General features: G+C 67.4%; 53 protein-coding genes and 1 riboswitch (1 of these 54 cut by a window edge). Of the genes, 24 read left to right on the top strand and 29 right to left on the bottom strand.

The window, feature by feature from the left end; all coding sequences use genetic code 11:
• Positions 1-394, top strand: partial view of a hypothetical protein gene (locus tag ABZ827_RS18770; protein WP_357238100.1) — the 3' end only. 626 nt of this gene lie to the left of the window's left edge; 394 of the gene's 1,020 nt are visible here — the last part of the coding sequence; its start codon lies beyond the left edge, outside the window; it ends in the stop codon at positions 392-394.
• A 60-nt stretch (positions 395-454) separates the two neighbouring features.
• Here the strand turns inward: ABZ827_RS18770 and ABZ827_RS18765 are convergent, their stop codons facing one another.
• A complete protein-coding gene (locus ABZ827_RS18765; protein WP_357238098.1) occupies positions 455-1,399 on the bottom strand; it encodes a hypothetical protein in 945 nt (314 codons plus the stop codon).
• 447 nt (positions 1,400-1,846) lie between these two features.
• Here ABZ827_RS18765 and ABZ827_RS18760 point away from each other — a divergent pair, with 447 nt between their 5' ends.
• The 3 genes from ABZ827_RS18760 to ABZ827_RS18750 all read left to right on the top strand — a co-directional run bounded on the left by ABZ827_RS18760 (position 1,847) and on the right by ABZ827_RS18750 (position 4,058).
• A complete protein-coding gene (locus ABZ827_RS18760) occupies positions 1,847-2,038 on the top strand; it encodes a hypothetical protein (protein ID WP_357238096.1) in 192 nt (63 codons plus the stop codon).
• Positions 2,039-2,158: 120 nt separating this feature from the next.
• Positions 2,159-3,079, top strand: a complete 921-nt coding sequence (locus ABZ827_RS18755; RefSeq protein WP_357238094.1) for an alpha/beta hydrolase — start codon at positions 2,159-2,161, stop codon at positions 3,077-3,079.
• 142 nt (positions 3,080-3,221) lie between these two features.
• A complete protein-coding gene (locus ABZ827_RS18750) occupies positions 3,222-4,058 on the top strand; it encodes an aminoglycoside adenylyltransferase family protein (RefSeq protein WP_357238092.1) in 837 nt (278 codons plus the stop codon).
• 48 nt (positions 4,059-4,106) lie between these two features.
• Here the strand turns inward: ABZ827_RS18750 and ABZ827_RS18745 are convergent, their stop codons facing one another.
• The gene (locus ABZ827_RS18745) at positions 4,107-4,844 is read right to left on the bottom strand and encodes an SDR family NAD(P)-dependent oxidoreductase (RefSeq protein ID WP_357238090.1); all 738 of its coding nucleotides are present in this window, start codon (positions 4,842-4,844) and stop codon (positions 4,107-4,109) included.
• A 22-nt stretch (positions 4,845-4,866) separates the two neighbouring features.
• On the opposite strand from ABZ827_RS18745, the gene ABZ827_RS18740 reads away from it, so the two are divergent.
• The 7 genes from ABZ827_RS18740 to ABZ827_RS18710 all read left to right on the top strand — a co-directional run bounded on the left by ABZ827_RS18740 (position 4,867) and on the right by ABZ827_RS18710 (position 11,976).
• Positions 4,867-5,118 (top strand): hypothetical protein, encoded by a 252-nt coding sequence (locus ABZ827_RS18740; RefSeq protein ID WP_357238088.1) that lies wholly within the window; start codon positions 4,867-4,869, stop codon positions 5,116-5,118.
• Positions 5,115-5,405: a PIN domain-containing protein gene (locus ABZ827_RS18735; RefSeq protein WP_357238086.1), complete on the top strand. Its 291-nt coding sequence runs from the start codon at positions 5,115-5,117 to the stop codon at positions 5,403-5,405. The genes ABZ827_RS18740 and ABZ827_RS18735 overlap by 4 nt, the downstream gene beginning before the upstream one ends.
• Before the next feature lie 173 nt (positions 5,406-5,578).
• Positions 5,579-5,643, top strand: a riboswitch (cobalamin riboswitch).
• A 61-nt stretch (positions 5,644-5,704) separates the two neighbouring features.
• Entirely contained in the window at positions 5,705-6,739 is a 1,035-nt protein-coding gene (locus tag ABZ827_RS18730; RefSeq protein ID WP_357238084.1) for an ABC transporter substrate-binding protein, read from the top strand.
• 98 nt (positions 6,740-6,837) lie between these two features.
• Positions 6,838-7,794, top strand: coding sequence for an iron chelate uptake ABC transporter family permease subunit (locus ABZ827_RS18725; protein WP_357238422.1), 957 nt, complete (start codon positions 6,838-6,840; stop codon positions 7,792-7,794).
• A gap of 55 nt (positions 7,795-7,849) precedes the next feature.
• Entirely contained in the window at positions 7,850-8,632 is a 783-nt protein-coding gene (locus tag ABZ827_RS18720; protein WP_357238082.1) for an ABC transporter ATP-binding protein, read from the top strand.
• 526 nt (positions 8,633-9,158) lie between these two features.
• Positions 9,159-10,760: a TROVE domain-containing protein gene (locus tag ABZ827_RS18715; RefSeq protein WP_357238080.1), complete on the top strand. Its 1,602-nt coding sequence runs from the start codon at positions 9,159-9,161 to the stop codon at positions 10,758-10,760.
• A 328-nt stretch (positions 10,761-11,088) separates the two neighbouring features.
• The gene (locus tag ABZ827_RS18710; protein WP_357238078.1) at positions 11,089-11,976 is read left to right on the top strand and encodes a hypothetical protein; all 888 of its coding nucleotides are present in this window, start codon (positions 11,089-11,091) and stop codon (positions 11,974-11,976) included.
• A gap of 152 nt (positions 11,977-12,128) precedes the next feature.
• Here ABZ827_RS18710 and ABZ827_RS18705 read toward each other — a convergent pair whose 3' ends face one another.
• Genes ABZ827_RS18705 through ABZ827_RS18680 form a run of 6 tightly spaced genes read right to left on the bottom strand, consistent with a single transcriptional unit; the run spans position 12,129 to position 18,278 of the window.
• Complete coding sequence (locus ABZ827_RS18705; RefSeq protein WP_357238076.1) at positions 12,129-13,568, bottom strand: aldehyde dehydrogenase family protein; 1,440 nt, start codon at positions 13,566-13,568, stop codon at positions 12,129-12,131.
• Complete coding sequence (locus ABZ827_RS18700) at positions 13,558-14,712, bottom strand: mandelate racemase/muconate lactonizing enzyme family protein (protein ID WP_357238074.1); 1,155 nt, start codon at positions 14,710-14,712, stop codon at positions 13,558-13,560. The genes ABZ827_RS18705 and ABZ827_RS18700 overlap by 11 nt, the downstream gene beginning before the upstream one ends.
• Positions 14,709-15,587 (bottom strand): NAD(P)-dependent oxidoreductase, encoded by an 879-nt coding sequence (locus tag ABZ827_RS18695; RefSeq protein ID WP_357238072.1) that lies wholly within the window; start codon positions 15,585-15,587, stop codon positions 14,709-14,711. The genes ABZ827_RS18700 and ABZ827_RS18695 overlap by 4 nt, the downstream gene beginning before the upstream one ends.
• Positions 15,584-16,633: an ABC transporter substrate-binding protein gene (locus ABZ827_RS18690; protein ID WP_357238070.1), complete on the bottom strand. Its 1,050-nt coding sequence runs from the start codon at positions 16,631-16,633 to the stop codon at positions 15,584-15,586. Before ABZ827_RS18690 ends, ABZ827_RS18695 begins: the two co-directional genes overlap by 4 nt.
• Positions 16,630-17,451, bottom strand: coding sequence for an ABC transporter ATP-binding protein (locus tag ABZ827_RS18685; RefSeq protein ID WP_357238068.1), 822 nt, complete (start codon positions 17,449-17,451; stop codon positions 16,630-16,632). The genes ABZ827_RS18690 and ABZ827_RS18685 overlap by 4 nt, the downstream gene beginning before the upstream one ends.
• The gene (locus tag ABZ827_RS18680) at positions 17,448-18,278 is read right to left on the bottom strand and encodes an ABC transporter permease (protein WP_357238066.1); all 831 of its coding nucleotides are present in this window, start codon (positions 18,276-18,278) and stop codon (positions 17,448-17,450) included. Before ABZ827_RS18680 ends, ABZ827_RS18685 begins: the two co-directional genes overlap by 4 nt.
• 294 nt (positions 18,279-18,572) lie before the next feature.
• Between ABZ827_RS18680 and ABZ827_RS18675 the strand changes: the two genes are divergently transcribed.
• From ABZ827_RS18675 to ABZ827_RS18660, 4 genes are read left to right on the top strand one after another with little or no spacing between them, the layout of a single operon-like run.
• Positions 18,573-19,265, top strand: a complete 693-nt coding sequence (locus ABZ827_RS18675; protein ID WP_357238064.1) for a GntR family transcriptional regulator — start codon at positions 18,573-18,575, stop codon at positions 19,263-19,265.
• Positions 19,262-19,651 carry a DUF202 domain-containing protein gene (locus tag ABZ827_RS18670; protein WP_357238061.1) on the top strand — a complete coding sequence of 130 codons (390 nt, stop codon included), beginning with the start codon at positions 19,262-19,264 and terminating at the stop codon, positions 19,649-19,651. The genes ABZ827_RS18675 and ABZ827_RS18670 overlap by 4 nt, the downstream gene beginning before the upstream one ends.
• Entirely contained in the window at positions 19,648-19,968 is a 321-nt protein-coding gene (locus tag ABZ827_RS18665; RefSeq protein WP_357238059.1) for a DUF202 domain-containing protein, read from the top strand. Before ABZ827_RS18670 ends, ABZ827_RS18665 begins: the two co-directional genes overlap by 4 nt.
• Before the next feature lie 56 nt (positions 19,969-20,024).
• Positions 20,025-20,684 carry an endonuclease V gene (locus tag ABZ827_RS18660; protein ID WP_357238057.1) on the top strand — a complete coding sequence of 220 codons (660 nt, stop codon included), beginning with the start codon at positions 20,025-20,027 and terminating at the stop codon, positions 20,682-20,684.
• Between the two features lie 99 nt (positions 20,685-20,783).
• On the opposite strand, the gene proB is transcribed toward ABZ827_RS18660, so the two are convergent.
• From proB to ABZ827_RS18615, 9 genes are all read right to left on the bottom strand, one after another.
• A complete protein-coding gene (proB, locus tag ABZ827_RS18655) occupies positions 20,784-21,884 on the bottom strand; it encodes a glutamate 5-kinase (protein WP_357238420.1) in 1,101 nt (366 codons plus the stop codon).
• 60 nt (positions 21,885-21,944) lie between these two features.
• Complete coding sequence (gene obgE, locus ABZ827_RS18650) at positions 21,945-23,405, bottom strand: GTPase ObgE (protein WP_357238055.1); 1,461 nt, start codon at positions 23,403-23,405, stop codon at positions 21,945-21,947.
• 102 nt (positions 23,406-23,507) lie between these two features.
• Complete coding sequence (gene rpmA / locus ABZ827_RS18645; protein WP_357238053.1) at positions 23,508-23,774, bottom strand: 50S ribosomal protein L27; 267 nt, start codon at positions 23,772-23,774, stop codon at positions 23,508-23,510.
• A gap of 42 nt (positions 23,775-23,816) precedes the next feature.
• Positions 23,817-24,128 carry a 50S ribosomal protein L21 gene (rplU, locus tag ABZ827_RS18640; protein ID WP_357238051.1) on the bottom strand — a complete coding sequence of 104 codons (312 nt, stop codon included), beginning with the start codon at positions 24,126-24,128 and terminating at the stop codon, positions 23,817-23,819.
• A gap of 374 nt (positions 24,129-24,502) precedes the next feature.
• Complete coding sequence (locus tag ABZ827_RS18635) at positions 24,503-28,225, bottom strand: translation initiation factor IF-2 N-terminal domain-containing protein (protein WP_357238049.1); 3,723 nt, start codon at positions 28,223-28,225, stop codon at positions 24,503-24,505.
• Positions 28,226-28,630: 405 nt separating this feature from the next.
• A complete protein-coding gene (gene ndk / locus ABZ827_RS18630; RefSeq protein WP_357238047.1) occupies positions 28,631-29,047 on the bottom strand; it encodes a nucleoside-diphosphate kinase in 417 nt (138 codons plus the stop codon).
• Positions 29,048-29,425: 378 nt separating this feature from the next.
• Positions 29,426-29,842, bottom strand: coding sequence for a DUF4233 domain-containing protein (locus ABZ827_RS18625; protein ID WP_357238045.1), 417 nt, complete (start codon positions 29,840-29,842; stop codon positions 29,426-29,428).
• Positions 29,843-29,925: 83 nt separating this feature from the next.
• Positions 29,926-31,296, bottom strand: a complete 1,371-nt coding sequence (locus ABZ827_RS18620; protein ID WP_357238418.1) for a folylpolyglutamate synthase/dihydrofolate synthase family protein — start codon at positions 31,294-31,296, stop codon at positions 29,926-29,928.
• 86 nt (positions 31,297-31,382) lie between these two features.
• Complete coding sequence (locus tag ABZ827_RS18615; RefSeq protein WP_357238043.1) at positions 31,383-34,061, bottom strand: valine--tRNA ligase; 2,679 nt, start codon at positions 34,059-34,061, stop codon at positions 31,383-31,385.
• A gap of 1,070 nt (positions 34,062-35,131) precedes the next feature.
• Between ABZ827_RS18615 and ABZ827_RS18610 the strand changes: the two genes are divergently transcribed.
• Positions 35,132-35,821 carry a hypothetical protein gene (locus tag ABZ827_RS18610; protein ID WP_357238041.1) on the top strand — a complete coding sequence of 230 codons (690 nt, stop codon included), beginning with the start codon at positions 35,132-35,134 and terminating at the stop codon, positions 35,819-35,821.
• Between the two features lie 9 nt (positions 35,822-35,830).
• Here ABZ827_RS18610 and ABZ827_RS18605 read toward each other — a convergent pair whose 3' ends face one another.
• Both ABZ827_RS18605 and ABZ827_RS18600 read right to left on the bottom strand, forming a co-directional pair.
• Positions 35,831-36,766, bottom strand: a complete 936-nt coding sequence (locus ABZ827_RS18605) for a diacylglycerol kinase family protein (RefSeq protein ID WP_357238039.1) — start codon at positions 36,764-36,766, stop codon at positions 35,831-35,833.
• Positions 36,767-36,830: 64 nt separating this feature from the next.
• A complete protein-coding gene (locus tag ABZ827_RS18600; RefSeq protein ID WP_357238037.1) occupies positions 36,831-38,468 on the bottom strand; it encodes an FAD-binding oxidoreductase in 1,638 nt (545 codons plus the stop codon).
• Between the two features lie 55 nt (positions 38,469-38,523).
• Here ABZ827_RS18600 and ABZ827_RS18595 point away from each other — a divergent pair, with 55 nt between their 5' ends.
• Positions 38,524-39,141: a TetR/AcrR family transcriptional regulator gene (locus tag ABZ827_RS18595; protein WP_357238035.1), complete on the top strand. Its 618-nt coding sequence runs from the start codon at positions 38,524-38,526 to the stop codon at positions 39,139-39,141.
• Between the two features lie 65 nt (positions 39,142-39,206).
• A complete protein-coding gene (locus ABZ827_RS18590) occupies positions 39,207-40,757 on the top strand; it encodes a glycerol-3-phosphate dehydrogenase/oxidase (protein ID WP_357238033.1) in 1,551 nt (516 codons plus the stop codon).
• A gap of 2 nt (positions 40,758-40,759) precedes the next feature.
• Here ABZ827_RS18590 and ABZ827_RS18585 read toward each other — a convergent pair whose 3' ends face one another.
• Entirely contained in the window at positions 40,760-41,278 is a 519-nt protein-coding gene (locus ABZ827_RS18585) for a GNAT family N-acetyltransferase (protein ID WP_357238031.1), read from the bottom strand.
• Between the two features lie 130 nt (positions 41,279-41,408).
• Between ABZ827_RS18585 and ABZ827_RS18580 the strand changes: the two genes are divergently transcribed.
• From ABZ827_RS18580 to fdhD, 3 genes are read left to right on the top strand one after another with little or no spacing between them, the layout of a single operon-like run.
• Complete coding sequence (locus ABZ827_RS18580) at positions 41,409-42,527, top strand: FHA domain-containing protein (protein ID WP_357238029.1); 1,119 nt, start codon at positions 41,409-41,411, stop codon at positions 42,525-42,527.
• A gap of 50 nt (positions 42,528-42,577) precedes the next feature.
• Positions 42,578-44,914: an FdhF/YdeP family oxidoreductase gene (locus ABZ827_RS18575; RefSeq protein ID WP_357238028.1), complete on the top strand. Its 2,337-nt coding sequence runs from the start codon at positions 42,578-42,580 to the stop codon at positions 44,912-44,914.
• Positions 44,911-45,738 (top strand): formate dehydrogenase accessory sulfurtransferase FdhD, encoded by an 828-nt coding sequence (fdhD, locus tag ABZ827_RS18570; protein ID WP_357238027.1) that lies wholly within the window; start codon positions 44,911-44,913, stop codon positions 45,736-45,738. Before ABZ827_RS18575 ends, fdhD begins: the two co-directional genes overlap by 4 nt.
• Before the next feature lie 57 nt (positions 45,739-45,795).
• Here fdhD and ABZ827_RS18565 read toward each other — a convergent pair whose 3' ends face one another.
• Entirely contained in the window at positions 45,796-46,965 is a 1,170-nt protein-coding gene (locus ABZ827_RS18565; RefSeq protein WP_357238026.1) for an FAD-dependent monooxygenase, read from the bottom strand.
• Positions 46,966-47,072: 107 nt separating this feature from the next.
• Between ABZ827_RS18565 and ABZ827_RS18560 the strand changes: the two genes are divergently transcribed.
• Positions 47,073-47,807: a TetR/AcrR family transcriptional regulator gene (locus tag ABZ827_RS18560; RefSeq protein WP_357238025.1), complete on the top strand. Its 735-nt coding sequence runs from the start codon at positions 47,073-47,075 to the stop codon at positions 47,805-47,807.
• A gap of 42 nt (positions 47,808-47,849) precedes the next feature.
• On the opposite strand, the gene ABZ827_RS18555 is transcribed toward ABZ827_RS18560, so the two are convergent.
• Both ABZ827_RS18555 and mihF read right to left on the bottom strand, forming a co-directional pair.
• Complete coding sequence (locus ABZ827_RS18555) at positions 47,850-48,287, bottom strand: hypothetical protein (protein WP_357238024.1); 438 nt, start codon at positions 48,285-48,287, stop codon at positions 47,850-47,852.
• A gap of 106 nt (positions 48,288-48,393) precedes the next feature.
• Positions 48,394-48,708 carry an integration host factor, actinobacterial type gene (mihF, locus tag ABZ827_RS18550; protein ID WP_030523251.1) on the bottom strand — a complete coding sequence of 105 codons (315 nt, stop codon included), beginning with the start codon at positions 48,706-48,708 and terminating at the stop codon, positions 48,394-48,396.
• A 451-nt stretch (positions 48,709-49,159) separates the two neighbouring features.
• Here mihF and ABZ827_RS18545 point away from each other — a divergent pair, with 451 nt between their 5' ends.
• Together ABZ827_RS18545 and ABZ827_RS18540 are read left to right on the top strand one after the other, a co-directional pair.
• Positions 49,160-49,537, top strand: coding sequence for a nuclear transport factor 2 family protein (locus ABZ827_RS18545; RefSeq protein ID WP_357238023.1), 378 nt, complete (start codon positions 49,160-49,162; stop codon positions 49,535-49,537).
• Between the two features lie 208 nt (positions 49,538-49,745).
• A complete protein-coding gene (locus ABZ827_RS18540) occupies positions 49,746-50,315 on the top strand; it encodes a carboxymuconolactone decarboxylase family protein (protein WP_357238022.1) in 570 nt (189 codons plus the stop codon).
• Between the two features lie 157 nt (positions 50,316-50,472).
• Here the strand turns inward: ABZ827_RS18540 and ABZ827_RS18535 are convergent, their stop codons facing one another.
• The 6 genes from ABZ827_RS18535 to ABZ827_RS18510 all read right to left on the bottom strand — a co-directional run bounded on the left by ABZ827_RS18535 (position 50,473) and on the right by ABZ827_RS18510 (position 56,824).
• Entirely contained in the window at positions 50,473-50,937 is a 465-nt protein-coding gene (locus ABZ827_RS18535; RefSeq protein WP_357238021.1) for a hypothetical protein, read from the bottom strand.
• 101 nt (positions 50,938-51,038) lie between these two features.
• Entirely contained in the window at positions 51,039-52,319 is a 1,281-nt protein-coding gene (clpX, locus tag ABZ827_RS18530) for an ATP-dependent Clp protease ATP-binding subunit ClpX (RefSeq protein ID WP_357238020.1), read from the bottom strand.
• A gap of 349 nt (positions 52,320-52,668) precedes the next feature.
• Positions 52,669-53,334 carry an ATP-dependent Clp protease proteolytic subunit gene (locus ABZ827_RS18525; protein WP_357238019.1) on the bottom strand — a complete coding sequence of 222 codons (666 nt, stop codon included), beginning with the start codon at positions 53,332-53,334 and terminating at the stop codon, positions 52,669-52,671.
• Between the two features lie 88 nt (positions 53,335-53,422).
• Positions 53,423-54,013 (bottom strand): ATP-dependent Clp protease proteolytic subunit, encoded by a 591-nt coding sequence (locus ABZ827_RS18520; protein WP_357238416.1) that lies wholly within the window; start codon positions 54,011-54,013, stop codon positions 53,423-53,425.
• A 642-nt stretch (positions 54,014-54,655) separates the two neighbouring features.
• Positions 54,656-56,041 (bottom strand): trigger factor, encoded by a 1,386-nt coding sequence (gene tig, locus ABZ827_RS18515; RefSeq protein ID WP_357238018.1) that lies wholly within the window; start codon positions 56,039-56,041, stop codon positions 54,656-54,658.
• Positions 56,042-56,245: 204 nt separating this feature from the next.
• Positions 56,246-56,824, bottom strand: coding sequence for an FKBP-type peptidyl-prolyl cis-trans isomerase (locus ABZ827_RS18510; RefSeq protein WP_357238017.1), 579 nt, complete (start codon positions 56,822-56,824; stop codon positions 56,246-56,248).
• Positions 56,825-57,055: the final 231 nt, after the last annotated feature.

Here is a 57,055-nt window from a genome sequence, read left to right as displayed (position 1 = left end):
ACCGGAAGACGACAGTTCCGACCGGCCCGACCAGCCTGGCACCATCCCCGCACCCCCGCCACCCACCGGGCAGGCACCCGCACCGGAAACGGCTCCACCCCAGGCCAACCCGGAAACAACCCCGGCACCGGCTCCCGGACCGGGCGAAGAACAGCCGCCGGGTCCGACCGAACAATCGACTCCCCCCACCGCACCGCCACCCTCCACCCCACCGCGGGAAACCACGCCCCCCGAACGACCGGCACAGGAGCAGCCACCGGCCGCGGCCGCACCGCCCCCGCAGAACCCGGCAGGTGTCCCGCTGTCCGACCCCGCGGGTCAACCCGGTATCACCGGACCTGTCCCCGGTCAGCGCGCGCCCGACCAGCCCGGGGTCATCCCGCCACAGGCCTAGATTCGACCGTATTGCGTTCGGTCGGCAAACCGGAACCGAGATCGAGGAACGCGCCGGCGGTCACGGCTTCGGAAGTTCCTCCACTACCCGCCGAGTCACCTCTTGCAGGACAGCGGCGTTCACGCCATGGACGGAGACCATCGATTCCGAGCCGTTCGAGAGGGATTCGCTTTCCACCGGAAACCGTGATCCGACAACCGCGTTGTAGGTCAGCTGCCCGTCTCCAGCGTCATAGCGATAGACCGGATTTCCGGCAACGGTGAACTCGGCCTCTCTGTCCACGCCGGAAATGATCGGCTGATACTTGTATTCCATGAGGATCTCGTCACCGCGGTAAGTGAACGAACAGTTCCACAGCGTCTGGGTGTCACCGAGCACCGCACCGTCCAGCGTGCTGGGCACAGCACACGGATCCTGACCGGTGAGCGCAGTGACCTCGGTATCTGGCGAGGTGCCCATTTCGGGTTCGGCAGCCCACTGCGCCAGAGCGGTGGGCAGCAACTGTTCGACGATCGGGCATGGATCGGTATCCGGCGGCGTCTCGACCTGCAGGTAGAAACTCGCGGTCGACGGGTACCGGGCGGTCGACGAGCAGGTTCGTTCGGAGAGCGCGGCCGGGTCGGCATCGGGCCGGATATCGGTATCGGTTACCGTCCACACCGTCGTATCCCCCACCGTGCTCGTCTTTCCGTACGGCATCTCGGTTTCGCCGATGGCCGGATCCACGGCCACGCTCCACTTCACCGTTGTTCCCCCGGACTGCCCCGCCGCACCCGAACTCGCCTCGCAAGCACTCGGCCCCGTTGTCCGCACCGAGACCTCTCCCAACTGCTCCAGGTCCTCGCGCGGCAACAGCGCGCAGACGTCGAGAGCCCGAGCACGCTCCCGAACCTGTCGCAACTGCTCGTCATTCTGCGGGACAGTCGTCCACAACGCGTCGGTGACTGCCGGCGCTTCCGGTTCGGACCCGCAAGCGACAGCGGCCACCAACACGGTGGTCAGCACAGACCACCGGAAAACCTTGCCCCCGTGGCGATACACAAATATCGACGACACCCCGACCCTGACTTTCTGTCCAGCCGGATCAACGCTCCGCTGAACGGCTACGGTGGCGACTGTCCCGATCCGGCAAACCGTTCGGTCCGCTGCAGGAATCCCCTGAAGCAGTCTCCGCGAAATTTATCAGCGGGCCTGCTTTCACGCAGCTGATGCCTCCCACTCCGTGGCCGGACGCACCAACCGCACCGGATTCGTGCACTCGATCGTCCTGTGCGGACTACGCGACGTCCGCGACTACAAGGCCGCGTCCGGCGGCGATCCCACACGGCTCGGCAGCGCGAGCCCCTTCGATATCAAGGTAGCGTCGCTTCGGCTCGGCGATTTCACCCGCGATGAAGTGACCATGCTCTACAACCGCTCACGGACCGCAGCCAGATCATCGACTATGTCGATATGCTCCCCCTCGATCACGCGGTCCTCAACGAGGCCGAAGCAATCATCTCGCACATCAAAACACTCGGCGCGATCCACTTGGCGTCCACATTACGCAGCGGCTTGGACAATCTCACTGTCGTCACCCACGACCGAACAATGGCTACGGTCGCCGAACACCTCGGTTTCGAAACCTACGACCCGGTTCGGTGAGCCGTCATGTCCGAGCAAACGCGACACCTCGGTTTCACGCCGACAGGAAATCGCCGTGACGCTCGCTGTCGCGGTGGGTTCCGGCCCGGAGTTGTTCCCGGAAACCCGTAGTGTGGCGTGGTGGCCGATGCTTACCCACTTCCCGAAAACTCCCCGATCGCACCGCAATCCGAGAGAATCGGACACTTCCGTAGTGCGGAGGGACGGGCCCGGTTCACGGCTGCCTACCGCGACGGGATGGCGGCCTTGCCGGCTCCGGACGAAACCCGGACGCTGACCACCTCGTACGGGCGGACGACCGCCTACCGTTTCGGCCCGCCCGCCGCCGAACCTCTCCTCCTGTTGTCCGGCCGGCAGGCGTCGACACCGATGTGGCGGGTGAATCTCGCCGGTCTCACCGCGGAGCGCACCGTGTGGTCGATGGACAGCTTGGGTGAACCGGGTGCTTCCGCGCAGACTGCCCTGGTCACGGGACCGGAGGATCAGGCGAGCTGGTTGGACGAAGCGATTGCGCAACTCGAGGTCGAGCGGATGCATCTGCTGGGAGTGAGTATCGGTGGATGGCTCGCCGCGCAGACCGCGATACACCGGCCCGCCCGGCTGGCCTCGGCGATTCTGCTCGACCCGGCCCTCACTTTCGCGCCGATCACCTGGAAGATGCTGGTGGTTTCGCTGGGCAGCGTGTTCCCCGGAATGCCGGACAAGGTCCGGCAATGGTTGCTGAGCTGGATCTCGGGCGGTGCGAAGGCCGATGACTCGCTACCCGAGGCTCGGCTCATCGCCTCGGGTATGCGCGATTTCGCGCAGATACCGATACAACCCCGGCAGCCGGACGACTACGAGCTGCGTTCCATTTCCATACCGCTGCTGGTGATCCTGGCGGGCGACAGCATCGTGCACGATGCCGAGCGGGCCGCGGTGCGGGCCCGTACGGTGCCGGGCGCGGAAGTCGAGGTGTGGGCCGGTCGGTCGCATGCCATCAACGGGGAAGTGCCCGGGGAGATCGCGAGACGAGTCGAAAGCTTCCTCGCGCAACGGTAACCGCCGACGGCGCACTTCCTGTGACAGCGAAGCCGAGCCAGGTACCGAAGGCGAGCGACAGCGACCGATCCGCGTCGTCGACCGGTCCGGGCGGGAGCGGGTTCGGCGTATCCGTACGGTCCGGTCGACCTATGGTGAGGATATGGATGCACGACCGGATCCGGAGATCGAAGCCGGCCCGCTCGCCCGGGCCGTCGCGGAGGTGCTGGGCGACGGATTGATCGGGTTGTTCCTGTACGGATCGGCGGTGGCCGGCGGTTTGCGGCACGACAGCGATCTCGATCTGCTCGCCGTGGTCGATACGAGCCTCCGGTGCGACGTGCGAAAGAAGCTGGCCGGCACACTGATGCGCGTTTCCGGCCGCTGGCCGCGATCGGGCCCGGCGCGGCCGGTGGAACTCACCGTAGTGGTTCACGATGAGCTGGTGCCGTGGCGTTACCCACCGCGCGCGGATTTCGTCTACGGCGAATGGTTGCGCGCGGAGTTCGAGCGTGGTTACCTGCCCGCGCCCGCGGAAGATCCCGACCTCACGATTCTTGCCACCATGGTGCGTAATTCGTCGCTGACGTTGTTCGGACCACCCGCGGACCGGATACTGGATCCGGTGCCAGTGCGTGATCTGATCCGCGCGATCGAGGCGGGGCTGCCGGAATTGATCGCCGGTCCGGACGGCGACGAACGCAATGTCGTGCTCACCCTCGCTCGCATGTGGATCACCGCCGAGACGGGGGCGGTGATATCCAAAGCCGATGCCGCACAGGAACTCATCCCCCGCCTGCCCGCTGAACACGCCGCCGTACTGCGGCTCGCGCGCGCCGGCTACGCCGGAGAGGCGGCCGACTCGTGGACCGGCCGCGGGGAAGAAGTGAGGTCTTTCCTGCGGTACGCCGGAACTCGGATCCGGGCCGCGTGCGCGAACTTCGAGCGGGGCCGGTCGCCGGCGATCAGCGACCTCGACAGTCGCGACGACCGGTCGTGACGGACCGGGCCGTATCCGGTTGCGACCCGGTGCGTCACAGCCAGTTCCTCACCAGCGAATCGGCCCCGACGCTCCGACGAAGGCACCGTCCGCGCACGGATCGGAACTTTCCGCGGCCGCGAGGATGATCCGCGCGGCATCGTCGGGCGTTGCCGGCGCCTCCGCGGCCGCGGGAGCCAGTTCGGTCGCGACGAAACCCGGACAGACCGAGGTGACCCGGACCGGGGTTCCGGCGAGCAGTTTCGCCAAACCCACTGTCAGGCTGTTCAGGGCGGCCTTCGACGCCTGATATCCGGGCACCACCATCGAGTAGTACGCCGAGTCCGGGTTGCGCTGTTCGGTGAGCGAACCCATCTCGGTGGATACGTTCACTATATGTCCGGCAGGCGCCCGCCGGATCAGCGGCAGCAGTGCTTCGATCACGTTGGCGGGACCGAAGGTGTTGGTCATCAGGGTCTCGGTGAAGGCCGCGGGATGAGTGAAATTCACCGTCCCGGAGACGGTCGCCTCCGGGAGGATACCGGCATTGTTCACCAGCACGTCGATGTGATCGTGCCGGTCGCCGAGAGATTCGGCCAGGCAGCGAGCACTTTCGGCCGAGCACACATCCAGCAGCTCCCCCTCTGCCGCCAGGCCCTCGGCACGCAATTCCCGGACCACAGTGTCCACCGCTTCGGCGCGCCGGCCGGTGACGACAACTCGGTAGCCCTTGCGGGCGAACGCGGTTGCGGTCGCGCGGCCGATTCCGCGCGTCGCCCCGGTGATCACCACAATATTCTCCGCCATGTCATTCCTTTCGCGTGTGCTCGTGCCCTTCGAGCAAACGCTGAACAGCTTCGGCGTGCTGGCAGGAAATCGCCTTCACGTTCGGTTCTCGCCGCGACGGCACCCTTTCGGATCAGGGCCCGTGCGGAGATACGCGACGATATCGATCGCGATGCTGATCGTTGATACCGGTCCGCTCCTCGCATATCTCAACCGCAACGACTCCGATCATGCCCGGCGCTCGAAGCTGATCGAGTCTCGCCACGACCAACTGCTCGTTACCCATACGTCGTGACCGAAGCGTGCTATCTCCTACAACGGCGCGTCGGTGCAGAAGCGGAGATCATGCTGGTCGAAGCCATAGCAGCCGGTGACCTGGAGCAGGTACCGGTCTCATCGGAAGATCTGGAACGCATCGCCGAGCTCATGCGGCAGTACAGCGGATTTCCGCTCGGTGTTGCGGATGCCTCGGTCATCGCCATCGCGGAGCGGCTGGGGTTGACGGCGGTGGCCACGCTGGATGTCCGGCATTTCCGCGCGGTGAAACCCCGGCACACCGGCTCTTTCACCCTGCTTCCGTAGTTCGACCACCGGATCAGAACCCCCTCGTAGGTCGCGCACCCACATCGTGCGCCTGCGCTCCCGAGGTCCGGGCGGCGAACGTCATCCTCCGACCCGACCCATCCTGGTCGTATGTCCAGTTCTGCGTCGGATAGCATGACCGTCGGCCGCACTGCGGCCCCAGGCGTGGTGAGGGAACCCGGTGGGAATCCGGGACTGGCGCGCAACGGTGACACCTGTGCAGGTGAAGTCCGATCACTCACGCGCTGTACCGACGCCGGCCTCGCGCACAGGCCCAGACGCAAGGAGTCCACCCCCTGATGCGGTCGTTCGCGCTGATCATCACTGCCGCACTGTCCGCGGCGGCCCTCGCCGGTTGCTCGGCGACGGACGCCGGGACCGCCTCGGATGCGGTGTCCGGTACGGCCGGCTATCCGATGACGATCAGCAACTGCGGGGTCGAAGTGACCGTCGACGCTCCCCCGCAACGCGCTGTCGCCCTGAACCAGGGATCGGCGGAGATCATGCTGTCGCTCGGCCTGGCCGACCGGATGGTGGGCACCGCTACCTGGACCGATCCGGTTCGCGAGAACCTGGCCGCGGACAATGCCCGAGTTCCCCGGCTCGCCGAGAACAAGCCGTCGTTCGAGGTCGTGCTCGATACCGAACCCGACTTCGTCGCAGCATCCTTCGGCGGCACGCTCGGCCCCGGCGGAGTGGCCGAACGCGAGCAGTTCGCCCAGCTGGGGGTTCCGTCCTACCTGTCGCCCACCGACTGCGACGGGAAAACGGACGCCAGCGTGAACGCCGACGGTGCCCGCACCGAACCGCTGACCATGGATTCGGTGTACAAGGAGGTCCGTGAGCTGGCCGCGATCTTCGATGTCCGGGAGCGTGGTGAGCAGTTGGTCACCGACCTACAGACCCGGCACGACGCAGCGGTCGGCCGGATCGCAGCCCATGATGTATCGCTCGCCTACTGGTTCGCCGACACCTCGACCCCCTATATGGCCGGTTGCTGCGGATCGTCCGGGATCATCACCGATGCGGTCGGCGCGAAGAATGCCTTCGACGACACCACCAACGAATGGCCGCAGGTGAGCTGGGAGACCGTACTCGACCGCAACCCGACCGCCCTCGTCCTCGCCGATCTGAGCCGGCGCAGCCTCGCCGGCGACGCCCTCGACAGCAAGATCTCGTTTCTCGAATCGAATCCGGTCACCGCGCGGCTGAGCGCCGTCCGGAACAAGCGCTACATCGTCGTCAACGGGGCGGATCTCAATCCGTCGATCAGAACGGTCGACGGGATCGAGAAGGTCGCCGATGCGCTGGATCGGTGGGGCTACGGTTCGTGAGCCCGAAGGCGCCGGCGGTCGGTACCGCGATCCGGGTCACCCGCGCGCCCGCCACGGCCGCGCTGGTGCTGCTCGGGCTCGCTGCGCTCGCGGTGTCGATGGCGTTCACGATCACCATCGGTCCCGCCGACCTGTCCATCGGCGATGTCTACGGTGTGCTGTTCGAGAAACTCGGCATCGCCACATCCGGCGTCTCGATGATCCGGGAGGGCATCGTGTGGGAGCTGCGGCTGCCGCGCACACTGCTCGCCGCGATCTGCGGTGCCGGCCTGGCGGTCTGTGGCGCCATCATGCAGTCGCTACTGCGCAACCCGCTCGCGGATCCGTTCGTGCTCGGTATCTCCTCCGGCGCGTCGACGGGTGCCGTGGTCGTGGCGGTGCTCGGTGTGGGTGGCGGGCTGGTTTCGCTGTCGACCGGCGCGCTGGTCGGCGCGCTGGTGTCGTTCGGCCTGGTGTTGTTGCTGGCGGCGGGTGCCGGGGGCGGCGCCGCCAAGGTGGTGCTGGCGGGGGTCGCGGGAACTCAGTTGTTCTCGGCGCTCACCTCGTTCATCGTGTTGTCCTCGGCGGACGCCGAGCGCACCCGCGGCATCCTGTTCTGGCTACTGGGCTCGCTGGCGGGCGCATCCTGGACCGATGTCTCGGTCACCGCGCTGGTCTGCGCCGCCGGATTCGCGCTGTGCTGGTGGCGGCATTCCGCGCTCGACGCGTTCACCTTCGGGTCGTCGGCGGCGGCCACGCTGGGTATCGCGGTCGGCCGGACCCGGCTGTTACTGCTCGTGGTCACCGCCCTGATGACGGCAGTGCTGGTCAGCGCGGCCGGGGCGATCGGTTTCGTCGGCCTGGTACTCCCGCATGCGGCCCGCTTTCTAGTGGGCCCGCGACACAGCCGGTTACTGCCGGTCAGCGCGGTCCTGGGCGCGGTGCTGCTGGTGTGGGTAGACGCGCTCGCCCGGACGATCTTCGCGCCGCAGGAGGTCCCGGTCGGCGTGGTCACCGCGTTGATCGGTGTCCCGGCCTTCGCTCTCCTACTGTTCCGTACCCGGAGTACCGCATGACCCAGGCACAGAACCCCGTGACCCGGCCGGAGCACCTTATGAGCGTGGGCACCGCATGACCCTGAGCGCCGAACACCTGTCCTGGACCCGCGGGGGCAACCTGGTCGTCGACAATGTGAGTATCCGCCCGCGACCCGGGCAGACGGTCGGGCTGCTCGGACCGAACGGATCCGGCAAATCGTCGCTGCTGCGGTTGCTGGCCGGGGTCTCGCGGCCCGATCGCGGAACAGTCACCCTCGACGACACTCCCCTGCACCGCCTCGGCCGGCGGCCGCTGGCCCGCCGGATCGCGATGGTCGGCCAGCACGCGCATACCGAGGTCGATATCACGGTCCGCGATGTCGTACGCCTCGGCCGGATCCCGCACCGCGACCTCTTCGGCACAGATCCGCGAGAGGAGCCGGCGATCGACCGGGCCCTGCGCGCCGCCGGGCTCACCGAGCACGCGCACCGCACCTGGCAGACCCTCTCCGGCGGCGAACGCCAGCGCGCGCAGATCGCGCGCGCCCTCGCCCAGGAACCCGGTGAGTTACTACTCGACGAGCCCACCAATCATCTCGACATCGCCCACCAGCTCGAGATCCTGGATCTGATCACCCGGCTGCCGATCACGACGGTGGTCGCCCTGCACGATCTCAACCTGGCCGCGATGTTCTGCGATTACGTGCTCGTCCTCGATCGCGGCCGGGTCGCCGCGCACGGCATTCCGGCGGAAACGCTGACCGCGGCACTCGTCCACGACGTCTACGGTGTCCGCGCCACCGTCACCGTCGACGACGGCGTACCCGTTATCCGCTATCGCCGCTCGGCGGCAAACCCGCTGCCCGTGGACCCGTGACGGAAAGTCTTCGAAAACAGGGGTTTCCTGCGGACGCCCGGTACCGCCGCGCGAAAACCATTGGAGCGCAACCGGGCGCCGCGCGTACCGTATCGGACACGGCACGCCGGAGCGGGTGGGCCGGAGTCGATCGGTTACCGGATCAGCCGGCCGCGGGTTCGAGTCCCGCCACGTCCGTCCGGGCGTGTAGCTCAGATGGCAGAGCAGTTGACAAATCCCGGTCACACCAACACGCCCACCCGCCCGCGGCGCGCCGCGCAACGAGAACGGGCCGACGCCGGGCGGTTATCTGGCATAAACGGGTTCGAATCCTGCTTGTATCCGGGGAAACCCGGTGCAGTGCCACCTCCACGCGGGGTGGGTGAACTCCGGCCGGCACCACCATGCCCGTTCTCCGCGCGAACCTGCAACGGTGGGGAGCGGGCCGAAGCCCGTCGGTTATCTTTCGGGTAGATCATCCCGGCGGACACCGAATATGCCCGTCTCCCCGCATGCCCGGAACACCGGGCCGAAGGAAGGGGAATCGATGGACGCGTTGGCAGGGATCAATCTGCGCGGGACACCGCAGGGCGAACAGGCCGACCCGCGGCAGGTACCGAACAATGCCGGCGGGTGGACTTTCGAAGTCACCCCACTGGTGCGGCTGCGCCGGTTCCTCACCCTCGGCACCGACGGCGGCACCTATTATGTCGGCGCCAAGGAGCTGACCAGGGAGAACGCGGCCGTGGTCGTGGAGTTCGCGCGGGACCGGACGGCGGAACTCGTCGCCGAGGTCGTCGATATCTCCGTATCCGGCCGGGCGCCCCGGCAGAATCCGGCACTGTTCGCCCTGGCGGCCGCGGCCTCCCTGGGCGATGTCGACGGACGGCGGAGCGCGCTCGACGCGCTGCCGCTGGTGGCGCGCACGGGGACTCACCTGTTCCTGTTCGCCCGCTATATCGAACAGTTCCGCGGCTGGGGCCGTGGCCTGCGGCGGGCGGTCGCACACTGGTACACGAGCCGGCCGATCGACGATATCGCCTATCAGACCGTGAAGTACCGCCAGCGGGAGGGCTGGACCCACCGCGACCTGCTGCGTCTGGCGCACCCGGCGACCGAGGAGGACGAGCGTAAGCGGCTGTTCGACTGGATCTGCGGGCGGGAGCCCGCCCTCGACGGGCTCCGGCTGGTCGAAGGCTTCCAGCGGGCACGCACCGCCGAGGTGGCCGCGATCCCGGCGCTGGTGCGCGATTACCGGCTGTCCTGGGAGATGCTGCCCGATACCGCGCTCACCGAGCCCGCGGTATGGGAAGCACTGCTGGACAACGGTATTCCGCAGACCGCACTCATGCGGCAGCTGCCGCGACTGACGGCACTGGGTCTGCTTGCTCCGTTGGGTGCCCGGACCCGTGCGGTGGCCGAGCAGCTGGCCGATCCGGAGCGGCTGCGCCGCGGCCGGGTGCACCCGATCAATGTGCTGACGGCGCTGCGCACCTACGCCTCCGGGCGCGGGGCGCGCGGGCACGGAACCTGGACGCCGGTGCAGCCGATCGTCGACGCCCTGGATGCGGCGTTCTACGCGGCATTCCGGACCGTGGAGCCCACCGGAAAACGGCATCTGCTCGCCCTGGACGTCTCCGGGTCGATGATGACGCAGATCTCCGGGCTGCCGCTGTCCGCCCGGGAGGCGAGCGCGGCGCTGGCGCTGGTGACAGCGGCAACCGAACCGGAGCACCTGATCCTCGGGTTCACTGCCCGCAAGGGCGGGGCCGGGATACGGGACGCGGCGCTACGTCATCTGCGGATCAGCCCGCGCCAGCGCCTGGACGCCGCGATCCACGCTGTCTCGAACTTGCCGTTCGGCGGTACGGACTGCGCGCTGCCGATGCGGTACGCGCTCGAACGCGGCATAGAGGTGGATGTGTTCGTGGTACTCACGGATAACGAGACCTGGGCCGGGCAGGAACACCCGCACCAGGCGTTGCGGCGGTACCGGGAGGCGGTCAACCCGCGGGCAAAGCTGGTGGTAGTCGGTATGACGGCAACCGATTTCACCATCGCCGACCCCCGGGACGCCGGAATGCTGGATATCGCCGGCTTCGACGCGGCGGTACCGTCCCTCCTGGCCGACTTCGCCCGCGGAGCCTGAACGCGGGCAGAGCCGATATCGTCGGGACATATCCGACGACATTCGCCTTCTGGGGCGTCATTTCGCTCGTGACCGTGGCGGTTGCCGACCGGTTCCGGCCCGACAAGGAGGTCGCGGCGGCTGTCGCCGGCGGCGAGAGCTGAACCAGCAGAGCATATCCGGATGGATCGCGGGCCGGCTGTCCCCGCGATCCATCCGGCAGCCACATCGAGCCCATCGGTGCCGAATGGCGCACAGACGCCACCACCGGCGCACAAAGCGGAGTTGCCGTGCGATAGCCGATATCATCACAGGCGCCCGATGTAATCCTGGAGTACAGGTAGTACCGATGACATCCCAGCCGCCCACGATATCGCCCGAACTGCCGGAAACCGACGCGAGTCCGGAAGCGCTGGTGCATGCGCGGCCGGCACGGCCCGGCGGCTACTTTCCGCCGCCCCGGGAACTTCGTGGCAACCTCAACGGATGGACCTATCCGGCGGTGTTCCTGGTGGCCATCCTGGCCACATTCCTCCTTGCCCAGGCTGGGCTGACGCTGGATTCCGGCGAACCGCTGCTGACGGCCTTCCATATCTCGGCCGCCGTCTGGGTCGCCTCCTTCCTGCCGATGCTCTCCGCGACCTCGCGGGGCCGGTCACGAATCAGGATCGATGGCGCGCGGTTCGCCGATGACCGGGGGACGCTGGTGGTCCGCCGATCGCTCGGGTACGAGGTCGCCCTGGTGACCAGCTTCCTGAGCCTGGCCACGTTCTGCGCGATCTTCGGTATCGGAACCTGGACCGAGACGCTCACGCTGCCCCTGCACCCACCGATCCCGTCGTGGCTCGCGATCGCGGTCGCGGCGCTGCTCCTCGGTTACCTGGGGCTGTACGCCCGGCGCCCGGAGATCCGCAGACTGGTGCTGACGCCCATGCATATCGTGCTGCCGACGAAAACGTCCATCGGAAACCGGGTGAGCTGGACCGAGGTCGAACAGATCGCGGTGGTGTCGCGCAACAATTCCAAGGGCACCATCCGGATCCAATCCCCCGGCCGCCGAGCCGGCCGCAGCACAACCAAGCGCATCCACGCCGAGAAGCTCTCGATCGGCTCGGCGGGAACGTACTGGCTGATCCGCTACTACCATGAACACCCCGAAGCACGCGCCGAACTGTCCGATAACCGCGCCGTCGAACGGTTGCGCGAATACGGGGTCGTCGACTCGTTCTCCGGGTAGCCGGGCCCACACGCGATGCGCACGCCGGAGTCGCCGCGGCTGCTATCGGGCCGGAACCGGAGCGTATCGCGCCTTCCGAATATCCATAGGCAGCGGGCCCGAGTCCTGACGCGGTACTGCCGGCATGGGCGCGCCGGCAGTACCCGGGCCGGCTATCGCGCGAACGACACCGTCTTCTCCTCGGTGAACTCCAGCAGGCCCGACAGACCGCCCTCGCGTCCGAGTCCGGCCAGGCCGAATCCGCCGAAAGGAACCTCCGGTGTGTTCGGGGCGCCATTGTTGACTCCGACGATCCCGATATCGAGACGGCCGGCCAGTTGGGCGGCCCGTTCCGGATCCGCCGACATCACATAGCCGCCCAGACCGGTGTTCCAGCCGTTGACCTCCGTGACAACCGCGTCCTCGGACGTGTACGGCCGGACCGCGCACACCGGACCGAAGATCTCCTGATGCCACAGCGGTGTATCGGCCACCGCCTCCACGAGGGTCGGCGCGACGTAGTAGCCGTTTCCGGTCCCGGGCGCGCCGCGGTCGACCGGGCAACCGTCCGATGCGGCCCGTGCCACGAGGTCTTCCAGCCGCTCGGCGTGCGCGGCCCGCAGCATGGGACCCACATCGGTCCCTTGGTCGACCGGGTGTCCGGCGACCAACGCCGTGATTCGGGTGCGGAGTTCGGCGACGAAATCCGCGTAGTGGGATTCGTGGACGAATACATTGTTCGCGGCGATGCACGACGCCCCGTTGTTGCGGAATTTGGCGATCAGCAGCGCCTCCAGGGCGGCCGCGGGGTCGGCTTCGGCGGTGACGATGAAGGGCCCCTTACCGCCGAGTTCCATGGTGACACGGGTCATCGAAGCCATCGCCCGCTGGGCCACCAGGATCCCGACCGGGGTGGAACCGGTGAAGGTGACCGCGGCGATATCGGGCGAGTCGACCAGTGCGCTGGTGAGTTCGTCCCCCGCCCCGACCACGACGTTGACGGTGCCGGGCGGAAGATACCGTTCGCAGATCTCGGTGAACGCGATACTCGTGAGCGGAGTGAGCTCCGAGGCCTTCTGCACGACGGTACATCCGGCGGCGAGCGCCGGAGCGACCTTGCGTGCGGGAATCGACAGCGGGAAATTCCACGGGCTGACGGCGGCGACGACGCCGACGGGCCGGCGGGTGGTGGTGAAGCGACGTTGCGCGGTGACGAACCCGCCGTCGCCGGGCATGGTGGCGGCGTCGGCGAACCATTCGAAGTACTGCGCCGAGAAACCGACCTCACCAACGGCTTCGGCCAGGCGTTTACCGGATTCCGCGCTGATCGTGGCGGCCAGCAATTCGGTATTCGCGCGCAGGTCCGCGGCGATGGCGCGCAGTGCGGCGGCACGCTGCCGGGGCGGGGTGTCCGACCATTCCCGGAACGCGCCCGCGGCCACCGACGCGGCGCGGCGCGCGACATCATTCGTCACCCAGCCGATCGACGCGAGGCGTTCGCCGGTGGCCGGGTCGGGAATATCGTGCGGAGTCCCATCGACCGGCTCTCCGCCGATGCGGGCGCCCGCCACGACGGTATCGGTGGATGCGGACGTCAGTAGCTCAGTGGGCATTGCGAGTTCTTTCCTCTCGGTGGATACGGAAGCGGCGCACCGTCGCGGGGTCGAGTTCGACCCCGAGCCCCGGGCTCGTGGGCAGATGGATCGCACCCTCGGACAGTTCGGGTCCGCGCGCGAGCAATTCGGTGCGCAGCGGGTTCGGCCGCACATCCATCTCGATCCAGTCGACCCGGTCGTAGGCGGCGCCGAACTGGGCGCTGGCCGCGATCCCGATACCGCTCGAATAGCAGTGCGGTGCGATGCGCACATCGGAACGGTTCGCCGATTCGGCGACCGCGCGGGCGATGGTGAAACCGCCCGATTTGGCCAGATCGGGCTGGATCAACGTGACCGCTCCCGACCCGATACGGCTCTCGAAATCCTCTGTTCCGTAGACATTTTCACCAGTGGCGATCGGTAGCGGTATCGCGGCCGCCAGCTTCTGCAGATCTTCGACCCGATCGCCGGCCAGCGGTTCTTCGATCCAGCGCACGTCGTAGTCGGCGAGTGCGTTGATCTGCTCGGTGGCCGCGGCGACATCCCACGCCTGGTTGGCGTCGGCGAACAGTTCGATTTCCGCGCCCACACAGTCACGTGCGGTCGACAGCGTCGCGCGGTCGCGCTCGGCGCCGAAACCGATTTTTGTCTTGATCGCGCGATAGCCGTCGGCGAGCGCGACCGCGCAGAGCGATTCGATATCGGAGGGGCCGATCCCGCTGGCGTAGGCGGGAACAGACGATCGTGATGCCGTCCCGGTCAGCAGTTCGTGAACGGGTTTCCCGGCAAGTTTCCCGGCGATATCCCACAGCGCGATATCGATTCCGCTCAGCGCCTGCCAGATCGGCCCGATCGCTCCTGCCTGCCGGCCGACCGGAAGCAGGCGCCCGCACAGCAGCGCGAGCACACCGGCCGGGTCGCTCGCGTCGAGCCCGAACACCAGCGGCGCGATACCTTCGGTGAACGTCGACAATCGTTCCGCGTGCGACCAGCCCGGATAGTTGAGCCAGCTCTCACCGATCCCGACGACCCCGCCGGCCTCGACCTCGACCAGACACACCCGGCGGTCGGTCAGCGTGCCGAACGACATCGGAACGGCGCTGTCGACGGGGGCGGACAGGATCGAGACGGTGAGGCGTTCGATCGGGTACCCGGAAGTCATTGGGCGGCCCGGGTCAAGGCCGCGTAGGCCTTGATGATCGCGCCGGTATCGCGTGCGCCGAGCCCCTCATCGAGCCCGACGTCGTTGATACCGACGATCGCGGTGGCCAGTGGACTGGGCGTCCCGGATTCCTGCGCGATATCGAGTGCGAGTCTGTTGTCCTTCGCCAGTAGCGCCAGGGCGAAGTTCGGGTCGTCGTCGGCGGCGACCATGCGTGGGCCGAGTTCCTTGAACAGGTTCGACACCGTCGCGGCGCCGGAACGTGACACCGCGTCGACGAAGGTCGCGCCGTCGACACCGTTTCGTTCGCAGAGGGTGAGCGCTTCCGCGGTGATCGCGTTGATGGCGCCGAACATCAGGTTGTTGGCGATCTTGACCACCGATCCCGCGCCGACGTCACCGACCCGTTGCACGGTCGACGCGATCGTCGCGGTGAGTGCCGGGGTTACCTTGTCGATCGCTTCCTCGGCACCACCGCAGACCAGCATCCACGAGCCACATTTGGCGGGCCGGCCCAGGACGGGCGCGTCGAGATAGGTGACGCCGTGTTTCTGCAGGTCCGCCGCGACCTGCCGGGCGGTTGTGGGGTCGATGGTGGACAGATCCACGACGACCGCGCCTTCGGGCGCCGCGGGCAGGATATCGTCGGCCAGGGCACGGACATGCTCGGGCCGCGGGACCGACAGCAGGATCAGGTCGGCGTCGGCGACCGCGGTGGCACCGTCGTCGGACACGTCCACCCCGGCGGCGGCCGCGGCATCCCGCGCCGCGGCGACCGGGTCGAAACCCCGGACGTCGTAGCCGGCCTCGCGGGCGGCGGCGGCCACCCGCCCTCCCATTGTGCCGAGCCCGAGTACGCGGATTCTGGTGTTCATGAGCCAACCTTCCAGTTGTTGTAGGAATTCGTGTAGATCGAGGTATCGACGAATTCGGCCGGATCGACGTATTTGTCGATACCGCCGATCTCGACGAATATCCGTTCGATATCGCCGATCTGCCGTTCGAGATCGCCCGACGCGTACATCCGCGCCCATTCGTCATTGGTGTACAGGCGGGCGAATTCGAATCGGCGCAGGGTGTCGTCGAGTGATTGGCTGCCCGCGTAGGCGGCGTCGTGGACGATGGTCAGCGCCCGCTGCCGGTCGTTGATCAGCAGATCGTTCGCCTCGAGCCAGGCGCCGGTGATCTTCGACAGCAGATCGGGGTTCGCTTCGTGGAAATTGTTGTTCGCGACCCAGCCCCCGACGATGGACGACTGCGGATAGTAATCCTTGGCCGACGCCACCATTCGGGCATCGGGCATCTGTTTCTCCACCGTCTCGTCGAAGGGAACCCACAGCGCCACCGCGGGCACCTGACCGGAGACGAATGCACTGACCGCCGACGGCAGATCGGCGTTGATGATCTTCAGGCTCGATGGATCGACCCCCTCGGCGCGCAACGCGTTGTGCAGGAACACATGCGCGGTGGTCCCGCTGGCCGTGATCACCTGCTTACCTTTCAGATCGGCCACAGATCGGATACCGGACGACGGTGCAGCCCACAGTTGTGCGGTATCGAATTCGATATCGTTGGCGAGAAACACCTTGCCGACGCCCTGCGCCGGGAAACTCGACAGCACGGCGCCCATCACCGCGACATCGACCGATCCGCCGGAAAGTGCCTGGCTCAACGCGGTTCCGGTATCGAACTTCACGGGTTCCAGCGCTACACCGTGCTTTTCGAAGAGGCCCTCCTCGATGCCCAGCCACATATGGGAGTCCACCGCGAGGGTGTGCAGATAGCCGACCTTGATGACCGGTAGCCCCTCGGCGGTCGTCCGCGGTCCGGAGGTTTCCAGCGCACACGAGGTCAGCAGGGTGAGTACCCCCAAGAGGGCGAACAGGGCTGTCACGATCCGGCGCGGACGGTGGCCTCTCATAGCGACGCCCCGGCGGCCTGGTCCGATTCGTCACGCAGGAGTTTCTCGAGGTGGCGGCGCAATTCGACGAATGCCGGCGACAACCGTGTTTCGGCCGACCTCGGGAATTCGATACCGATCGGGACGATTTCGCGAACCCGGGTGGGCCGGGCGCTGAGGACCACCACCTTGTTCGACAGGAAGATCGCCTCTTCCACACTGTGGGTGATGAACAGGGCCGTGCGCTGCTCGGTCAATTGCGTCTCGTGCAACAGTTGCTGCATACGCTCACGGGTCTGCGCGTCCAGCGCGGCGAACGGTTCGTCCATCAGCAGTACCTGCGGATCCGTCGCGTAGGCGCGAGCGATCGCCACCCGCTGGCGCATACCACCGGACAATTCCTTCGGGTAGGAATCGGCGAAGGCTTCCAGCCCCATGAGTCGCAGGTAGCGGTCGACGATTTCGGCGCGTACGGCACGTGGTTTGCGGTTGGCCCGGAGGGTCAGCCCGTATTCGATGTTCTTGGCGACAGTGAGCCACGGAAAAATCGCGTACTGCTGGAACACCACGCCGCGCGACGGGTGCGGCCCTTTCACCGGCACACCGCCGACGCGGACAGCGCCTTCGTCGGGCGAGAGGAATCCGGCGGCCATATTGAGCAGGGTGGTCTTACCGCACCCGGACGGCCCGATCACCGAGATGAACTCACCGGGCTCGATATCGAACGAACACTCCCGCAGGACGTGCATCCGGTCGCCCGCGCGATCGTAGTATTTGCCGATACCGTCGAAGGCGATCCGGTTGTCGGCCACGGTTTCCGGTGTCACGACACTGGTCATTTCGACTTCTCCTGCCACGCGGTCATCCGGGATTGGGCGAGTTTGAGGATCAGATCCATGACGAGTGCGGCGATGCCGATCATCACGATGCCGACGTACATATCCGGGATCCGGTAGAACGTCGACGCGTCCTGGATGGCGGCGCCGAGTCCGCGCTGCGCCGCGACGAGTTCGGCCGCCACCACCGTCGCCCAGGAGACGCCGAGGGCGACCCGGACAGCGGTGAACAGATGCGGTACCGACGCGGGCACGACACCGCGCGCGAAGATCTCCCAACTGTTCGCGCCCAGTACCCGCGCGGCCCGGATCAGCAGCGGGTCGATACCTGAGATGCCCTCGAACAGCACGATCACCGCGGCGAAGAACGAGGCGTACACCAGGATCGAGATCCGCGCGGTCTCGCCGATCCCGAAGTACACGATCACCAGCGGGACCAGCGCGATAGGGGGAAGCGCGCGGAAGAAGTTGACCAGCGGTTCGACCATCGCCCGCAGGGTCGGGTACCAGGCGAGCAGGAACCCGACCGGTAGTGCCGCGACGGAACCTATGATCACACCGATCATCACGCGGGTGACGCTGACCCGGATATCGAACAGCAGGTCCTGTTCGGTGAACAGGGTCCATGCCGCGGTGATCACCTCGTCAGGACGCGGAATACCGCGGCCGGAGACGATTCCCGAAACCGATACCGCGTACCAGGCGACGATGGCGATCAGCCCGCCCGCGAACCCGAGCGCGATACGCCGGGTCGAACCGCCGTCTCCCGTTCTCGGTGGTCGGCGTCTCCTCAGAGATATTCGATCGGTGCTGGGGCTCGTGATCGACATTGCGCACACTCCTCTGGCACCCGGCGACTGCGAGGATGGGACTCCACGATGGAGTCCCCTCTCGGCCGACGGGAGATTTCATAAAATCTGACAGCTCCCTCAAGCTGCCAGGCAAAGCAGAAACCGAATAATGTGTGTATTACCAGTAAGTTTCTGAACCTTGTGATTCACACCATAAGGTAGATTTTGTGTAATCACAAGGTATAGTCGGCGGAAGCAGTGACAGCGGCGGTCGGGTGATCAGTTCCGGCCGGCGTGGCCCCACGGGGGCGACGAGGAGCAAGGGGAGTCCAGGTGTCCACAGCACGACCGGAGAGCGGTCTGGCAGAACACGCGTACCTCTGTCTGCGCCAGGCGATACTCGACCGCAGATTCGAACCGGGAGAACGGCTGTCGGTGGCAGTCGTCGCCGAGCGGCTCGAGGTCGGCAGAAGTCCGGCGCGGGAGGCGATCGCCCGCATCACCTACGAGGGCCTGGCGCAGTTCGAACCGAACAAGGGCGCCGTCGTCGCGAACCCGGATCGTGGTGAACTGGTCGAGATCTACGAGGTCCGCGAGGTACTGGAAGGACTCGCCTGCCGGCTCGCGTCGCAGCGCGTCTCCGCCGCCGACCTGCGCGATCTGCGCGCGATCCTCGCCGATCAGCGCGCCGCCATCGACAGCGGCGATGTGGCACGCCACTACACAGTCGATATGCGCTTCCACGCCCGCGTCCGCGAGATCGCCGCGAACTCGAAGCTGGCCACGCAGCTGTATCTGCTCCAGGACCAGATCCGCCTGGCGATGTCGACCACCCATCGCTCACCCGGCGGGATGCCGCTGGCTCTCGCCGAGCACCACCGCATAGTCGATGCGCTCGAATCCAGGGACGTACTCCTGGCCGAATTCGCCGGGCGCAGCCATATCGCCCGGCTCCGTAAAGATCTGGCGATTGTCGAGCCGACTTCGGCGATATCCGGTCCTTCCGTCGCAGAGCCGTCGCGATGACCCGGGGATCCCATGGATCGGCACCTGGCACGACGCTGCCGCAGCCACACCACGACGAATCCGACCGGGAACCGGACTACCGGTTCACCCTGGCCAACGAACGAACCTTCCTGGCCTGGATTCGTACCGCGTTCGCTCTACTGGCGGGTGGGGTCGCCGTCGGACAGCTGTTCACCGGCGAACTGGATCCGATCACGCACCGGATCTTGGGCGGAGGTTGTGTCGTCCTGGCTGTGCTCGTCGCGGTCGGGGCATTCCTGCGCTGGCGACAAGTGCAGGCGGCCATGCGCCGCGACGGGCCACTACCAGGTCCGGTGATGGTGAAGTTGCTGGTGGGTGGGGTACTGGTGGCGGCGGTCGGCTGCGCGCTGCTCATCGGCCTATGAGCGGCGCCGGCGTTCGCGATCCCGGCCTGCAACCGGAACGCACCGTCCTGGCGTGGCGCCGGACCACACTCACCGCGGTGGCGGTGGGACTGCTGCTCACCAAGGTCGCCGCGCAGCATGCCGGTCCGCTCGGCATCGCGACGGTTGTTGCCGCGGGCCTCGCCGTCGTGGTCCTGGCCGTCGGCCTGCAACGGCGTCGGGGCCGGCAGGGCTCGGAGCAAGTGCGGGCGATGCCTACAGCATTCATGGCGCTGATCGCCGCGAGCGCCGGTGTGCCCGCGCTGGGCGCCCTGGCGGGTCTCCTGTGCCACCTGTGATGCCACAAGTCCGTGGAATATGGGCTCAGTTCAGCGGCGCCTATTAGGCTCCGGGAATGGTGCGGGTACAGCAGTTGCACGAATGGGCGGTGACAGAGGACGAGGCCGTCGCCATCCAGCAGCGGCTCCGGGAGCGGGTTGTGGTGAGCGACGACCACGGCTCGATCAACCGGGTGGCCGGGTTGGACGTCGCCTACCGGGATCCGGATACCGCGGTAGGAGTGGTGACCGTCCTGGATTCGGAGTCACTGACGGTGCTCGATCAGGCGGTCGTGTACGAACAGATCGACTTTCCCTATGTATCAGGACTTTTCGCGTTCCGTGAAGTACCGGCGCTGACGCGCGCCCTGGAGCGGCTGACGGTCGAGCCCGATGTGCTGATCTGTGACGGCCACGGGCTGGCCCATCCCCGCCGCTTCGGGCTGGCCGCACATCTGGGCGTACTCACCGATCTGCCGAGTATCGGCGTGGCGAAGAACTCCTACGGTGAGTTCACCGAACCCGGCCCGGCGCGGGGCGATTGGAGCCCGGTCACCTCCGACGGTGAGACCGTCGGCCGCGTCCTGCGCACCCAGCCCGAGGTCAAACCGATCTATGTGTCGGTGGGACATCGGTTCACCCTCGAATCGGCCTGTGACCTGGTGCTGCACCTGGCACCCCGCTACCGTCTGCCGGAGACCACCCGCACCGCCGACCATCTGGGACGTATCTCCTGACGGACCCCCGGCGCGGGCTGACCTGTTTCAGCGCCACCTCGCCGAACTGTCGGATCAGGCGGCTTCGCCCGCGACGACACCGAACACAGGCGAAGCCGGTCACACTTTGACGAGGTCGTCGGCGTGGATCACCGGACGCTGCATACTGTCCGGCAGCTCCCGAGTGGACCTGCCGAGCATGGTGGCGAGCTCGGCCGCGTCGTATTCCACCACTCCCCTGGCCACGATCGTGCGATCCGGGCCGACCAGATCGACCACATCACCCCCGTGGAACCGGCCGCGCACACCGACGATACCGGCGGCCAGCAGCGACCGCCGGGCATGCGCCACGGCACCGACCGCTCCCGCATCGATGAGTACGGCGCCGCGGCTGTCGGCCGCATGCCGGACCCAGAACCTGCGGGCCGACAGACGTACCGGCCGCGCCGCGAAAGCCGTACCGACCGTTCCGGTTCCGAGGGCGCTCGCGGCTTCGTCCGCCGCGGCCAGCAGGACCGGCACCCCCGCGTCCGCGGCCAGCCGGGCAGCGGACAGTTTCGAGGCCATCCCGCCGGTCCCGAGCACACCGCCGCTGCCGGCTATCACACCGTCGAGGTCGGCGCTGCTACGTACCTCCGCGATGAAATTCGCGTCGCCCTTACGGGGATCGCCGTCGTACAGTCCGGCCACATCGGAGAGCAGGAACAGCGCGTCGGCACCCACCAGATGGGCCACCAGCGCGGCGAGGCGGTCGTTGTCGCCGAACCGGATCTCCTCCGTGGCGACGGTGTCGTTCTCGTTCACCACCGCGACAGCACCCAGCGACCGCAACCGGTCCAAGGTGCGCTGGGCGTTGCGGTGGTGCTCACGCCGGGCGAAATCGTCGGCGCTGAGCAGGACCTGACCGACGGTCCGGTCGTAGCGTGCGAACGAGGTGCCCCACGCGTGGGCGAGGGCGAGCTGGCCGACACTGGCGGCGGCCTGTTTGGTGGCGAGATCGCGAGGGCGCCGGGTGAGACCGAGTGGGGCCAGGCCCGCACCGATCGCACCGGAGGATACGACCACCACATCGGATCCGGCCCGCATCCGCGCCTCGATGGCATCCGCCAGCAGATCCAGTCGCGCGGTATCGAGACCGCCGTGCAGGCTGGTGAGCGCGGACGAACCGATCTTCACCACGACCCGCCGAGCCCCGGCGATCGTCTGCCGGGTATCACTCAGTTCTAGCGGGAGCTGGGTCACGGCCGTGCCCCTGCTCCGCGGTTGACCGGTTTCACCTGCCTACTCCCTGTCTTCCTCGTCATCCACCAGGCCACGCCGCACCCGTGAGGCGTGTTTACGTTCGGCCGCACCGACCCGGTCGGTCTGTTCGAGCCGGATATCGGTACCGCGGCCGGTGGGCACCACATCGGCTCCGGCGGTGATCTGCGGTTCCCAGTCGAAGGTGACATCGCCGATGGTCACCGGTGCGCCCGGTTGCGCGCCGAGACGTACCAGTTCGTCCTCGACACCGAGCCGGGCCAGCCGGTCGGCCAGATATCCGACGGCTTCGTCGTTGTCGAACTGTGTCTGCCGGACCCAGCGTTCGGGCCGGGTACCGCGCACCAGGAAGCCGCCCGGCTCCTCCGGATCGGGCAACACCGAGAACCCGGATTCGTCCACCGCGATCGGGCGGATCACCGGACGTTTCGGCGCGGCCTTCGGATGGGCGATGCGATAGTCCTGGACCAGCTCGGCCAGCGCGAAGGTCAGCGGCCGTAAACCGGCGTGGCTGACCGCGGAAATCCGGAAGACGGGCCAGCCGCGCTCCCGCAACTCCGGTGTCACCAGGTCGGCGAGATCCTCGGCGTCGGGCACATCGGCCTTGTTCAGGATCACCACCCGGGGCCGGTCGGCGAGGTCGCCCAGGCTCGCGTCACCGGTCAGTGCGGGTTTGTAGGCGGCGAGTTCGGCTTCGAGGGCGTCGATATCGGAAATCGGGTCGCGGCCGGGTTCCAGCGTGGCCAGGTCCACGACATGGGCCAGGACCGCGCAGCGTTCCAGATGACGCAGGAAGTCCAGGCCCAGTCCGCGGCCGGAGCTCGCGCCGGGGATCAGCCCGGGAACATCCGCGATGGTGAACGTGGTGTCGCCCGCGTTCACCACACCCAGATTCGGCACGAGGGTAGTGAAGGGATAGTCGGCGATTTTGGGTTTCGCGGCGGAGAGCACAGACACGAGCGAAGACTTCCCGGCCGAGGGGAAACCCACGAGACCCACATCGGCGACGGATTTGAGTTCCAGCACCACATCGCGAATCTCGCCCTCTTCGCCGAGGAGCGCGAAACCGGGGGCCTTACGTGCCCTGGACACCAGCGCGGCGTTACCCAGACCGCCGCGACCGCCCTTCGCCACGACATACCGGTTACCGGCCCCGACCAGGTCCATGAGAACCTCGCCGTCCTTGTCCAGCACGACCGTTCCGTCCGGAACCTTCAGCAGCAGTTCCGAGCCCTTTTTACCGTCGCGGTTCCCACCCTCGCCGGGTTTGCCGTTACCGGCCTTGGCGTGCGGGTGGAAATGGAAATCCAGCAGCGTATGCACATTGGCATCGACCTCGAGGATCACGTCCCCGCCGTTGCCACCGTTGCCGCCGTCGGGCCCGCCGAGCGGTTTGAACTTCTCCCGGTGCACCGACGCACAACCGTGCCCGCCCTTGCCGGCACTCACATGAAGAACGACACGGTCGATGAACTTGGCCATTGCCGGATCATCCTCCTCTGGGGTCGGGTTCCGTAGAAACGCGAAAAGCGGGTCGAGGGTGAATCACCCTGACCCGCTCGCTGTGGTGGAGTCGTCAGCCGGTCAGGCTTCGACCGGCTCCGGGACCACGATGTTGACGGTCTTGCGACCACGCTTGCTGCCGAACTCGACCGCACCGGCTTCCAGCGCGAACAGGGTGTCGTCCCCGCCGCGGCCGACGTTGACGCCGGGATGGAAGTGCGTGCCCCGCTGGCGTACCAGGATCTCGCCGGCTTTGACGGCCTGGCCGCCGAAACGCTTCACGCCGAGCCGCTTGGCATTCGAATCGCGGCCGTTCCGGGAGCTGGATGCACCCTTCTTATGTGCCATTGCTGATACTCCTTCAGCGCGGGACGAAAGCCCTGCGAGTGGTTACTTGATGCCGGTGACCTTCAGGACCGTCAGCGGCTGACGGTGACCCTGGCGCTTGTGGTAGCCGGTCTTGTTCTTGAACTTGTGGATGCGGATCTTCGGGCCCTTGGTCTGCTCGACCACCTCGGCCGCCACCGAAACCTTCGCGAGCTTGTCGGCTGCGGTGGTCAGCTCGGCGCCATCGACGACGAGCACCGGCGACAGTGCCACGGAGGTGCCCGGCGCACCCTCGATCTTCTCGACCTTCACCAGGTCACCGACCGCGACCTTGTACTGCTTTCCGCCGGTCTTGACGATCGCGTACGTTGCCATCGGTCGGCTGCCCTTCTTCCTATAGTGCTCGGCACTCGTTCGCACGGTCGAACCTCGGTTTCGCACCGGGATCCACCGCACGACTGGTCTGATAATCACCGCCGCCTCAGCATCTGGTGGCTCTCGGTATCGGGAACCGGCCACGGAACAGCATGTCGCTGTCGCCGGGCAGCGACTGGCCAAGATTACAGGATGCCGGTTCCCGCGACCAAACCGGTGCCCACTGCCGGGGCCGGATCGGGCCCGTACCCGGGTAAACCCGGTCCGAACCACAGGCCGCCCGTCTGTAGTGCCCGACCTTTTTCACACCGTCGGCGGTCCGGGACACAGCGAAAACGCCCGGTCCGTTTCCGGACCGGGCGCTTCACCTGAACTCAGCTCTCGTCGTCGACCGGCGGTCCGGCCGGACGCCCGGCCGCACGGCGGCGAACCCGCCGGACCGGTACCTCGGCCTCCGTCGGCTCGGTCACCGAATCCTCGATCGGCGCCGGCGGCTGCTCGTCCGCGGTGAGGACGAATACCGCGCCCGCGCTATCGGCGGCCGGAGAAGCGGTGGAACGGGCCACCCGACGTCGACGGGCCCGGGTCTCGGGCACACTGTCAGCAGCCGGGGCGGTTCCGTTCGAACCGGTCGCGGGTGCCGGCTCGACCGACGCGGCGACGCCGTTACCGGTCTCGGTGGACGGCATATCCCGCGCTGCGGTATCCACGGCCGGAATCGCCGCCGGAGGAACCGCGACAGGCTCCCCGCTGCCCGAGATGCTCTCCTCGTCCGCGGCGGTCGAACCGGCGATATCCGGGGTGGCGGCGGGTTGCGCACCGTCCGGGGTCGTATCCGGCACCGTCGCCGCGGCGTTATCGGATGCCGTGCTCGCTGCCGCGGCCTCCGGGGTGGCGGCTTCGGCAGCATCCGGGGTAGTGGCTGCCGCGGTCTCCGGAGTGGAGGATTCCGCGGTCTCCGGGGTGACAGCTTCGGCCGTTTCCGACGCCGCGGCCTCGGATACGGCGTGCACCCCGCTGCCGTTCGATTCGGTGGCGGAACCAGCACCGGCCCCGGCAGCACCGGCGGACCGCCGGACCCTGGCGCGGCGCCGGCGGGGTTCCGCGGCACCCGTCCGATCCGGTTGTGTCTCGCTCCCGGCCGTGGCCTTCTCCGCGGATGTCTCGGTCTCGGGCACGGATTCACCGGCCGTGGCCCGATCCGCGGCCGTCGCCGTCTCGTCGTCCGGCTGGTGCGCGGCCATGGCCAGCGCCACCGGATGGGCCCGTTTGGCCGCCGCGTCCTCTTCCGAGACCTCAGTGGCCGGGGCCGGCGCGGCAGCAGCGGGCGCGGGGGCGGATTTATCGCGATTGCGGCGCCGCCGCGAACCGGATTCACGACCCCGACCGGAGCTCTCCTCGGAGCCCGACTGCTCGACCGGATAGCTGTGCACCAGCAGGCCGCGGCCGTGGCAGTGCTCACAGGTCGTGGAGAAGGCCTCCACCAGGCCCGTCCCGAGCTTCTTGCGGGTCATCTGCACCAGACCCAGCGAGGTCACCTCGGAAACCTGGTGCCGGGTGCGATCACGGCCCAGCGCCTCGGTCAGCCGGCGCAGCACCAGATCGCGGTTCGATTCGAGCACCATATCGATGAAATCGACCACGATCATGCCGCCGATATCGCGCAGCCGCATCTGCCGCACGATCTCCTCGGCGGCCTCGAGATTGTTCCGGGTGACCGTTTCCTCGAGATTGCCGCCACCGGAGCCGGTGAACTTGCCGGTGTTCACATCGACCACCGTCATGGCCTCGGTCCGGTCGATCACCAGGGTGCCGCCCGAGGGCAACCACACCTTCCGGTCCAGCGCCTTGGCCAGCTGCTCATCGATCCGATGGGCCTCGAAAACATCGACCCCGGTGTTCTCGTGCCGGGAAACCCGCGCGAGCAAGTCGGGGGCCACGGTGCCGATATAGCTTTCGACCGTGTTCCAGGAGCGTTCGCCCTCGATCACCAGCTTCGAGAAATCCTCGTTGAACAGATCGCGGACCACCTTCACCAGCAGGTCCGGTTCTTCGTAGAGGGTTTTCGGCGCGTTCGACTCGCCCTCGGCGGCCGCGGTGATCTTGCGCCAGGCGGCCTGCAGCCGTTCCACATCGCGGGTCAGCTCCGCCTCGCTGACACCTTCGGAGGCGGTGCGGATGATCACACCGGCATCGGCGGGCACGATCTCGCGCAGGATCTCCTTGAGACGTTTGCGTTCGGTATCCGGCAGTTTGCGGCTGATACCGGTAGAAGTACCGCCCGGTACGTACACCAGGAACCGACCGGCCAAGCTGATCTGGGTGGTCAGCCGGGCACCCTTGTGGCCGACCGGGTCCTTGCTGACCTGAACCAGCACCTGATCGCCGGGTTTGAGCGCCTGCTCGATCTTGCGTTCCCTGCCGCCGAGCCCGGCGGCCTCCCAGTTCACCTCACCGGCGTAGAGCACACCGTTGCGGCCCCGGCCGATATCGACGAACGCGGCCTCCATACTCGGCAGCACGTTCTGCACCTTGCCCAGGTAGACATTGCCCACCATGGACGCCGACCCGGTACTGGTGACGAAATGCTCGACCAGGATGTTGTCCTCGAGTACCGCGACCTGGGTGGCCGACGGATGCCCGGGGAACTCCTTTTCCCGGACCACCATCACCCGATCGACGGATTCGCGCCGCGCCAGGAATTCCGATTCGGTGAGGATCGGGGGCCGGCGCCGGCCGGCCTCGCGACCGTCCCGCCGGCGCTGCCGCTTGGCCTCGAGCCGGGTGGAGCCGGTTATGCCCTGGACTTCGTCCACGTTCGCGCGGGCCCGGGTCTTGTTCCGCGGCTCACGTTCGTGAACGACCGTATTGGGTGGATCGTCCTCGGCGGATTCGGAATCCCCGGACTCCCCGGCCACCTTCCGCCGGCGCCGGCGACGGCGGCGACGGCTCGAACCGCCCTCCGATTCCTCGCCGGTATCGCCGGATTCCTCGCCGGATTCGTCGGCCTCGGCGGTGTCCTTGTCCTTGCCCTTGTCCTCGGTGTCGCCGGGCGATTCCGAGGATTCGGTGGTGCCGTCCTCCGATTCGGTATCGCCGTCGTTGTCTGACTGCTGTTCCCCGCGCCCCCGACCCCGGCCCCGCCGGCCGCGCCGGCGACGCCGAGGCTGATCGTCGGAGTCGCCCTGATCGGACTGGTCGTCGGCGCCGGACTCCGCCTCGGCCTCGGTGTCCGCGACCGGTTCGGGCTCGGGCTGCTGCTGCTCGGCCTTGCGCCGCCGCCGCAGGTCCTCGGCGGCCGCGACGTCCGGAGAGAGGAACAGCGGGGCCGCGACAACCGCGCTCTCGAAGACAACCGGTTCGACCGAGGCGGGTTCCTCGCGAACCGGGCTAGCGAAAAGGTTCGCCGCGGCGGTGAACGCGGGAGGCGGGGACGCCGGGGGGCTCGTGGTCACCGTGGCAGAGACGGATACGGAGGTCGTCGCAGCGGGTCCGGACGGCTCCTCCGTTCCCTGCGCGGTCTCGGCGGTCTCGGAGGACTCGTCGCCGGGCGCGGCCACCGCGGTCTTCGCCTCGGGGGCCGGAGCGAGGCCCGTCCCGGACGCGACAACCTCGGGTGTCTCGGGTTCTTCCGGTTCCCATACCGCGGCGCCCGCGGCCACCGTGTCCACGTCGATGCCAGGAATTTGCCCGGGATCTGCGCCGAGCGCCACAGCGGCGCTCTCCGCCTGCTCCGTCCCGGTGGGAGAGGTCTCGGTGCCCGTAGCGGTAGCGGGAGCGCCGGCTCCGGACTCGTCACGACCTGTCATGCCGGCGGCGCCCTCGGCCCCGGTCTCCGGCGCGGCGGCGGACGGTTCGAACAGCCCCGGTTCACCGGAGGTGAGGTTGGGGGTGGTCAACGATTCGCGGACCGACTCGGCGACGGCCCGGTCCACGCTCGACTGCGGGCTGCGGGCTTCGGTACCCAGTTCGCTGAGTTTGGCCAGAATGCGTTTACTGGTCACGCCCAGCCGTTTGGCGAGGGCATGCACTCGGATTCGCTCCGGCAAGTGATCGTCATCCTGTGATGTTGTGTCCAGCGGCTCTTGATCGGCCACGAAGTCTCCTCGGGCCCCCGGGCGCGTTCCTCTACGAGTGACGCGGCCGTCGCGGGGACGCTTTCCGTCCGCCTCGCGCTGTTGACGCAAGGTCAATGGTCTCGCCCCGCGTGCCCGGTTATCTCCACTATCGAACGTCGGTCGGGCTAACTGGCCACGCGGCGCCTGGCATATGACTGAACTCCGCGGGGCGAGCACTCGTCCAGCGCGCCGGGCAGACGCAGCCGAGGTCTCCGGCTGTGCGTCCGCGGCAGCGATGGCGGCATCGTTCCGCAGCGTGTCATCCGATCACACCCTGTGTCGGGCGCAACCATGTACCAGTATCCCACACCATGCGCCAGGTGTTCGCCATGGCGCTGCGCAAGGCACTCGCACGGGTCCGGAAAGCCCGTTACCGGGCAGTGTTCAGAGCGGGAATTCGGGGAACCAGAGGGAGATTTCGCGCTTTGCGGAGTCGGGCGAGTCCGAACCGTGCACCAGGTTCGATTGGGTCTCCAGGCCCAGATCACCGCGGATACTGCCGGGGGCGGCTTTTTCCACCGGATCGGTGCCGCCGGCCAGCTGCCGGAACGCGGCGATCGCCCGCGGACCCTCCAGCACCGCGGCCACGACCGGGCCCGAGGTGATGAATTCGATCAGCGAGCCGTAGAACGGCTTCTCGGCGTGCTCGGCGTAATGGGCGCCCGCCAGTTCCTCGCTCACCTGCTTGAGCTCGAGGGCCGCGATCTTCAGGCCCTTGCGCTCGACCCGGCTCAGCACCTCGCCGACACAGCCACGTGCCACGCCGTCCGGCTTGATCAGAATCAATGTCTGCTCTGTCACGCGGGCCAGCCTAATGGGCACCCTCGGCCGGAGCCCAACCGCAGTGTCCTTGGTGCCGCGGCCCGGGGAGCTCAGGGGCCCGCGTGGGGACCGGTCATCCGCGCTCCGGCGACGCGGGGTTGTATCGATTGCGCTGACGCCGGCGGGGCGGGGTTGGGACCATCAACCCTGATCGCCGCTGCCCCCTGGTCGCGGCGTACACCATCCAGGAAGGGGCGGGGCTGTAATTTTGGAGCCGCTCCGCGGCTCGAGGGCGGGGCCCTGTTAACCCGGTTCTTCACTCCCGCCGGTCGGTCGCTGCGCTCCCTTCCTCTGGTCGCTCCAGAACCGGGCGGGCCCCACCCGGAGGGGCTGGTGGAGAGGGGGCACGAGTGAGGGTCAGAGGCTGCCGCGGGGGCGTTGGCTGGGGAGGGTTCCGGCGGCCATTCGGCGTTTGACGTCGGAACGGAGGACCAGGATGAAGGCCCATACGGCGAGGAAGACGACGCCGATCACCGCGATGGAGATGTGGAAGATACCGCCGGCCAGGACAAGGATCTGAAGGCCCAGGTTGAACGGGACGGCCCAGGAACGCCGTTGTAACCCGGCGCCGGCGATCATGAGTGCGGCCAGCACCACCAGATAAGTCCCGGACGCCCAGGTGACACCACCGGCGATATCGGCGACCACCGGCAACGCGAGCAGAACGGTGATCGCCTCGAGCACCAGCGCCCCCGCCATAACCCCGCGCAGGCCCTTCCACGGATCGGGTGCGGCGGGCGACGGCTCCGGCCCCGCAGTCTCTGGCTCACTCATGGTCTATATCTTGCGCCGCCCACGACATCGCACCTCCGGTGCCCCCTCCCCCGATCACCACATATACCTGGCTCACTGATCCCTCAGCCCGGGTTCTTGCCGAAGAGAGCGCGCGCGGCACCGGCCGTTACCACCGACCCTGTGACGACCACCCCGGCGCCGGAGACCATCTCCCCGGATTCACCGACCTCCTCGGCGAGTGCGACGGCGGTTTCCAGCGCATCGGGCAGGCCCGCCGCCGCGACGACGCGTTCGTCACCGAAACGCTGCACTGCCAGGTCGGTGAGCCGGTCGACCGGTAGAGCGCGGGGGGAACCGTTGGTGGTGACGACTATCTCGTCGAAGACCGGTTCCAGCGCGGCGAGGATCCCGGTGGCATCCTTGTCGCCGAGCACCGCGACCACGCCGACCAGCTTGCGGAAATCGAACTCCGAGGTGAGCGTCGTGGCCAGGGCGGCCGCACCCGCCGGATTATGCGCAGCGTCGATGAAAAGAGTGGGCGCGTTGCGCATCCGTTCGAGGCGGCCGGGGCTCGTGACCGCCGCGAAGCCGGCGCGGATCGCGTCGATATCGAGTTGTCGCTGTGCGCCCGCCCCGAAGAACGCTTCCACCGCGGCCAGGGCGAGCGCCGCGTTATGGGCCTGGTGTTCGCCGTGCAGCGGCAGGAAGATCTCGTCGTACACGCCGCCCAGCCCCTGGAGCTCCAGCTGCTGACCCCCGATCGCGACCCGGCGACTCAGTACCTGAAACTCCGATCCGGCCCGCGCGACGGCCGCGTCGACTTCGACAGCACGCCGCAACAGCACCTCCATGGCTTCGGGGTCCTGTTCGGCGATGATCGCGACATTGTCGACCGGGACCAGTGCTTCGGGCGCGGGTTTGATGATCCCGGCCTTCTCCCCGGCGATAGAGGCCAGGTCAGGTCCCAGATAGTCGATGTGGTCGAGACCGATGGGGGTGATCACAGAGACCTGGCCGTCGATCACATTGGTGGCGTCCCAGCTGCCGCCCATCCCGGTTTCCACCACCGCCACATCGACCGGCGCCTCGGCGAACGCGGCGAATGCCATAGCCGTGACGACCTCGAATTTGCTCATGGCCGGACCGCCCGCGGTGGACGACTGGGCGTCGATCATCTCGATATAGGGCTGCAGTTCGCGATACAGCTCGACATAGTGCGCCGGTGTGATCGGCCGGTTGTCGATACTGATCCGCTCCGTGGCCAGTTGCAGATGCGGGCTGGTGATCCGGCCGGTGCGGCGGTGCAGGGCGGTGAGCAGGGAGTCGATCATCCGGGACACCGACGTTTTGCCGTTCGTCCCGGCGATATGGATCGCCGGGTAACCGCGTTGCGGCGAGCCCAGCACATCCATCAGTGTGGCGATCCGGCTGAGTGACGGTTCGATCTTGGTTTCCGGCCAGCGCTGATCGAGTTCCGCCTCGACCAGCGCCATCTCGGCCAGTTCCACCGGTGACGGCCCGGTACCGAGCCGGGCGCCGCCGTGCTGCGGCTCCGGTTCGGGGTTCGGCTCGTGCTCGTTCACTTGCCGATCAGCTCCGCCAGCCGGGCCCCGATACGGTCGACCTCGGCCGCGGCCACCGTGCGCCGCGACCGGATCTTTTCCACCACCGGTTCGGGCGCCTTGGCCAGGAACGCTTCGTTGCCGAGTTTGGCCTCGGTACCTGCGAGCTCCTTCTGCGCGGCCGCCAGATCCTTCTCCAGCCGGCGGCGCTCGGCCACCAGATCCACGGTGCCCGACGTATCCACCTCGACCGTGACCGTCGTACCACTCAACCGCACCTCGACCGACGCCGTGGCCGCGAAGCTCTCCCCCGGTTCGGTGAGCCGGCCCAGATTGGCGACCTCGGGGTACAGATGAGTGAGGCCGGCGGTGTCCAGACCGAGCACCCGCGCGGCGACCTTCTGCTTATCGTTGAGGCCCTGGTCGCTACGGAACCGGCGGATCTCGGTGATCAGCCGCTGCAGATCCGCGATACGCTGCGCGCCCGCGGTATCCGCGGGAACCCCCGTCGGCCGCGGCCAGGCCGCGATCACCACCGACTCCCCGGCGGTCAGCGCCTGCCACAGCGATTCGGTGACGAACGGGATCACCGGGTGCAAGAGGCGCAGCACCGAATCGAGCACCGAGCCGAGTACCACCCGGGTGGATTCGGCTCGCTCCTCGCTTACGGCGAACTGGACCTTGGACAGTTCCAGATACCAGTCGCAGAGCTCATCCCACGCGAAGTGGTAGAGCGCCTCGCAGGCCTTGCCGAATTCGTAGGCGTCGAACGCGGCGTCGACCTCGACGAGCACCTCGTCGAGCCGGTCGACGATCCAGCGGTCGGCGTCGGTGAGCGAATCGCGCGCCGGCAGATCACCCGGGCGGGCGCCGTTCATGAGCGCGAACTTGGTGGCGTTGAACAGTTTGGTGACGAAACTGCGTGAGGCCAGCGCATGCGGTTCGCCGACCGACAGATCGCCGCCGGGCTGGGCGCCGCGGGCCAGCGTGAACCGCAGCGCGTCGGCACCGTAATCCCGGATCCAGTCCAGCGGATCGATACCGTTGCCGCGGGATTTCGACATCTTCTTGCCGTACTGATCCCGGATCAGGCCGTGCAGGAAGACATCTTTGAACGGAACCTGGTACTCCGCGGCTTTACCGCTGGTCACCGCGGCATCGTCCGCGACGAAGGTCCCGAACATCATCATCCGCGCGACCCAGAAGAACAGGATGTCGTAGCCGGTGACCAGCACACTGGTCGGATAGAACTTGGCCAGTTCCGGTGTGGCGTCCGGCCAGCCCATGGTGGAGAAGGGCCACAGACCGGAGGAGAACCAGGTGTCCAGGACATCCGGATCCTGGACCCAGCCCTCCGGCGCCTGCTCATCCGGGCCGACGCAGACGACCTCCCCCTCGGGGCCGTACCAGATCGGGATGCGATGCCCCCACCACAGCTGCCGCGAGATACACCAGTCGTGCATATCGTCGACCCAGTCGAACCACCGCGGTTCCTGACTCGACGGGTGGATGACGGTATCGCCGTTGCGCACCGCATCACCGGCGGCCTTGGCCAGCGATTCGACCTTCACCCACCACTGCATGGACAGCCGCGGTTCGATGGGTTCGCCGCTACGTTCGGAATGGCCGACACTGTGCAGGTACGGGCGTTTCTCGGCAACGACCCGACCCTCCGACGCGAGCCGTTCGCGGACCTTCACCCGGGCTTCGAAGCGGTCCATCCCGTCGAATTCGGTGCCCGTACCGGTGATCCGGCCGCGCTCGTCCATGATCGTGGGCATGGGCAGGTTGTGCCGCAGCCCCATCTCGAAGTCGTTCGGATCGTGCGCGGGGGTGATCTTCACCGCACCGGAACCGAATTCCGGATCGACATAGGAGTCGGCGATGATCGGGATCTTCCGCCCGGTGATGGGATGTTCGAGCGTGCTGCCGATCAGATCCCGGTACCGGGGATCATCGGGATGCACCGCGACGGCGGTATCGCCCAGCATCGTCTCGACCCGGGTGGTGGCGACGATGACATGCGGTTCGGCATCGTCGAGCGACCCGTAGCGCAACGACACCAGTTCACCGGCGACCTCGTCGTATTTGACCTCGATATCGGAGATGGCGGTGCGCAGTTCCGGCGACCAGTTCACCAGCCGCTCGGCCCGGTAGATCAAACCGGCGTCGAAGAGCCGTTTGAAGATGGTCTGCACGGCCCGGGACAGGCCCTCGTCCATGGTGAACCGGTCCCGCGACCAGTCGACGCCGTCGCCGAGCGCCCGCATCTGTCCCTGGATCGCGCCGCCGGACTCGCGCTTCCAATCCCAGACCTTCTGCACGAAGAGTTCGCGGCCGAAATCCTCTTTTGTCTTACCGTCGACGGCGAGCTGTTTCTCGACCACCGACTGGGTCGCGATACCGGCATGATCCATCCCCGGCAGCCACAGCACTTCGTAACCCTGCATCCGCTTACGGCGCGCGAGAGTGTCCATCAGGGTGTGGTCCAGGGCATGTCCCATATGCAGGGTGCCGGTGACGTTGGGTGGCGGCAGCACGATCGAATATCCGGACGCGGAACTCTGCGGATCGGCGGCGAAGTAACCGGCGGCTACCCAGCGTTCGTACAGGTCGGCCTCCACCTCGCCGGGATTCCAGCTCTTGGGGAGGGCATCGGCACGATTACGCGTGTTGTCAGGGGCTGCGCTGGTCACGCAGCGATTCTAGTGTTAGCGGCGTGGCCTCCGGCGGCGCGGGGGCGGGCTGTGTTTATTGGAGCCGCTCCGCGGCTCGAGGGCGGGGCCCTGTTAACCCGGTTCTTCACTCCCGGCGCTCAGTCGCTGCGCTCCTTCGCTCTGGTCGCTCCAGAACCGGGCGGGCCCCGCCCATGAGTGGTGAGCGAAAAACAAGGGGTTTGTCGGGGTGGAGTCTGGAACCTGGGGGCTTTGGCGCCGCGGGTCGATTACCGGAGTCGGGTGGGAGGGGCGGAGAAAGCCGAAGGCGGAGCCTTCGGTGGATGAGGGACACCGAAGACTCCGCCTACCTGGACAGCCTACCGCCGATCGGCGAGGTCGCCCCTAATCCATAACTAATTCTCAGCTTGAGCACCGGAATTCTCAGCCCCGTCACTAAGCACGCACCCGCCGATACCCTGCGGTGACAAACCCGCTCCCGGAACACCCGCCCCGGAAACGCTTCCGTTTCACCTTATGGTGTCCGAGACCCGTCTCCGATCTGAACCGATGAAGCGCAGCGCAGCGACCGAGCGCGGGAAAGATCAAGGGAACCGGAACCCGCAACACCGAAAGCGGCACCTAAGACAAAGTTCGGAGCCCACCCCAGATCCGATCTGACCAATCACGGAACTAAGCACCCAACGGTGTATCCCGCTTCCGGAGTTCGCCTGATCCCCTGCTCGGCTCGCTCACCATCCATGGGCGGGGCCCGCCCGGTTCTGGAGCGACCAGAGCGAAGGAGCGCAGCGACTGAGCGCCGGGAGTGAAGAACCGGGTTAACAGGGCCCCGCCCTCGAGCCGCGGAGCGGCTCCAAAATTACAGCCCGCCCCTTCACGGATGGTCTACGCCGAGAGCGAGGCCATCTCCACCGTTGATCTACGTCGAGCGCGTGACATCTCCACCGTTGGACTACGCCGAGCACGTGGAGACCTTCGCAGTTGGTCTACATCGAACAGAGGCTCTATTTCAGGACCCGCCCCACGCCGCCCGCGACAGCGCAATAGATACCGTGTTGCCGAAATCGATCTCACTGGGGACCCTGGACCACGTGAACCCCCCGCTCGACTCGGTCCCGTTGCATCCACCCGAATCCGTCTTCCCCGAATCGGATTCGCTTGCCCTGTGCCCCCGGGCCGTCGAGGATCTACGGGGACGGCCGACCGGCGAACTACGCTATCCTCCCACTGCCGCAGTGATTTTCGCCGGTATCCCGGGTGCCGGTAAGAGCACCGCGTTGCGCAAACTGTTCGGCGCCGGCCCCGAAGCCGAATACCCGCCACGGGGTCCCGGTAATTCGCTGGTGCTCGATTCGATCCAGGCACGTAACTCCTGGCGGCACCGCATGGCGTGGGTCCCCTACCCGCTGTGGCGTCCGGTGGTGCATATCGTGCATTTCCACCGGATCTGGATCGCGTTGCGCGACCACGGCGGTCCGGTGGTGATCCACGATTGCGGCACTGTCGGATTCACCCGGCGCATGCTGGCCCGCTGGGCCGTCCGGCGTGGACGCGAATTGCACCTGGTCCTGCTCGACGTGCCCCCCGCGGCCGCCCGAGCCGGTCAGTTCGCCCGCGGAAGACGCGTCGGCCGCGCCTCGTTCCACTGGCATGTCTGGCGCTGGAGACGCCTGCTGGACCGGGTGGAAAGCGGAGCAGGACCCCGGCCCCGGCCGGAGTCGGTGGTGCTGCTCGACCGCGCGGGTGTGGATCAGCTGCGCGAAATCCGGTTCGCCGCGTGATCCCGCGGTTCAGGGCGTCAACACAGTCAGTGCCCGGGGGGCGATACGTGCGGTGAGCGGTAGATGCCCGGCCGGTTCGCCGTCCGCGGTGGCGGGGGCGCCGGGGGCGCTCAACCGCACCGATTCGACCCGGTACTGAGCGACGGCGGGGTGTTCGATCCGTTTACCCGCGGAGAGGGCGGGCAGAATGCGCAGCATCTCCGGATGCGACACCTTGCCGACCACGGTCACATCGAGCAGTCCGTCGTCGGGGACAGCGTCGGGGCAGATACGCATTCCGCCGCCGTAAGTCGTGGTGTTACCCACCGCGACCAGCAGCGCTTCGGTCTCGACAACCGGATCCGGATGCTCGCCGCCCATTTCGATCCGGTACGGGACCGTGGTGCCGTGGGCGATCTCGGCGACCGCCGCGAAGGTGTAGCGCAGCCGCCCACGCGGGTGGCGCATCCGGTTGGCGCGCAGGGTGACCCGGGCATCGAAGCCCGTGCAGGCGACGGTCGCGAACCACATGGGTTCGTATCCGCTGGGTTCCAGCCGGCCCAGATCGATCCGGCGGGCCCGCCCGTGCCGGATCAGGTCGGCGGCCGGGCGCGGATCGTCGCCGATACCGAATTCGCGGGCGAGGTCGTTACCGGTGCCGGCCGGCACCAGCGCCAACGGGACCGCGGTGTTCGCGAGTGGGTCGAGGATCGTGGAGACCAGGCCGTCGCCGCCGACGCAGACGACCACGTCGGGCGGTCCGGCGGCCAGGACATCGCGTAACCGCCGGCGTGTTTCGGCGGCCGAGGGGGCGTGGATCTCGATGATCTCCACACCGTCGCGGGAGAGCTGGTCGACGACTGTATGCGCCGCGTCACGGGCTTTGCCCTGGCCGGCGGCGGGATTGGTCACCACGGCGACCGCGCGCACCTCGCGGAGATCGGTCCCGCTGCCGGTCTCGGTCAACGAACCTCCCTCGGATGGTATTGATGCGGTCGGTGGAGGCCGCGGCGAAGGCGGAGGTATCGCATCATGGCAGCAGTGTGCCAGGGTTGAGGATTCCGGCCGGATCGATTTCGCGTTTCACCGCGCGCAGCACCCGGATACCCAGCTCCCCGATCTCGTCCGGTAGCCAGGCGCGATGGTCGGCGCCGACCGCGTGGTGGTGGGTGATGGTGGCCCCGGCCGCGGCGATCGCGTCGCCGGCGGCCTGCTTCGCGGTGCGCCACTGAGTGATCGGATCGTCGAGAAGTTTCGCCACCACGGTGAAATACAGGGAGGCTCCGGTCGGATAGGTGTGCGAGATATGGCACATGACCAGCGCGGGAGTGCCCTGGGCCGTCAGTGCGTCGGTGAGAGCGGTGGTGACCTGCGTTTTGAGCTCGCTCAGGCGGCTCCAAGTGGTGGCGGTTTCCAGGGTTTCGCACAGGACTCCGGCGTCCAGCAGCGCATCGCGCAGATAAGGCGCCGCGAAGCGGCCGTGTTCCCATTCTCGCGCGGGGCCGGGTCCGAGTTCGGTTCCGCCGGCGGCGCGTAACAGTTCGGCCGCCTCGGCACTGCGCGCGGCGATATGGGCCGCACTGCCTTCGAAGGTGGTCACCGCGAGACATCCGGTAATCGGTGCGCCACCGATATCTCCGGCACGTGCCAGATTCAGACCGGTTTCGGCCTCGTCCGACAACCGCAGCACCGTAGGTGCCGCACCGGTCTGCACAACCGAGCGCAAGGCGGCGGCGCCGGTGGCGAAATCGGGAAAGGACCACGCCATATGGGCGGTGTCCGCGGGTATCGGATGAACCCGGACGGTGACCTCGGTGAGCACCCCGAGCGCCCCTTCGGAGCCCAGGAACAGCTCACGCAGATCCGGTCCGGCCGCCGTGGCGGGCGCGCGCCCCAGTTCCACTGTCCCGGTGGGTGTCGCGACCCGCAGGCGCTGGACCATATCGTCGAAACGGCCGTATCCCGCGGAAGCCTGACCGGATGAGCGGGTCGCGGCGAAACCGCCGATACTCGCGAACTCGAAGCTCTGCGGGAAATGACCGAGCGACAGACCGTGTTCCGCGAGCAGTTGTTCGGCCCGCGGTCCCGTGACCCCGGCACCGAAAGTGGCAGTACCGGATATCGGATCGCAGTCCAGCATGGCGTCGAGGCGGCGCAGGTCCAAAGCGATCACCGTGTCGAACTGCCCGCGCACCGGGTCCAGTCCGCCGACCACGCTGGTACCGCCGCCGAAAGGCACCACGGCGATGCCCTGTTCGGAGCAATAGGCGAGAACGGCAGCCACCTGCGCGTGCCCGGCCGGGTAGATCACGGCGTCCGGTGCGTCCTGCGGGCGCGCCTCGCGGCGCCGCAGCAGATCGAGGGTGCTCTTACCGCCGGCGTGCCGTAACCGGGCGGCATGTTCGGTGGATACGTGGTCCGCGCCGACCAGCCGGACGAGCCCGGCACGCCGGTCCGCTGACAGGACCGGCGTCCGCAGCGGCACATCGCCCTCATCGCGACGCGTCGCCGGTTCCCCGGAGGCACCGAACACCTGGCCGAGCAAACCGCGGATCTGCTCCGGCAGTGGCGTGTGCCCGGCGGGAACACCCCAGGCGTCCCACACCATATCCGGTCGGACCGCGTCCGCGGCCGGTTCTGCGTCGGTCTCGCCCTGCCCAGTGGTCATGCGTTACAGTTTGACATGTTCTGTCAAGTAGTAACTCGAGATGAGGTCGCTACCCGTGCCCACTGGCACTGTTCCCCCGGACCCCGATACCGGTTCCGTCGACCGGTCGATCCTGGACGCGGCGCGTGACTGCGTCGCGGAATTCGGGGTCCGGCGCACCACCCTCGCCGAAGTCGCCCGCCGGGCCCGGGTCAGCCGGCCGACCGTCTACCGCCGCTGGCCGGACAGCGGTGCGCTGATCGGAGAACTGCTGGTGCGGGAACTGCATACGATCATCGCGGCGGCCATGCCCGCCGCGGGTAACGCACGCACCCGCCTGATCACGGGCGTGGTGACCGGCGCGGCGCAGGTTCGCTCGAACCCGTTGTTCGGCAAGATCTTCCGCACCGACACCGATCTGATGCTCACCTACGTCTTCGGCCGGCTCGGCCGCAACCAGCGGGTCCTGCTCGAGCTGTTCGTCACCGGTATCCGGGAGGGCCAGGCCGACGGGTCGGTGCGGCCCGGCGACCCCGGGCAGCTGGCGGCGATGATGCTGCTGATCGCGCAGTCGGCCGTGCAATCGGCGGCCACAGTGGCCGAACTGCTCGACGAGCCCGCCATGGACACCGAGCTCCGATATGCCCTCGACGCGTATCTCGCGCCCGGGGCCCCCTCGTCCAGGAAGGAGTAGCGCACGGCCGATCGCGATACTTCGCCTTCGCCACCCGCCCAGGTGGGCGGCCGTGCCACGAAACTATGGTCACCAGCCCCTCCCGATCAGCCGGACCGGCGCTCGACGCACGCCGCCGCAGCCGTGAACTCAGCGCACTCGGCGACGACCCCACCGTCGATCTGCTGGTTGTCGGTGGCGGGGTGACCGGGGCCGGGGTCGCTCTGGACGCGGCCGCGCGCGGGTTGCGGACCGTACTGGTGGAGAAACACGATCTGGCGCACGGCACCAGCCGCTGGAGTTCGAAGCTCGTCCACGGCGGCCTGCGCTATCTGGCGAGCGGCCGGATCGGCATCGCGCACGAGAGCGCGGTGGAACGCGGGATCCTGCTCCGCCGCAATGCCGCCCATTTGGTGCGGCCCCTTCCGCAGCTGGTGCCGTTGCTACCCGGGATCGGATTCTCGTCACGGGCACTGATCCGCACCGGATTCCTCGCCGGAGATATCCTGCGCGCCGGCGCGGGCACACCGGCCGCGCTACTGCCGCGGTCCCGCCGGGTCACCCGGGCCGAAGCACTCCGGCTGGCCCCGACCGTGCGGCAGGACGGACTGCGCGGCGGATTACAGGCCTGGGACGGACAGCTCGTCGACGACGCCCGCCTGGTGGTAGCGCTCGCGCGGACAGCGGCCGCACACGGCGCGACCGTCCTCACTCGCGTCACCGCCGAAGCGGTCACCGGCGACCGGGCCACGCTGCGCGACACCCGGACCGGGGAAACCCTCACCGTCCGTGCGGCGGCTGTCGTCAACGCCACCGGCGTATGGGCCGACGAGGTCGATCCGAGTATCGAACTACGTCCCAGCCGGGGCACCCACCTGGTATTCGACGCCGAATCCTTCGGCGGCCTCACCGCGGCGCTCACTGTCCCGGTCCCCGGTTCGGTGGGCCGCTTCATCTTCGCCCTGCCCGCCCCGCACGGCCGGGTCTACCTGGGGCTCACCGACGAGGACGCGCCCGGGCCGGTCCCCGACGAACCACAACCCACCCCCGCCGAGATCGATTTCCTGCTCGATACCGTGAACACGGTCCTGCGTACCCCGCTGACCCACAGCGATATCCGCGGTTCCTTCGCCGGACTGCGCCCCCTGCTGCGCACCGCGGGCGACGATACCGCCGATATCTCCCGCGAGCACGCGGTGCTCACCTCGCCTACCGGGCTGATCACGGTGGTGGGCGGCAAACTCACCACCTACCGCAAGATGGCCCAGGACGCGGTCGATACCGCGGTATCCAGTGCCTGCCTGACCGCCGGACCGTGCCGGACGACCGATCTGCCGCTGGTCGGCGCGGTCGGCGCGGCGGCCCGGGACCGGCTGGTCGCACCGCGGCTGCTGATCGAACGCTACGGCGCCGAAGCCCCCGCGGTCGCGGCACTGGCCGCGGCGAACCCGGAACTGGCCGAACCCGTGGCGCCCGGAATCGACGTGCTGGCGGCGGAGTTCGCGTGGTCCCTCGCGCAGGAGGGCGCCCTGGACTCCGGCGACCTACTGGACCGCCGCACGCGAATCGGCCTGGTACCGGAGGACCGCGCGGCGGCCACCTCCGCCGCCGAGGCGGCGGTGGCCCGGGCCGAATGACGTCACGCGTATTCCCACGCGGAGACGGAAGCGGTCATACAGGCCCGCGGCCACCGATCCAGGCCGTGCGCGGCCTCGGCGGACCGTACGGCCCGTAAACCGGGGGTCTCCTCGGCGGGATCGAGGTAACGGAAGCCCAAGCGCTCGTAATAGGGACCGTTCCAGGGAACTTCGGTGAAAGTCGTCAAGGTTATGGCGGCCGATCCGCGCCCGGCGGCCCACCGCACCGCCCGGTCGATGAGCCGGCGGCCGATCCGCTGCCCCCGGAATTCGGGCAGAACCGACACCTGGTCGATATGGGCATTACCGTCGACGGTGCTCGCGATGAGGTACCCGACCGGCCGGCCTTCTTCCTCCGAGAGCCAGGCGCGGCCGTCGAGGACGAATTCCCCGAGTACAGCGGCAGGCAGCGGATCGTCTCCGGCTACCGTCTCCATACCGGCGGCGGCGAAGGGTTCACCCGCCCTGACCTCGATATCCTGCAGGACGGGGATATCGGCGGCGGTCGCGTCTCGGATCATGGGCACTCCCGGTGGTAACAGCGCGCTGGTCCGCGAAGGTCGGATGCGCGAGAACACAGATCATCTCTCGGGCCGGGTAACGGATCGGCATCTATGCTGGATGCGGTGATACGCCAGGAAGGAGCCGTGCGTGCGCGTTGATACGTCCACCATCGGTATCGCGCCGGGTGAGGGCCTGGTAGCGCGTTTCGGTGATGTCGTGATCTACCTGGTGGGAGCCAATGCGTCCACCGAGCGGATACTCGGCGCCGTCGAGGCGGTGGCGGATGCGGAACATCCCGGCGCCGCGATTGCGCAGCGGCTTGCCGCGGTTGTTTTCGGCACCGGGTCGGAACCGCCTCCGTTCGGCCTGGTCGCACCTACCGCCGACGGCACATTGATCCTGCTGCGCGGGCCCGTGTCGGCGATGATCTCCGGCGCCGAAGGCTCGCGGAGCCTGGTCGGCTCGCGGGCGTTCACCTGGGTGGACGAAATCGTCCGCGACCCGGTCCGCACCCTCTCGGTGGGCCCGGGGTCCGACGCCCGGGTGTCCCCGTATCCCCGCACCGATCTACGCGCCGGGGTGGTCCCCGGCGGTGGTTTCGTCATCCACGCGGCCGTCCGGCGCCGCGGTAAGAAACATCACCGGGCCATCGATCCGGCCGCGGCGAAGGGCTCGGGTGAACCACCCGCGACAGCGCCCGCCGGTCTGGCTGCCGCCGTGCCTGATCCGGCGGCGGAATCCGGTCCGCCGACCGGCCTCGCGGCAGCTCGTTCCGCGGAACCGCTGCCCGGTACACAGGCGTGGTCCGCGGCTTCGGAACCGCCGCGTTCCGAGGCCGAACCAATCAGGTTGCGCAAGGAGCCGGCGGGCCCGCGCCTGAACGGATCCCGCAACGGTTCCGGCAAACAGCAGAAATCCGCTCCCGCCCTGGTGGCCGAGGACGGCACCAGCTATCCCCTCGACCGCGCGTACGTCATCGGCCGCGGCCCTTCGGTCGACGAATCGATACGTCGTAAGACCGCCTCCCCGTTGGTGCTGCAACGCGACCGTCACATCTCCCGGGTACACGCCTACCTGTCGGTCGACGACGGCAAGGTTTTCCTCCGCGACGCCGGCACCGCCGCCGGCACCTTCATCTCGACCCCGGATGAACCGCGCTGGACCCGGATCGGTCAATCCCCCACCGAACTACCGCCCGGCGGCCGGATCCGTATCAGCGAACAGATCCTCACCTACCATTCGGAATCCCCGGACGCCGCCACCTGAGCGGCGTGCCCGGGCCCGCGCACTTCCGCCCCGCAGCGCACAATGGCGGTATGCACCGCAACGGCCCGATCGACGATATCGACGAATCCGCGCTGACCGTCACACCCCCGAAGGCGCAGGCAGCCGGGGTCACGGCGGTCGGTATCGCCTTGGGGCGGGCGGTCGCCGATATGGGCGTCGTCCGGACGGCGCGGACGCTGGCCCGGGTCAACCAGGTCCACGGGTTCGACTGCCCGGGTTGCGCCTGGCCGGAACCGACCGGGCACCGCCGCCCGGCCGAGTTCTGCGAGAACGGGGCGAAGGCGGTCGCCGAGGAAGCGACCCTGAACACCGTCGGCCCGGAGTTCTTCGCCCAGCATTCGATCGCCGATCTCGCCGGTAAGTCCGGGTACTGGCTGGGCCGTCAGGGCCGGCTGACCCACCCCATGGTGCTGCGGCCGGGCGATACCCACTACCGGCCGATCTCGTGGGAGGACTCCTACCGCCTGATCGCCGAGCAGTTGCGCGCGCTGGATTCCCCGGACGAGGCCGTGTTCTACACCTCCGGACGCACCGCGAACGAAACCGCGTTCCTCTACCAGCTTCTGGTCCGCAGTTTCGGCACCAACAACCTGCCCGACTGCAGCAATATGTGTCACGAATCCTCGGGTGCCGCGCTGACCGGGTCGATCGGGATCGGCAAGGGTTCGGTGACCATCGACGATTTCGCCGCGGCCGATCTGATCTTGGTGGCCGGCCAGAATCCCGGTACGAACCATCCCCGGATGCTGAGCGCGCTGGCCGACGCCAAGAAATCCGGTGCCCGGATCGTCGCGATCAACCCGCTGCCCGAAACCGGCCTGATCGGTTTCCGGGATCCGCAGACCGTGCGCGGACTCACCACCGGCGTCGATATCGCCGACGATTTCCTGCAGATCCGGCTCGGCGGCGATATGGCCCTGTTCCAGGGGCTGGCGAAACTCCTGTTCGAGGCTGAGGACCGGGCCCCGGGCACAGTCCTGGACCGCGCATTCATCGAGGCCCATACCGCCGGTTTCGCCGAATACGAACGCCATATCCGCGCGGTCGACCTGGATACGGTCTGCGAAGCGAGCGGTCTCACCCGCGCGGACCTCACCCGCACCGCCGACCTGCTGGCCCGCTCGGAGCGGATCATCGTCTGCTGGGCCATGGGCCTCACCCAGCACAAGCACGCTGTCGCCACCATCGAGGAAGCCACGCATCTGCTGCTGGCGCGCGGCATGATCGGCAAACCGGGTGCGGGTGTCTGTCCGGTGCGTGGCCATTCCAATGTGCAGGGCGACCGCACCATGGGCATCTGGGAGCAGATGCCCGAACCGTTCCTCGCCGCGCTGGATCGGGAGTTCGGGATCACCAGTCCACGCACACACGGATACGACACCGTCGCCGCCATCCGCGCACTGCGCGACGGGCAGGCCCGGGTGTTCTTCGGTATGGGCGGGAATTTCGTGGCCGCCACCCCGGACACCACCGTCACCGAGGCTGCGCTGCGCAACTGCGCGCTCACCGTGCAGGTGTCGACCAAACTCAACCGCAGCCATGTCGTGCACGGTGCCACCGCGTTGATCCTGCCGACCCTGGGCCGCACCGACCTGGACATCCAGGACGGTATGCGCCAGCAGGTGTCGGTGGAGGATTCGATGTCGATGGTGCATCTGTCCACCGGCCGCCTCGACCCGGTGAGCGACGAACTGCGCAGCGAGGTCGCCATCGTCTGCGAACTCGCCCGGGAACTGCTCGGCCCGCAACATCCGGTGCCCTGGGAACAATTCCGCGGCGATTACGACCGGATCCGCGACGCCATCGCCCGGGTGGTCCCCGGATGCGCCGATTACAACACCCGGGTGCGGCAACGCAACGGTTTCGTCCTCCCGCATCCACCCCGCGATACCCGCGAATTCCGTACCGCCACCGGGAAAGCCAACTTCGCGGTGAACGAGCTGAGCTGGGTTCCGGTGCCGCCCGGGCGGCTCGTCCTGCAGACACTGCGCAGCCACGACCAGTACAACACCACCATCTACGGCCTCGACGACCGCTATCGCGGCGTGCACCACGGTCGCCGGGTGGTCCTGGTCCACGCGGAGGATATCGCCGAGATGGGTTTCCAGGACGGCGATCTCGTCGACCTGGTCGCGGAGTGGACCGACGGTATCGAACGTCGCGTCGAGGGGTTCGCGGTGGTCGCATACTCCACGCCCCGCGGTAACGCCGCCGCCTACTACCCCGAAACGAACGCCCTGGTCCCCCTCGACCATGTGGCGGAACGATCGAACACCCCCGTATCGAAGGCTGTCGTCATCAGGCTCGAACCTCATATCCACCGCAGCGGACCGCAGCGCGCTACCCACCGTCCCGACCCGAAATGAGCAGAGTCACCGCGCGACGCCGGATGCGACGTATCACCCCTTCCGGCGAGATCATCCGTCCCGATACCCTGGCCGTCGAAGAGCCCTTGGAAATCCGCGTACGCGGTGAATCGCTCACCGTCACCATGCGCACGCCGGGCAACGATATCGACCTGGTGCACGGTTTCCTCTTCGGTGAGACCCTGATCGCCGGGGCCGCCGATATCCACAGCGCCCGCTATTGCGCCGGTACCGACGACGCGGGGCACAACACCTACAACGTGCTGGATGTCGGCCTGCACGCCCCGATCGTCCTCCCGGACCGCCCGTTCCTCACCACCGGTGCCTGCGGCCTCTGCGGGCGGACCGCGCTCGACGAGATCCGGCTGCGCAGCCGGTATCCGCTGCCGCCACCGGAACCGCTGCTCGACGCCGAGGTGCTGGCCGTGCTGCCGGACCGGCTGCGCAGCCGCCAGTCGGTTTTCGACGCCACCGGCGGCCTGCACGCGGCGGGCCTGTTCACACCCGCCGGGGAGGCACTGGCGGTCCGTGAGGACATCGGCCGCCACAATGCCGTGGACAAGGTGATCGGCTGGGCTCTGCGCGAGAACCGGGTCCCGGCTTCGGATCTCGTGCTCGTGGTCAGCGGGCGTGCGTCCTTCGAGCTGGCCCAGAAGGCGGTGCTGGCCGGTATCCCCGTGCTGGCGGCGGTTTCGGCGCCCAGTTCGCTGGCGGTCGATCTGGCCGGCGAGTCGGGTCTCACCCTCGCCGGTTTCGTTCGCGGCGAGACGATGAACATCTACAGCCATCCCGAGCGGATCCGCGGTTCCGGTACGGCCGGATGACTCCGGCACGCCACGGCGTCGCGGCGGCTGGGCTCGATGCGCACCGGACCGTACCCACTATCGCGGCGCCACAGCATAGTCGGTCAGTTCGATATCGTCCTTGGCGTCACCGGCGAACTTGTCCATGAGATCGAACCACCGTGACCCCAGGAACCAGTTACGGAGCCGCAGGCCCCAGGCGGTTTTCGGCGCCAGGAACGGCCCCGGGCTGCTACTGCCGCCGAGCTTCGCGTACCGGCGCATGATCCGCTCGTAGCGTGCGAAGGCCGTGGTGTGATCACCCGCGGCGGCGGCGAGTTCACCGGCCAGCACATAGGCCCCGACCAGTGCCAGACCGGTTCCGAAGCCGGCGAGCGTGTTCCCGTAGGCGCTGTCACCGACCAGAACCACCCGTCCCGACGCATAACTGGGCATCCGCACCCGGGCCAGCCCGTCCAGGTAGAAATCGTCGTATTCCGTGAGTTCGGCGAGCATTTCGGGTACCGCCCCGCCCATACCGGTGAACCGGTCGATCAGTACCCGGCGTTTCTCGGCGTCATCGGCGAACCCGAGTTCGGGCGCGGCGAACATGTACATCTGCTGCGCCTTCGGCCCACCGCGCACCGCCAGACGCCCCGGTGCGGTGTACCCGAGTGACGTCCGTCGGCGCGGTCCTTCGGCATGCTCCCCAGCCGGCGGTTCCCCGGCGATGGCGTAGTAGTACCCGCGATGCCGGACGAATTTCTCTTCCGGCCCGAACGCCAGGCGGCGCACCCGCGAGTGGATCCCGTCCGCACCGACCACCAGGTCGAACCGGCGTGCCGGCGCGTGTTCGAATTCGACCTCGACACCGTCGGCGGTTTCGCGCAGCGCGGTGATCGAATCACCGAACACGTAGGTGCAACGCCGGGCGGTGAGCCCGTAGAGGATCTCGGCGAGATCGCCGCGCAGGATTTCGACATCGCCGCCGGTGAAGTCGCCGGATATCCGCGCCTGTTCCCGCCCGTCGGCATCGACGAAAACCATATCGGTGGCGCCGGTACTACGCCGCTGGATTTCGTCGTAGACCCCCATCCGCTCGAGCACCGTGCGCTGGACGGTTCCCTTGAAGTCGACCGCCTGGCCGCCCGGACGCAGGGCGGGAGCGCGCTCGACGACGGTGACGTCGAATCCGTAGCGGTCCAGCCAGTAGGCGATCGCGGGGCCGGCGATGCTCGCCCCGGAGACGAGAACGGTGCGGTTCTGCATGACGAACTCCATCCATTAATTGCGTCCCATGGAAACTGTTTCCGCTGGACGCCGATCAGCGTATGGTAGACACAGTTCCAGGTCAACCCATTTCCGAAAGGCACCCGATGGCGACGCCGACCGTGCTCGAGCTGCTCTGGGGAACCGACCGCCGCCCGACCCGGGGACCCAAACCCACCCTCACGCGGTCCGCGATCGTGGCCGCAGCGGTCGAACTGGCCGATACCGAAGGCTTGGCCGCCCTGTCCATGCAGCGGCTGGCCGATCGGCTCGGCTATACCAAGATGTCGCTGTACCGCCACGTGCCCGGCAAGGCCGAGCTCACGGCATTGATGGTGGAGGAGGCGATGAGAGACCTGCCCGCCCTCGACACGTCGGGCCCAGAGCCGTGGCGTAGCGGACTGCGGTCATGGGCACGACTGACCTTCGAGCGCTACCGGCGCCATCCCTGGGTGATGGAGCTGCTGGCCGGCGTGCGACCGATGGGTCCCAACGAACTGGGCTGGACCGAGGCCGCATTGGAAGCGGCGGCCGATATCGACCTGACCGGCCCGGAACGGCTCGACACACTTGTCGTGCTGAACGGCCATGTGCGCAGCCTCGCGCAGCAGGTCGTGGGCCCCGGAGCCACCGAGGAAGAATTCACCGTCGCGATGGTCGCGGCACTGGAATTATCGGACGACCGGTTTCCGCGATTGATCGCGGCGCTATCGGACCATCCGGCGCCCGGCGAATCGCAGGCGAGCGCACCGCATCGCGATGCCGCCCTCGAATTCGGAACGGAGCGGATTCTCGACGGTGTAGCGGCGCTCCTGGCCGAACGCCGCATCCGGCGCGGCTGACCCGTATTTCCGGGCCGGTTACGGATACCGAAAGGATGGCTCTCACATTCCCGGCAACCTGATACCCCGCTCCGCCGCGAGCCGGGACAATTTCTCCGCCTCGTCGATGGCGACCGCGACATAGATACGAAATCCGTCGTCGTCCCGGCGCAACAGGTATTCGTAATCGCTGTCGGTGAGCAGCGCGTCGTCGCCGTCGTAGAAATGCCAGCGCACTCGCGTCCGGACCAGCGAACCGGTCAACCGCACATAATCGATCACGGTGTGATCGACGCGCGCCAGACCGAGCATCTGATAAATGGGATGGGCCTGCGCCAGCCCCTGGGCCATCTCCTCGTGTGAATGCAGAGCACCGACGAAATCGTCGCCCACAATGGTGCCCGGGGTCCCCCACATCACGGCCGTACGCTCGGCGTCATACGCGCTCAGGGTGGATTGGTATTCGTCGAGGAACGCTTCGAGTTCTTCGCGGACGGCCATATCGGCCACGTTATCCCCACCCGCCGGGCCATGCCGGTCGTTTCGGACTACGACCGGCTCGGCCGCGGCCGGAGTTCGGAGCGTCCGGAGCCGGACGCTCCCCTCCTCAGTTGGCCAGCGCCTCCAGCAGCGCCGCGCGCTGGCGGGCACCCAGGCCACCGATACGGCGATCTTCCGGGATATCCGCCTGATCCATCAGCTTGGCAGCCTTAACCGGGCCGACGCCGGGCAGCGCCTTGATCACGGCGACGACCTTCGTCTTCTTGACCAGTTCATCGCTATCAGCCTTGCGCAGCAGGTCGGCAACCGAAACCTTGCCGTCCTTCACCTGACCGATGAGTTCGGAGCGCGCCTTGCGCACCGCCGCCGCTTTGGCCAGAGCCTCCGTGCGTTGTTCTGCGGTCATCGTTGGCAGTGCCATATCTCCTCCGCTTTCACTCGTCGCTCGAACATCTGGTTGACCGGGTCGATTCAACATCACAATACCGACACCGAACCTCCGACACACCGGCCAGACCTGCAGTCATAGCAATGATTTCTGATTCTCTCCCCGGTCGGACGCGGCCCCGGACCGGCCGGCCGCCCGGCCCCTCGGGTAGGTCACGGCTGGAACACGTAACATTTGCGGCCCCTCCAGCGAAAATCTGAGCAGACACAAAGCCTGTACGGCGGCGGTTCAACGGCGAACCGAGGGGTCAGCGCGGATACCCGCCCGTTGTACAAATTCTGCACTGTGAACTGGTATTTCTCCTCCACGATGAGGTGGGGGGCGTTGCGGATCGAGCCGCGGCATCCGGGAGATCCGATGCCGGATCCACCCGCAGCTGCTACGCTGCCGAACCTAGAACAGGTTTCACTTTCTAGGAGTGGTGATGGCACGAGAGATCCGCGACGTAGTCGAGGCGTACGTAAAACTCGTCGGCGCGGGCCCGACCGACGATATCGTCGCTCTCTACGCGCCGGATGCCGTCATCGAAGACCCCATCGGCACCGAGCCCAAACAGGGCCACGACGCCATTCGCGAGTTCTACAACGTGATCGCGAGCCTCGAACGGGAAACCGCACTCGCGCCGGAAACCGTGCGTATCGCCGGAAACCATGCCGCCTTCGTATTCACCCTGATCACCAAGGCCGGCGGCCAGCGAATGACCCTGAGCCCGATCGACGTCATGGAATTCGACGACGAGGGCCGGATCACCCGGATGCGCGCCTACTGGAGCGCCGACGATATGGCCGTCGAGCCCGAATGAGCCGCGGTGCGGCGACTCTACTGCGCTGAGCCGTCGCATCGCCGACCCCGGGTCGCCCACGATCGGCCCTGGCCCCCATCATGCACGCGGGTATTCTGGTCATCAGGATCCGCGCACGCTGGGCCGTTTCGTGGGCACCCGGGCGTCACACCACGGAACCGTATCTCGTCCAGGTAGTAGGGACATCTACACCGAACGAGGAGATCCGATGAGCACATCCCGTATCCCCGCCCTCGCCCCGAACGACGCCGGGCTGCTGACGAGGGTGATGTACTGGTTCGCCCGGCGCAAAATGGGCGAGGTACCGGAACCGCTCGCGGTGAGCGGCTACCACACCGGAATACTGGTCTCCAGCGGTGTTCACGAACTCATGGTGGAGCGGGTTTCGAAGAAACTGCCCGCCAATATCCGGGAGATCGCCGTATACCGGACTGCCTGGACTGTCGGCTGCTCCTGGTGCGTGGATTTCGGCACCATGCTGCAACGCCTGGACGGACTGGATATCGACCGGCTCCAGCACATCGACGAATACCAGACCTCGCCGCACTACACCGACGACGAGCGAGCAGCGATCGCCTACGCGGACGCGATGACCGCGACTCCCATGACAGTGACCGATGAGCAGGTCGCGGACCTGGAACGCCGCTTCGGCCGGCCGGGAGTGATCGAACTGACCTACCAGATCGGACTGGAGAACTCCCGGGCGCGCAACAACCACGCCCTCGGTATCACAGCACAGGGATTCAGTACCGATTCGTGCCGGGTCCCGTGGGCATGAGCGGGTCAGGCCCGGAGGCGGCAGCGGAGCGTAACCACGCAGGGCCCCCGCTCATGCCCGATCGACTCCGCATGAGCGGATCAGGCCCGGAGGCGGCAGCGGAGCGTAACCACGCAGGGCCCCCGCTCATGCCCCATGGACACAGCCTGACGGCCGCTCAGATGACCCAGCACGCATAACCGATATGTTCACCGCGGCCGACGAAGACCTGCACTGACGGGGCCATATCGTTGCCGCCGGTCGGCTGGACCGCCTGCAGGGTGTGCCCACCCTCGTAGGCGGGAACCCACTGGATCAGCGCCACCCCGCCGCCGGTGGGCGGGATCGTGGCGAAGGGGGCACCGTTGTCGTAGAAGGTCACCGGGGTCACCGCCTCGCTGAGCGTGGCCCGCACCGTATAGGTACATCCGGTGCCGTAATTCGTGCGGATCCCGACGTTCAGATCCGGCATCACACTGATCTGGGTCGCGGTCGCGGCCGCCCGCGGTGCGCCGGGCACGGCGACCGCCAAGGCCGCCGCGACCATACACAGGAAAGCGCCCGCCCGGCTCAGCCGTGCGGGCGCAGACCCGGTACCGCGTCGTTCACACCGAATTCCCCCGATAAGCAGCTGTGTCGCCATGACCGCTCCTACATCGCACGAATGTCGAGTGGCCACCGACGATACAGCGCCCCGGTGCCCGGCGAGCCCGGATCGGGCATCGGAACGGTTGCGACCAGGCGTCAGGCCGACTTCTCGCGGCGCTCCGCGCGCTCCCGTTTCCGCGGAACGATGGTCGGCAGGACATTGTCGTTGACCGTATCCGCGTCGACGACAACCTTGGCCACATCGTCGCGGCTCGGGATATCGAACATCACCTGCTGCAGCACCTCTTCCATGATGGCGCGCAGCCCACGCGCCCCGGTGCCCCGCAGAATTGCCTGATCCGCTACGGCTTCGAGGGCGTCGCGGGTGAACTCCAGATCCACCCCGTCCATCTCGAACAACCGAATATACTGCTTCACCAGCGCGTTCTTCGGTTCGGACAGGATCTTCACCAGGGAATCCTTGTCCAGGTTCGTTACCGAGGCCACCACCGGAAGCCGGCCGATGAACTCCGGGATCAGACCGAACTTGATCAGATCCTCCGGCATCACCTCGGAGAAATGATCGGTCGTATCGATCTCCGCCTTGGACCGCACCTCGGCGCCGAAACCGATCCCCCGGTGACCGGTGCGATCGGAGATGATCTTCTCCAGACCGGCGAACGCACCCGCCACGATGAACAGGACGTTGGTCGTATCGATCTGGATGAACTCCTGGTGCGGGTGTTTACGCCCGCCCTGCGGCGGCACACTCGCCTGCGTGCCCTCCAGAATTTTCAGCAGCGCCTGCTGAACGCCCTCACCGGAAACATCCCGGGTGATCGACGGATTTTCGCTCTTACGCGCGATCTTGTCGACCTCATCGATATAGATGATCCCGGTCTCGGCGCGTTTGACATCGTAATCGGCGGCCTGGATGAGTTTGAGAAGAATATTCTCGACATCCTCACCCACATAGCCGGCCTCGGTGAGCGCGGTGGCGTCGGCGATCGCGAACGGCACATTCAGCATTTTGGCCAGCGTCTGCGCCAGATAGGTCTTACCGCAGCCGGTGGGGCCCAGCATCAAAATATTCGACTTCGCCAGTTCGACGCTCTCCCCGCGCGCGTCGCGTCCCTTGTCACCGGCCTGAATACGCTTGTAGTGGTTGTAGACCGCCACCGCGAGCGTCCGTTTGGCGGTGTCCTGCCCGATCACGTAGTTCTCCAGGAAATCCCGGATCTCCGCGGGTTTCGGCAGTTCGTCGAGCTTGACCTCGCTCGACTCCGCCAGCTCCTCCTCGATGATCTCGTTGCACAGATCGATGCACTCGTCGCAGATGTACACCCCTGGTCCCGCAATGAGCTTCTTGACCTGCTTCTGGCTCTTTCCGCAGAACGAGCATTTGAGCAGATCGCCGCCGTCGCCGATGCGCGCCATCGTGTGGGTCCCTACTTCCTTGTTCGCGTGCAACCATCCGTCCAGCTGTCAGCCGGCCCGCCGCCCGCGGAGGGAGCGGATCCGGCGGAATCACCCGGATCTGAGGGCGGTGCTGTCAACCGGGAACAAAGGTCCCTGGGTTTGACCGTACCCGGTGTGTGCGATCGAGGTCGACAACTCGGGCAGGTTTCTCATCGCAGTTGTGCGGGGATTCACCCGGATACGGCGTCGTCGCGCATTTTCCACCGACCCGCCCGGCCGGGGCGTGTCGCATACCCGGCCACCTATCCGCTGCCCCCGGCCGGCCCGGCGCACCGCGAACACACGACGCGCCGAACCCGGTCGAAACTCACTTCTGAGCGCTGAGCTTCCGGTAATCGAACACCGTATCGATGATCCCGTACTCCCTGGCCTCCTCGGCCGTCAGGATCTTGTCGCGGTCGGTGTCCTTGCGGATGGTGTCCGCATCCTTACCGGTATGCCGGGCCAGCGTGGTCTCCATCAGCCGGCGCATCCGCTCGATCTCCGCGGCCTGGATCTCCAGATCCGACACCTGACCCTGGATACCGCCCTCGACCGACGGCTGATGGATCAGCACCCGCGCATTCGGCAGGCACGCCCGCTTACCGGGGGTACCGGCGGCCAGCAGCACCGCCGCCGCCGACGCTGCCTGCCCGAGGCAGACGGTCGCGACATCGGCCCGCACGTACTGCATGGTGTCGTAGATCGCCATCAGCGACGTGAACGAACCACCGGGGGAATTGATGTACATGGTGATATCACGGTCGGGATCCAGCGATTCGAGCACCAGCAGCTGCGCCATGATGTCGTTGGCCGACGCATCGTCGACCTGCACGCCGAGGAAGATGATGCGCTCCTCGAACAGCTTGTTGTACGGGTTGGATTCCTTGACGCCGAAGCTCGAATGTTCGATGAACGACGGCAGGATGTAGCGCGACTGCGGGCCCACCGGCGCGATACCGCCGAGGCCACGAGGATCATTCGGATTGGCCATATTCGTCTCCAAGTCTGTGAGTGAGCTGTCCGCCGGACGGATTCGCGAACCCCGGCCGGCCACCCGGGCCGGATCCGCGAACGACGCCCTAGTTGCTGCCCGTGCCGCCCGCCTGGCGCGCATTGGTGATCACCCGGTCGATGAAGCCGTACTCCAGCGCCTGGTCGGGTGTGAACCAGCGATCGCGGTCGGCGTCGGCATTGATCTGCTCCACCGGCTTACCGGTGTGCCTCGCCTGCAACTCGTTCAGCTCACGCTTGGTGTAAGCGAACTGCTCGGCCATGATCGCGATATCCGCGGCCGAACCGCCGATACCGGCCGACGGCTGATGCATCATGATCCGGGTGTGCGGCAGCGCGAAACGCTTTCCCGGCGCGCCCGCGGTCAGCAGGAACTGCCCCATGGACGCGGCCAGGCCCATCGCGGTGGTCGCGATATCGCATTCGGCGTACTGCATGGTGTCGTAGATCGCCATGCCGGCGTTCACCGACCCGCCGGGCGAGTTGATGTACAGCGAAATATCTTTGGTGGGATCTTCCGCCGACAGCAGCAGGATCTGCGCGCAGATCTTGTTCGCGATGTCATCGTCGACCTGGGTGCCGAGAAAGATGATGCGCTCACGCAGCAGGCGCTCGTACACGGAATCGCTGAGATTGAGCCCAGCGGTCGGAGCTGTCATGACCTCGGCTTGGTTGATTGTCACGGATACCTGCCTTCTCTCGCCGGCTCGTTGCTGTCACAAACATTAACGAAACAGAGGGTGACCGACGTCCCGGTCCCCTCCCGATTCGCTCAGAGCGCAATATCTGAATGCGGCGTCTCCGGGGCCGCGGGGTCGGGGCTTGCTCGGTGCCGCGTGGTCGTTGAGCACGGAATTTCCGGACCCAGGCCGACCCTCCGCTGTTGGGCTGTGTTTTTGGCGCCGCCTGCGGCGTCGCGGGGTTCGGGGCCCGTCTCGTTCTTCACTCCCGGCGCTCAGTCGCTGCGCTCCTTCGCTCTGGTCGCTCCAGAACGAGACGGGCCCCGAACCACCAAAGTTGACCGGCCGCATGCGGGAAAACGGGGTGGTGTCGCATGCGGACAGACCGGCGGTAGGGGAATCAAACGCGCCCAGGGGCGGCGCCGAGTTCAGCGAGGCCCTTGGAGGTTTTGCCACGGACCGAGGGGGGCCAAAACCCGCGCGCCGGAGGCGCGCCGAAAGACACAGAACCCCGGTCTTCCGGGCGGGGGCATAGCGAAGACAGAGAATGTCCCATTTCTGTCCTTCGATAGCCGACACCACCTGTAGTCCCGGGGCTCCGATCCGTCGTACTCGTATGGGTTACTCCGTGTCCGCGGTGGAGGCGGTGGACTCTTCGGTGTTCGCCTCGTCCTCGGCGTCCTTGGGGCTACCGAACATCTCGTCGGTGTCGACCGTGTTGCCGTCCGAATCCGTGACCGTGACCTGGTTGACCACGCCCGCGAGGGCCTTGCCGCGGCGGACGTCGGCGAATACCGCGCCCAGCTGGCCGGCCTGCTGCACCTGCTGGATGAACTGCTCGGGTGCCATACCGTAGCGCTGGGCCTGGAACAGGATGCGCTCGGTGAGCTCCTCCTGCCCGACCTGGGTGCCTTCGGCTTCGGCGACAGCGTCCAGCAGCAGCTGGGTCTTCACCGACTTCTCGGCGGCTTCCTTGGTGTCAGCGTCGAACTCCTCGCGGCTGGAACCCTGCGCTTCCAGCGCCTCGGCGAACTTGGCCTCGTCGTGGTCGAAACCGTGGACGGCGTCGTGCTCGACGGCGTCGATCTCGGCCTTGACCACGGCCTCCGGCAACGGCACCTCGACGGTGTCGAGCAGCTTCTCCAGCACCTGATCGCGGATCTCGCCGGCCTGCTGGACCTTCTTCGACTGCTCGACCCGGTTGCGCAGATCGGCCTTCAGCTCGTCGATGGTGTCGAATTCGCTGGCGAGCTGGGCGAATTCGTCGTCCGCCTCGGGCAGTTCGCGTTCCTTCACGGAACCGAGGGTCACCGTGATCACCGATTCCTGGCCGGCGTGCTCGCCGGCGACCAGGGTGGAGGTGAACTCCTTGGACTCACCGGCCGACATCCCGATCAGGGTCTCGTCCAGGCCCTCGATGAGCTGACCGGAACCGACCTCGTGCGACAGCCCGGTGGTCGCGGCCTCCGGGACCTCTTCGCCGCCTACCGTGGCGGACAGGTCGATGGAAACGAAATCGCCGTCCTGCACGGCACGTTCGACACCGACGAGGGTGCCGAAGCGCTGACGCAGCGACTGCAACTGCTCCTCGATATCCTCGTCCTTCACCTCGATGGCGTCGACGGTGACAGCGATGCTGCTGTAATCCTCGGGCAGGGTGATCTCCGGCCGGATATCGACCTCGGCGGTGAACGCCAGCTCCTGCCCGTCCTCGATCTTGGTGATCTCGATCTCCGGCTGGCCGATGACCTTCACCTCGGAGGTGGACACGGCCTCGCTGTAGCGGCCGGGCAGCGCGTCGTTGACGACCTGCTCCAGCACCGCACCGCGGCCCAGGCGCGCCTCGAGCAGCTTGGCCGGCGCCTTGCCCGGACGGAAGCCGGGAATGCGCACCTGCTTGGCCAGGGCCTTGTAGGCGCGATCGAAGTCCGGCTTCAGCTCCTCGAAGGGCACCTCGACATTGATCCGGACCCGGGTCGGGCTCAGCTGCTCGACGGTGCTCTTCACGGACATGCTCCTTGTTCTCGTCGGTTCGTCTTCTCGTCGGCCCCGCACGCTATCCGTGCCGGTAGCCGATTGATGGCGCGCGGTCTGGCGACGGCACGCGGGTACGCGCCCTCGGCGTACCGTCCGGAACGGCGAGCACCTGCGGTTTCACGCGCCCGGGATACGCATCCCGACCAGGGTAGTTGACCGGGTCGGGCGCGCTGCTCACTGGGGGACTGTGACCGCGTCGGTGACGAAGACCAAGGTCTCGTTCGGCGGTACCCCGTTACCGCCGGCACCGTAGCCCAGATCAGGCGGAATGATCAGCAACCGGCGGGCGCCCTGCTGCACTCCCTCGAGCCCTTGCTCCCAGCCGGGAATGACCATGCCGGAACCGAGAGCCAGCTCGAAGGGTTCGCCGCGGTCGAACGACGAATCCAGTTTCTCCTTGTTCGACCAGGTGACCAGGGAATAATTCATGGTCAGCTGGTCACCGGCGGCGGCACCGGGCCCCGAGCCGGGAACCAGGTCCTTCACCACGAGCTGCTTCGGCGGATCACAGTCATCGGGGATGGTGATCTCCGGAACCTCACCGAACCCGCCTTTCACCCCGATATCGTCGGCGGTGCATTCCCGGCCTTTCGACTCGGTCGGCGCCCCCTGGGCCGGACTGCCGGCGGACGCGGCCGCGGAGGTGGTGGTTGGTGTCGCGCTGTCGGAACTGTCGTCCGAACCGCACCCGCTGAGGCCCAGCGCGACCGCTCCCACTGCGACGGCGGCGACAATCCTGCCGAATTTCTGCATGGGCTGAACTTATGGCGGCGCCGCCGGAGTCGCGTGGGCGGGGCCAGAAATATGCGGACGCGGGCTTGCGGTCGGAGCAGGGGTGGACTGGGACGTGAAGGTGACAAGTCGACCAATCCGCAAAGGTTCTGTGTTTTTTGGGGGCGGCCGGGGGGGCGCCCCCAAAACAAAAACCAACACACCCCCCGGCAACCCCCCCAACCCGGAGCACCCCCCAGAAACGGCGACCCC

The organism is Nocardia sp. NPDC019395 (genome assembly GCF_040632335.1).
Taxonomy (GTDB): Bacteria; Actinomycetota; Actinomycetes; order Mycobacteriales; family Mycobacteriaceae; genus Nocardia.
Note: the sequence above shows the minus strand (reverse complement) of the source record. Positions and strands in the feature narration are given on the sequence as shown.

Excerpts from the sequence above, each read along its gene's own strand:
- ABZ827_RS18760 (WP_357238096.1), top strand. The coding sequence starts at position 1,847 with ATGCTCCCCCTCGATCACGCGGTCCTCAACGAGGCCGAAGCAATCATC.
- ABZ827_RS18750 (WP_357238092.1), top strand. The coding sequence starts at position 3,222 with ATGGATGCACGACCGGATCCGGAGATCGAAGCCGGCCCGCTCGCCCGG.
- ABZ827_RS18745 (WP_357238090.1), bottom strand. The coding sequence starts at position 4,844 with ATGGCGGAGAATATTGTGGTGATCACCGGGGCGACGCGCGGAATCGGC.
- ABZ827_RS18730 (WP_357238084.1), top strand. The coding sequence starts at position 5,705 with ATGCGGTCGTTCGCGCTGATCATCACTGCCGCACTGTCCGCGGCGGCC.
- ABZ827_RS18725 (WP_357238422.1), top strand. The coding sequence starts at position 6,838 with ATGGCGTTCACGATCACCATCGGTCCCGCCGACCTGTCCATCGGCGAT.
- ABZ827_RS18720 (WP_357238082.1), top strand. The coding sequence starts at position 7,850 with ATGACCCTGAGCGCCGAACACCTGTCCTGGACCCGCGGGGGCAACCTG.
- ABZ827_RS18715 (WP_357238080.1), top strand. The coding sequence starts at position 9,159 with ATGGACGCGTTGGCAGGGATCAATCTGCGCGGGACACCGCAGGGCGAA.
- ABZ827_RS18710 (WP_357238078.1), top strand. The coding sequence starts at position 11,089 with ATGACATCCCAGCCGCCCACGATATCGCCCGAACTGCCGGAAACCGAC.
- ABZ827_RS18705 (WP_357238076.1), bottom strand. The coding sequence starts at position 13,568 with ATGCCCACTGAGCTACTGACGTCCGCATCCACCGATACCGTCGTGGCG.
- ABZ827_RS18700 (WP_357238074.1), bottom strand. The coding sequence starts at position 14,712 with ATGACTTCCGGGTACCCGATCGAACGCCTCACCGTCTCGATCCTGTCC.
- ABZ827_RS18695 (WP_357238072.1), bottom strand. The coding sequence starts at position 15,587 with ATGAACACCAGAATCCGCGTACTCGGGCTCGGCACAATGGGAGGGCGG.
- ABZ827_RS18690 (WP_357238070.1), bottom strand. The coding sequence starts at position 16,633 with ATGAGAGGCCACCGTCCGCGCCGGATCGTGACAGCCCTGTTCGCCCTC.
- ABZ827_RS18685 (WP_357238068.1), bottom strand. The coding sequence starts at position 17,451 with ATGACCAGTGTCGTGACACCGGAAACCGTGGCCGACAACCGGATCGCC.
- ABZ827_RS18680 (WP_357238066.1), bottom strand. The coding sequence starts at position 18,278 with ATGTCGATCACGAGCCCCAGCACCGATCGAATATCTCTGAGGAGACGC.
- ABZ827_RS18670 (WP_357238061.1), top strand. The coding sequence starts at position 19,262 with ATGACCCGGGGATCCCATGGATCGGCACCTGGCACGACGCTGCCGCAG.
- ABZ827_RS18665 (WP_357238059.1), top strand. The coding sequence starts at position 19,648 with ATGAGCGGCGCCGGCGTTCGCGATCCCGGCCTGCAACCGGAACGCACC.
- ABZ827_RS18660 (WP_357238057.1), top strand. The coding sequence starts at position 20,025 with ATGGTGCGGGTACAGCAGTTGCACGAATGGGCGGTGACAGAGGACGAG.
- obgE (WP_357238055.1), bottom strand. The coding sequence starts at position 23,405 with ATGGCCAAGTTCATCGACCGTGTCGTTCTTCATGTGAGTGCCGGCAAG.
- rpmA (WP_357238053.1), bottom strand. The coding sequence starts at position 23,774 with ATGGCACATAAGAAGGGTGCATCCAGCTCCCGGAACGGCCGCGATTCG.
- rplU (WP_357238051.1), bottom strand. The coding sequence starts at position 24,128 with ATGGCAACGTACGCGATCGTCAAGACCGGCGGAAAGCAGTACAAGGTC.
- ABZ827_RS18625 (WP_357238045.1), bottom strand. The coding sequence starts at position 29,842 with ATGAGTGAGCCAGAGACTGCGGGGCCGGAGCCGTCGCCCGCCGCACCC.
- ABZ827_RS18620 (WP_357238418.1), bottom strand. The coding sequence starts at position 31,296 with ATGGCGCTGGTCGAGGCGGAACTCGATCAGCGCTGGCCGGAAACCAAG.
- ABZ827_RS18600 (WP_357238037.1), bottom strand. The coding sequence starts at position 38,468 with ATGACCACTGGGCAGGGCGAGACCGACGCAGAACCGGCCGCGGACGCG.
- ABZ827_RS18590 (WP_357238033.1), top strand. The coding sequence starts at position 39,207 with ATGGTCACCAGCCCCTCCCGATCAGCCGGACCGGCGCTCGACGCACGC.
- ABZ827_RS18585 (WP_357238031.1), bottom strand. The coding sequence starts at position 41,278 with ATGATCCGAGACGCGACCGCCGCCGATATCCCCGTCCTGCAGGATATC.
- ABZ827_RS18575 (WP_357238028.1), top strand. The coding sequence starts at position 42,578 with ATGCACCGCAACGGCCCGATCGACGATATCGACGAATCCGCGCTGACC.
- fdhD (WP_357238027.1), top strand. The coding sequence starts at position 44,911 with ATGAGCAGAGTCACCGCGCGACGCCGGATGCGACGTATCACCCCTTCC.
- ABZ827_RS18565 (WP_357238026.1), bottom strand. The coding sequence starts at position 46,965 with ATGCAGAACCGCACCGTTCTCGTCTCCGGGGCGAGCATCGCCGGCCCC.
- ABZ827_RS18560 (WP_357238025.1), top strand. The coding sequence starts at position 47,073 with ATGGCGACGCCGACCGTGCTCGAGCTGCTCTGGGGAACCGACCGCCGC.
- ABZ827_RS18555 (WP_357238024.1), bottom strand. The coding sequence starts at position 48,287 with ATGGCCGTCCGCGAAGAACTCGAAGCGTTCCTCGACGAATACCAATCC.
- mihF (WP_030523251.1), bottom strand. The coding sequence starts at position 48,708 with ATGGCACTGCCAACGATGACCGCAGAACAACGCACGGAGGCTCTGGCC.
- ABZ827_RS18545 (WP_357238023.1), top strand. The coding sequence starts at position 49,160 with ATGGCACGAGAGATCCGCGACGTAGTCGAGGCGTACGTAAAACTCGTC.
- ABZ827_RS18540 (WP_357238022.1), top strand. The coding sequence starts at position 49,746 with ATGAGCACATCCCGTATCCCCGCCCTCGCCCCGAACGACGCCGGGCTG.
- ABZ827_RS18535 (WP_357238021.1), bottom strand. The coding sequence starts at position 50,937 with ATGGCGACACAGCTGCTTATCGGGGGAATTCGGTGTGAACGACGCGGT.
- clpX (WP_357238020.1), bottom strand. The coding sequence starts at position 52,319 with ATGGCGCGCATCGGCGACGGCGGCGATCTGCTCAAATGCTCGTTCTGC.
- ABZ827_RS18525 (WP_357238019.1), bottom strand. The coding sequence starts at position 53,334 with ATGGCCAATCCGAATGATCCTCGTGGCCTCGGCGGTATCGCGCCGGTG.
- ABZ827_RS18520 (WP_357238416.1), bottom strand. The coding sequence starts at position 54,013 with ATGACAGCTCCGACCGCTGGGCTCAATCTCAGCGATTCCGTGTACGAG.
- ABZ827_RS18510 (WP_357238017.1), bottom strand. The coding sequence starts at position 56,824 with ATGCAGAAATTCGGCAGGATTGTCGCCGCCGTCGCAGTGGGAGCGGTC.